Below are 55,156 nucleotides of genomic sequence, written 5' to 3' on the forward strand. Positions count from 1 at the left end.
GTCAGTCCTTGGTCCGGGCCGGGCGGCCCTCGTCGGCGGCTTCGCGGGCGCTGGTGATGACCTGGTCGACGAGTCCGTAGTCGACGGCCTGGTCGGCGGTGAACCACCGGTCACGGTCGGCGTCGGCCACGACCTGCTCGACAGTCTGGCCGGTGTGCTCGGCGATCAGGTCGAGCAGCACCTTCTTGATGTGGAGCGACTGCTGGGCCTGGATCTTGATGTCGGAGGCCGAGCCACCCATGCCGGAGGACGGCTGGTGCATCATGATGCGGGCGTGGGGCAGGGCGTAGCGCTTGCCCTTGGTGCCGGCGCAGAGCAGGAACTGGCCCATCGAGGCCGCCAGGCCCATGCCCACGGTCGCCACGTCGTTGGGGATGTAGTTCATCGTGTCGTAGATCGCCATGCCGGCGTCGACCGAGCCGCCGGGGCTGTTGATGTGGAGGAAGATGTCGGCCTCCGGGTCCTCCGCGGAGAGCAGGAGGAGCTGCGCGCAGATCGCGTTGGCGTTCTGGTCGCGCACCTCCGAGCCGAGGAAGACGATGCGCTCACGGAGGAGGCGCTGGTAGATGTGGTCGTCGAGGCCATACATCCCACCGGCGCCGTTCATCTCGGGCGAGAGGGCTGGGCTGGAGTTCTGGTTCACGCTGGCGACACTAGCCGGAAGGACGGACACTTCCACGCGCTGACCCACCCTGTTCGCCCACAGCGGATTCACCGCCGGCACGCTCAGCCGAGCGCGACCTCCTCCAGCACCTCGCGGAAGACCCGCCACCTCTCCGGGCCCACCTGCGCCGCCCACGCCTCGTCGCACGCCGCCAGGACGGCGCCCGCGCGGGCCAGGGCGTCGCGGCCGGCCTCGGTGACCCGTACGACGCGGGCGCGGGCGTCGTGGTCGGCCACCGCGACGTCGACCATGCCGAGCGCCTCGAGCTGGCGGACGAACTGACCGCACCCCTGCGTGGTCATCTCGGTGCACTCGGCCAGCACGCTGATCGTCAGCCCCTCCGGCGGCAGCCACTCCAGGACACGCAGCTGGGAGGGGCGCAGCGCGGGAGCGTCGACGGCCAGCCGCGCCCGCAGCCTGCCGAAGACCATCCCCATCAGCATCGGCAGGTGCGGCCGGGCCGCCGGGAGCCTCTTGAAGCCAGCCATGAAAGCAACTTTCGCGCTGCTGCCGCGGCGTGAGGTGCTCGGGGCCGACGACGTGACGGACGCGGAGCTCGAGGCGATGGTCGCCCACCTGTGGGACCTGCCGGCGGTGCGGCTCTGCGACTCCGCGGCCGAGCCCGTCGCCTACGACGTGCCGTCGATCCTCACCGGGGCCCGGACGTGGGTGCGCGGCCACGCCGACGCCGGCCGGGGCCACGGCGTGCGCGAGTTCACCCTCTTCGTGAAGCGGGTGCACAGCTGGCGCCACTCCCCCGCCTTCGCCGACGTACCGCCCGAGATCGGCGAGTGGGCGGCCGCCTCGCTCCCGTGGCGCGCCGAGCCCCTGGTCTACGCCTCCGACCTGCGCGAGCGGCTCCCCGCCGGCCTCGCGATGCCGCGCGGACTGCGGGTCGAGGAGCGGCCCGACGAGACCGCCGTCATCTGGATGGAGGCGGTCGCCGCCGACCCCGTCCCGTGGGACGCCGACGACAGCGTCCGCGCCGCGCGCCTGCTCGGACGGCTCTCCGCCAGCCCGGCGGTCGCAAAGTTGGCCGGCATCGACCCCCGGCCGTGGCACGTCGACAGCTTCGTCGCCGGTCGGCTTCGACCTCGCCCAGCTGCTGGTGGGCGACATCCAGATCGGCCGCCAGGACGCCGACGACCTGTCCGAGCGGGCAGCCGCGTGCGTGGCGTCGTACGCCGCCGGGCTCGCCGACGAGGGCCTCGACGTCCCCCTGCGGGAGGTCCGGCGCTGCCACGCCGTCAGCCTGATGCTCTTCAACGGCCTGCCCAGCCTGCCGCTCGAGAGGCTCGACGACCCCGACGAGGCCGCCCTCGACCACTGGTCGCGCCAGCGCGCCGCGATCGCCCGCTACGCCCTCGACGTCCTCGCCGAGACCGAGCCGGGCTGACGGTCCCAGCCCCAGAGATGCCGACCGGCGCCCACCCGGGAGGGGTGGACGCCGGTCGTGGAGCGGGGCAGGTCAGGCCTGCTCGGACTCGTCCGTGCTCTCGTCCGTGCTCTCGTCGGTGCTCTCGTCGGTGCTCTCGTCGGCGCTGGCCTCGACCGGCTCCGCGCCGATCGTGCCGTCGGGACGCAGGTTCTTGAGCTCGACCACGTTGCCCGAGGCGTCCTTGACGGTCGCCGCCTCGACGATCGTCGCCAGCGCCTTGCCGCGCAGGATCTCCTGCACGAGCTCGGGGATGTGGTTGTGCTCGAACATGTGGTTGGCGAACTCCTGCGGGTCCTGGCCGGACTGCTGGGCGCGCCGCACGAGGTGCTCGGAGAGCTCGGCCTGGTCGATGCCGAACTCCTCCTTCTTGGCGATCTTGTCGAGGATGAACTGGGCGGCGACGGCGTCGCGGACCCGGCGCTCGAGGTCGGCCTCGAACTCCTCCTGGGTCTGGCCCTCGTCCTCGAGGTACTTCTCCATGGTGATGCCGGCGAAGCCGAGCTGCTGCTCGACGTTCTGGCGGCGGGCGTTGAGCTCGTCGGTGACCATCACCTCGGGGAGCGGGATGGTGACCTTCTCCAGCAGGGCCTCGAGGACCGCGTCGCGGGCCGCGGCGGCCTGCTCGAGGCGCTTGCCCCGGCCCAGGCGCTCGCGCACGTCGGCGGTGAGCTCCTCGGCCGTGTCGAACTCGGAGGCGAGCTGGGCGAACTCGTCGTCGTAGTCGGGGAGCTGCTGCTCCTGCACGGCCGTGACCTTGACGGTGACCTGGACGGGCTCGCCGACCAGGTCGCCGCCGACGAGCTCGGAGTCGAAGGTGGCCTCGTCGCCGGCGGAGAGGCCGACGAGGGCCTCGTCGAGGCCGTCGATCATGCCGCCGCGGCCGACCTTGTAGGACATGCCGGTGACCTCGCCGCCCTCGACGGACTCGCCGTCCTTGGCAGCGACCAGGTCGATGGTGACGAAGTCGCCGTCGGCGGCCGCGCGCTCGACGGGGACGAGGGTGCCGAAGCGCTCACGCAGCGCCTCGATCTGCTCCTCGACGTCGGCGTCGCTGATCTCCACGTCGTCGACGCTGGCCTCGATGCCGTCGTAGGCGGGGAGCTCGAAGTCGGGCTTGACGTCGACCTCGGCGGTGAACTCGAGGGACTCGTTGTCCTCGAACTTCGTCACCTCGATCTCCGGCTGGGCCAGCGGCTCGAGGTCGTGCTCCTGCAGGGCAGCCATGTACTGCTGCGGGACGACGGCGTTGATCGCCTCGTCGAGGACCGGGCCGCGGCCGACCTGGCGGTCGATGACCGCCGGCGGGACCTTGCCGCGGCGGAAGCCCGGGACGTTGATCTGCTTCGCGATCTTCTGGTACGCCGCGTCGAGGCTCGGCTTGAGCTCCTCGAAGGGCACCTCGACGGTCAGCTTGGCCCGGGTGGGGCTCAAGGTCTCGACGGCGCTCTTCACAAATGTCTCCTGATGCTGAAGGTCTGTGGGTGGACCACACGGGGAAAGGGTGCGGCGCCGCCACGGCACGGGGGCCCGGCGACCGCAAACCTCGCCAGTCTATCGACGGTGCGGGCGCAGGCCGAATCACGCCCGGGCAACCCCACGCCCGCGTGACGGGTGGGGTCTGAGTCGGCTGGTGGGTCGGGGCGACAGGACTCGAACCTGCGATCTCCTGCTCCCAAAGCAGGCGCGCTAGCCACTACGCTACGCCCCGCCAAACGGGCCCTCGACGAGCTCCTGGCGGAGGCGTCACGGCCTGCTTGGAGCGGATGACGGGAATCGAACCCGCGTAGCCAGTTTGGAAGACTGGGGCTCTACCATTGAGCTACATCCGCGCGCGTCCCGACGAGGCGTCCCGCCGGTGCGGGTGTCATGGTGCCACACCCGGGAGCAGGCGCCGCAACCCGGCTCAGCGCCGGTGCACGAGGAGCAGCGCGCGGTCGTCGTTGCGCGACCCGAGCGCCTCCACGAGGCGGGTGGCGCCGCCCTCGAACTCGCCGCGCAGCAGCCGCTCGGCCTGGCCGAGCATGCGGTCGATGCCGAGCGCGATGTCGCGGTTGCGCGTCTCCACCATGCCGTCGGTGTAGAGCAGCAGCGCGTCGCCGCGGCGCATCTCCCCCGAGATCGCGGGGAAGTCCGCCCCGTCGATGAGGCCCAGGATGGGCCCCTCCGACTCCAGCACCTCCCAGCGACCCGACCCCGCGTGGCGCAGGGCGGCCGGTGGGTGGCCGGCGCTGCGGATGTCGTAGTGGCCGGTCGTGAGGTCGAGCGAGAGGTGGATCGCGGTGGCGAACCCCTCGTCCCAGTCCTGCTGGAGCAGGAACTGGTTGGCGCCGTCGAGGAACTCGCTGGGCGGCAGGGCGCTCAGCAGCCCGCCCAGGGCACCGCACAGCAGCAGGGCGCGGGTGCCCGCGCCCTGGCCCTTGCCGGAGACGTCGACCACCGCCACCTCGAGGCGACCCTCCACGCGCGCTGCGACGACGAAGTCACCCGCGAACGGGGTGCCCCCGGCCGACCTCAGCTCGCTGGCGGCGTACCACTCCGGGGGCAGGTCGGGGATGCCGCCCTGGCGCAGGATCCGGTCGCGCAGGTCGACGAACATCATCTCGCCCTGGATGCCGGCGACGCCGAGGCGCGTGCGGCGGAACGACGAGAGCAGCACCACGAAGCCGAGGCCGAAGATGATCGCCACGGTCAGCGCCACCCGCACGTCGATGTCCTGGGATGGCACGACCAGCGCCAGCACGAGCAGCACGAACACCACGAACCACGGCAGCTGGCGCGGGCCGAGGAAGAGGCTCGAGAGGACCAGCGGGACGAGCAGGCTGACGAGGGGGACGCTCGGATCCAGCAACCAGATGGCGAGGCCGATCAGCACGGTCGCGACGACGAGCAGCGCGAGCGTGCGTGAGCCGCGCGGGACCAGTCGGCTCGCGGCGGCGTTGAGCGATGGAGAACTCATGCGCGAGCCCCTCCTGCTCTCCCGGTCCCCTTGGTGGCAGATCGTACGGCCCGGGACCGGAACTTCGGCTGGCATTGGGGGCACCAGAACGTGTTGCGTCCGGCGAGCTCGCCGGTGCGCACGGTCGTGCCGCAGACCAGGCACGGCTGTGACGTGCGGCGGTAGACGTAGACCTCGCCACCGTGGTCGTCCTTGCGGGGCGGGCGACCCATCGCCTCGGGCGTGTGCTCGGGACGCACGGTGTCGATGCGACCGGTCTGCACGCCCTCGGCCATGAGCGCGACGAGGTCGGCCCACATCGCGCGCCACTGGCCGCTGCGCAGCGTGTTGCCGGGGCGCAGCGGGTGGATGCGGTGCCGGAAGAGCACCTCGGCCCGGTAGACGTTGCCGACGCCGGCGAGGACCTTCTGGTCCATCAGCAGGTCGCCGATGGCCCGCGGGCTCGCCGAGATGCGGCGCCAGGCGAGGTCGGGGTCGGCGTCGGCACGCAGCGGGTCGGGACCGAGCCGCGCCAGGATCTCGGCACGCCGCCCGGCACCGACGAGGTCGCACACGATGGCGCCGCGCAGGTCGGCGTAGGCCGGCGGGCGCGGGTCAGCGGGGTCCTCGAGCGAGACGAGGCGAAGTCGTACGGCGCCCACCGGGGCGGGCACCATGCCGTCCGGGACCGCGGCGTGCACGTCGAACTGCCCGATCAGGCCGAGGTGGACGTGCACGAAGCGCTCGCCCTCGAGCTCGAGGAAGAGGTGCTTGCCGGCCGAGTCGGCGCCGACCACGCGGGACCCGTCGAGCTGCTCGGCGTCGCCGGCGAAGCGGCCCTGCGGCGACGACACCCGGACCCTGCGGCCCGCGAAGGCAGCGGTCAGGTCGTCGGCCAGCTTGCGGAGGGTGTGCCCCTCAGGCATCCGCGCCGTCGGAGGACGTGTCGGTGGCGGGACCGTCGGCGTCGGGACCGCGGAGGGCGGACTCGGGCAGCGGGGGCAGCTCGCCCGACTCGTCGTAGGTCGAGAGCTGCCCGATGCGCCGCACGTGTCGCTCGTCGCCGGAGAAGGGCGTGGTCAGGAAGACCTCGACGAACCGGGTCATGTCGTCGACCGGGTGCATGCGGCCGCCGACGGAGACGACGTTCGCGTCGTTGTGCTCGCGGGCCAGCATCGCGGTCTCCTCCGACCATGCCAGCGCACACCGGATGCCCTCGACCTTGTTGGCTGCGATCTGCTCGCCGTTGCCGGAACCGCCGATCACGACGCCCAGGCTGTCCATCCCCTCGGCCCGGTCCGCGGCAACACCCTCGGCGGCGCGGAGGCAGAAGCAGGGGTAGTCGTCGAGGGCGTCGTAGACGAACGGACCGTGGTCGACGACCTCGTAGTCGTGGTCCACCAGCCAGGTCATCAGGTGGTCCTTCAGCTCGAGGCCGGCGTGGTCGGAGCCCAGGTGAACGCGCATGGGGAGGAGTTTGGCAGAGCCCGACCGCCGGCACCGAAGCGGCAGGACCGGGCTGTGGACACACATCGACGGTCCACGAGCCCGGGACAGTGCACCAGACGCCGAGACGGCAGGCGGACATGACGCGGACGTTGACACCGGTCCGGCGTCGTGGGACAATCGAACATCTGTTCGAACTGGTCCGAGGGGGTGACGCACATGGATCCCGATGAGTCGTGCGCGACGATCGTGCCAGGGGAGCTCCACGCGCTGGCAGACCTGCTGGGAGACCTCGCCCCCGGATCTGCGCCGGTCGACCACCTCGATCAGCTCGAAGCCCTCGAGCGCATCAAGTCGGCGGCCGCTGCGGCGCAGGCCCTCGTGGCCGCCACCTTGGCGGACGCCACCGACAGCGAGGACGCCGCGGCCAGCGGTCGACGTACGCCGCCACGCGCGATGTCGGTCGGCGCCGAGGTGGCTCTCGCCACCCTCGCCAGCCCCTACGCCGGGGAGCAGCGGGTGCTGCTCTCGCGGCGACTCCGCGACCACCTTCCGCTGACACTGGCAGCGCTGAGGCGGGGCGAGCTCACCGAGCATCGGGCGTTCGCGATCGCCCGCGAGGTCGCCCACCTCACATCCGAGCAGCGGACCCGCGTCGACAACGACCTGGCCCCGCGACTGGCCGGTCTGGGCGACGTCCGCCTCCGCGACGCCGTGCGTCGGTCCTGCCTGACCCACGCCGCTGAGTCCGAGACCCGTCGTTGCCGACGGGCTCGCGCCGACCGGAGGGTCACGAGCCGTGCCCTCGACGACGGCACCGGACAGCTCACCGCCGTCCTCCCGATCGAGACCCTGTCCGCCGTGCGCGCCGCCCTCGACGCCGAGGTCGCGGCGGCCCGCGCGTCCGGGGATGCCCGGACCGCCGGCCAGGTCCGGGCCGACACCCTCGCGGCCCGGATCACCGGCGACGAGACCGGGACCGACGCCGTCCCGGTGCGGGTCGACCTCGTCATCGCGGTGGAGTCACTCTTCGGCGACGGCACCGAGCCCGGTCACGTCACGGGGGCCGGACACCTCCCGGCCGCGCTGTGCATCGACCTGGTGCGCCGCGCCAGCCATGCCGCGAAGGCCACCCTCCGGCGGCTCTTCGTCACCCCCGGCGACCGCGCACTGGTCGCGATGGAGTCGGCCAGTCGCCGCTTCGACGGGCTGCTGGCCGAGTTCCTCGACCTCCGCGACGCCGGCACCTGCCGCACCCCCGGCTGCAACGCCGCCATCCGCCACCGCGACCACGTCACCCGTGCCGCCGACGGCGGTCGCACCGAGGCGAGCAACGGTCAGGGCCTCTGTGAGCGCTGCAACTACGTCAAGGAGTCGCCCGGCTGGACCTCCTGGGTCGCCGATCCGGGGCAGACCGGCCGCCACGAGGTCCACGGCGTCACCGAGCACCTCCGCATCTTCAGGTCGACGGCGCCACCGGCGCCTGGCGGCGACGGTTGCGTCGTCGACTACTCCCCCGTTGAGCTCAGGCTCGCCAGCAGCTACACGTTGGCCTCGTAGTCGAGGGTCTGCTCATGCGGGCATCCGCCCGAATCGCGCCATGCAGTGCCAGAGCCACTTGATCGCCTGCGGGTCGTGGTCACCCGAGCGCGCGGCGACCGCCAGCCGGGCCGGGGTGATCTCGCCCCCGAGCCGGTCGGCCAGGTTGACCGGCACCTCGCCGCGGTAGTGAGGGTCGATGGTGTCCGCGCGGACGGAGTATCCGGGATGCACCTCGACGGCGCAGCCGATGCGGGACAGCGCATCGGCGTGCACCTCGCGGTCGGTGGGGTCCACCACGACGGCGTCGACATCTCCGGCGATCACCAGTCGCCCGTGCACGTGGGCCTCCACGTAGTCGTTCAGCGGGTCGTCGACGGGCAGGTCGGCAGCGCTCGCGGGCAGGAGCGTCCTGTCCAGCACGCCTGCGTCGGCGAGCCGGCAGAGCTCGGTCAGGCTCCCCTGGTCGCCGAACGCCGTGGGCTCGAAGACGCTGTCCGGCCAGCAGAACGTCGTCCTCGTCAGCACCTCGGGTCGCAACCGGAGGTAGGCCGACCCGAACCTCGGCGATGCACCGTACGGGTCGTCGCGTCGGTTCCAGGCGCCGTACACCGGCCGGTCGGGTGCAGCCACCGAGTCGTAGCGGCCGCCGAACATCCGGCTCTCCCACCGCCAGCGGTCGCCACCCGGGTGCGCGGTCAACCCGCCGTTGGAAGTGCCGGTCTCCCACTGCGTGCGATAGACACCGGCACGGGCGAGGGCCTCGACGACGGAGACGTCGCCGAACCCCCACCCCGGGTGGAAGTGGACCGCTACCGCCGGCGCCACAGGTCAGGCGCTCGGGAGGTGCTGGTCGAGCCAGGCGGCGACCTGCCGGACGAGCGGCTCCGAGGCGGCGAACGTCGCGTGCCGCCAGAAGCCGTGCGTCTGGCCGAGGCAGCGGATCCCGACGACCTCGACGCCCGCCTCCGCGATCCGCCGGGCGAGCTCCTCCCCCTCGTCGCGCAGCGGGTCGGCCTCCGCAGTCGCGACGAACGTCGGCGGCAGGGTGTGGAGGTGCTCGGAGAGGAGCGGGGCGAGGTCGGGGTCGTCGTAGTCGGCCTCGGTGCGGGCGTACTGCTCCCAGTACCAGGCGGCCTCCGCGGGGTCGAAGCCCGACTCGACCCCCAGGTCCCAGGAGGGGAACGCGGTGCGCGGGTCGAGGAAGGGATAGACGAGGGCGACCGCGGCGAAGAAGCCGGGGTTGCGCAGCGCGGCGACCAGGGCGAGGTTGGCGCCGGCCGAGTCGCCGTGGGCGACGTAGGGACCGGGCGGCCCCTCGCGCCTGAGCCAGCCGACGACCGCGTCGAGGTCGTCCGGCGCCGCGGGGAACGGGTGCTCGGGCGGGCGGCGGTAGTCGACGCTCAGCACCGGCCGGCGGCCACGGTTGGCGACGCGCCGGGAGATGGCGTCGTGGACGTCGATGTCGTTGAGCACGAACCCACCACCGTGGGCGTGCACCACCAGCCCTGGCAACGGGTCGGCCGGCACGTAGAGCCGGCACCGGACTCCGTCGGCGTCGACGTCCTCCACCGACGCGACGTCCTCGCGCGGGAAGCGGAGGCTGTCCAGCCGGGCCTCCTCGCGGTGGGCGGCGAGGTCGAAGCCGGGCGCGCCGAGCACGGGACCGGTGTCGGCCTCGACGGCCGCGCGGACGTCGGGGTACATCACGAGCGGCGCACGATCTTGAGGTTGAACTCCGCGGTGCCGAGCGCGCCCATCAGCCGCAGCCAGAGCGGCAGCCACATCTCCGCACCTCGTGCGGTCTCGATGCCGCCGAGGTCGATCACGTCGCGGTGGCCGAGCTCGGCCAGCCGCGGGGCGATCGCGCGCCCCACCATCCCGGTGCCGAGGACTGCGACCTGCATGACGACCTCCTGCTGACGAGCGGACTGGTGACGAAGGGACTGGTGACGGAAGGACTGGCGACTAGCGGGACATCAGCGCGTCGAGAGCGACGGCAACGGCGGCCGCCACCCGGAAGTCGACCCGCCGGTCGGGCACGGTGACGCGGTAGCGGTCACCGAGGGACATCTTGCGCTCGACGGAGAAGAGCGGGGCGCCCTCCGCGTCGACGAAGTCGAAGTGGACCGGGATGACGTCGAGCTCGGTGAAGCGACGCAGCAGGCCGGCCACCTGGTTGCGCTCGCGCCCGGTGCCGGTGTAGCCGGGGCCCTCGATGTGGAAGGTGGAGCGCAGCAGGGAGGCGCCGAAGTCCTTCTTGAAGTAGCCGATCTGGGCGCCGGCCTCGTCGGTGATGTCGTAGCCGGCGTTGAGGTCGAGCTTCTTGCGGGCCTTGAACCCGAAGACCGGGCGCGCCTTGCTCGCGTCGGTGAAGAAGGTGACCTGCTCCTTGAACGCCATCCGCTTCTGCTCGGCCAGCGCCATGAGCCGCGTCGGGTTCCCCGACTCGTCGGACTCCGACACCTCGTAGCGGTTGACCATCATGGTCAGCTTCTGCTTGACCACGAAGTGCGGCAGGTACATCTCGGCGGCGGTCCCGGGCATGCGACGAGCCTAGCCAGCAGCGCGGGCCAGCTCCTCCTCCACCACGGACGGGTCGAGCTTGGTGAAGACCGGCGTCGGCTTGTCGACCTTCGCCCCGACGACGACCGGGCGCGACTCCCACGCGGGCGTCGAGGTGTACTCGCCGGTGATGATCGAGTACGACGTGTGGCCGGCGCCGTTGTCGGGCTCGAGCTCGTCGACCTGCTCGATGCGCGGCATCGGCATGAACTCGCCCTCGCCGCCGAGCACGGCGTGCACCTTGTTGGCCGAGTGCGGCAGGAACGGCGAGAGCAGCGTGTTGCAGTCGCTGACGCACTGGGCGGCGACGTGCAGCACGGTGCCGAGGCGCTCGCGCTGCGACTCGTCCTTCATCTTGTAGGGCTCGGTGACGGTCAGGTACTTGTTGACCTCGCCGACGACCCGCATCGCCTCGGCGATGGCCGCTCGCAGGCGGTGCTTCTCCACCAGGCCGCCGACGGTCGCGAAGCCGTCGCGGACGGTGGCGAGCACCTGCTCGTCGACCTCCTTGAGCGGGCCGGCGGCGGGGATCTCGCCGAAGCTCTTGGCGATCATGGTGGCGGTGCGGTTGACCAGGTTGCCCCAGCCGGCGACCAGCTCGGAGTTGTTGCGGGTGACGAAGTCGGCCCACGTGAAGGCGGCGTCCGAGGTCTCGGGCCCGGCGGCGCAGATGTAGTAGCGCAGCGGGTCGGGGCCGTAGCGGGCGAGGAAGTCACCGACGTAGATGACGTTGCCGCGGCTGGTGGAGAACTGCGAGTCGCCGAAGGTGAGGAACTCGCTGGAGACCACCTCGGTCGGCAGGTTGAGCGTGCCGTAGGCGCCGGGCTCGCCGCCCTTGTCGCCCTTCCCGTTGTAGGCAAGCAGCTCGGCCGGCCAGATCTGGGAGTGGAAGACGATGTTGTCCTTGCCCATGAAGTAGTAGGACTCCGCCTGCTCCCCGGTCTCGGAGGCGTTCCACCACTCGCGCCACTTCTCGGGCTCGCCCTGCCGGCGTGCCCACTCGATGGAGGCCGAGAGGTAGCCGATGACGGCGTCGAACCACACGTAGAGCCGCTTGGTCGGCTGGTCCTCCCAGCCGGGGACCGGGATGCCCCAGTCGATGTCGCGGGTCATCGCGCGCGGCCGGATCTCCTTGAGGATGTTCTGGCTGAACTTGATGACGTTGGGGCGCCACAGGCCGGTCGCCTCGCGCTGGTCGAGCCACTCCCCCAGCGCTCCGGCGAGCGCCGGGAGGTCGAGGAACCAGTGCTGGGTGTCGGTGAACTCCGGGGTCTCCCCGTTGATCTTCGAGCGCGGGTCGATCAGGTCGGTCGGGTCGAGCTGGTTGCCGCAGTTGTCGCACTGGTCGCCGCGCGCGGCGGCGTACTTGCAGATGGGGCAGGTGCCCTCGATGTAGCGGTCCGGGAGGGTGCGACCCGTCGACGGGCTGATCGCCGTCTTCGTCGTCTGCTCGACCATGTAGCCGTTGCGGCGGCAGGTCTCGAACATCTCCTGCACCACCGCGTAGTGGTTGCCGGTGGTGGTGCGGGTGAAGAGGTCGTAGGACAGGCCCAGGCCGCAGAGGTCGTCGACGATCACCTGGTTGTACTTGTCGACCAGCTCGCGGGCGGGCACGCCCTCGTTGTCGGCCAGCACGAGGATCGGCGTGCCGTGCTCGTCGGTGCCGCTGACCATCAGGACGTCGTGGCCCGCCATCCGCATGAACCTGCTGAACACGTCGGAGGGCACGCCGAAACCGGCGACGTGGCCGATGTGGCGCGGGCCGTTGGTGTACGGCCAGGCGACGGCGGACAGGACACGAGTCATGCGCTCAAGCCTAGTGAGGGTCGCGCGATGTCTTCACGGCGGTACGACGCGCGGACGGTCGAACGCTCAGGCACGCCCAGGCGTGTGTCGACGCGTTCCGGACCGCGCCAGTCCGACCGACAGGCCGATGAGCAGCACGCCCAGCGCCACCACTCCGGACTCCGGGACGGAGACGACCATGCCGACGAGCATCCAGACGAGCACCGCTGCCGCGATCCCCGCCATCGTCGTGCCCAGCACACGCGCCCGCGTCGGCGCGCTGCCGCGAGCGAGGGCGGCCACCCCCAGGCACGTCGTCATCGCGACGGCCACCAGCAGTGTGTCGAGCATCTGAGCTCCCCGGTCCCTCGTGCGGTGGCCCGAGGCTACTCCCGCGACGAGGGGCCGAGGAAGGACTCAGCTGAAGTCGAGGTCGCCGGTCCGCGAGCGCTTGAGCTCGTAGAAGTAGGGGAACTTCGCCACCGCGACGGCGCCGTCCCAGAGCTCGCCGGCCTCCTCGCCGCGCGGGATCTTCGACAGCACCGGACCGAAGAAGGCCGACCCGTTGATGTGGATCGTCGGCGTGCCGACGTCGTCGCCGACCGGGTCCATGCCCTCGTGGTGGCTCTTCGCCACGGCGTCGTCGAGGGACGCGTCGTCCCAGGCCTCGATCAGCTCGGCGGGCAGGCCCACGTCGGCCAGCGACGCGGCGACGGTCTCGCGCGTCAGCTCCTCGCCGTTGTTGTGGCGCCGGGTGCCGATCGCGGTGTACCAGTCGCCGAGGGTCTTGTTGTCGTGCTGCTCCGCGATGCGGATCGCGACCCGGACCGGCTTCTCGGTGCCCTGGAGCATCTCGCGGTACTCGGCCGGGATGTCCTTGTCCTTGTTGAGGTAGGCCAGCGACATCACATGCCACTGCACCTCGATGTCGCGGACCTGCTCGACCTCGCGGATCCAGCGCGAGGTGATCCAGGCGAACGGGCAGAGCGGGTCGAACCAGAGGTCAGCGGTAGCCATGTCCACATCAATCCCTCTCCCTGGCCACCTATTCCCCACCGGTGTGGGTCGGGCCACATCCCGGTGGCAGGATGCCCGCATGCCTGGAACCAACCTCACCCGGGACGAGGCCGCCACCCGCGCCGCCCTCCTGGACGTCTCGGCGTACACCGTCGACCTGGACCTGACGTCAGCCACCCGCCCCGAGGAGACCACCTTCGTCTCGACCACCACGCTGGAGTTCACCTGCCGCGAGCCCGGCGCGAGCACGTTCGCCGACCTCGTCGCGCCGACGGTGCGCGAGATCACCCTCAACGGACGCAGCCTCGACCCCGCGACGTCGTACGCCGACAACCGCATCGCGCTCGACGACCTCGAGGCGACCAACACGCTCGTCGTGACCGCCGACTGTGCCTACTCCAACACCGGCGAGGGCCTGCACCGCTTCGTCGACCCGGCCGACGACAAGGTCTACCTCTACAGCCAGTTCGAGGTGCCCGACGCCCGGCGCGTCTTCACCACCTTCGAGCAGCCCGACCTGAAGGCCGTCTTCACGTTCAACGTCACCGCGCCCTCGCACTGGGTCGTGGTCTCCAACGCCGCCACGCCCGAGGCCGCCGACCTCGGTGACGGCTCCTCGGTGTGGCGCTTCCCCGCCACCAAGCGGATGTCCACCTACATCACCGCGATCGTGGCCGGCGAGTACCACGGCGAGTTCGACACCTACGAGGGCAAGTTCGGCACGATCCCGCTGGGCCACTACTGCCGCCAGTCGCTCAAGGAGCACATGGACACCGCCGAGCTGGTCGCGCTCACCAAGCAGAGCTTCGAGTGGTTCGAGGAGCAGTTCGACTACCCCTACCCGTTCGGCAAGTACGACCAGCTCTACGTCCCCGAGTACAACGCCGGGGCGATGGAGAACGCCGGCTGCGTGACGCTGCGCGACGAGTACCTGCCCCGCAGCCGGCAGCCGCGCTCGTTCTTCGAGTTCCGCGCGTCGGTCATCACCCACGAGATGGCCCACATGTGGTTCGGCGACCTCGTCACCATGAAGTGGTGGGACGACCTCTGGCTCAACGAGTCGTTCGCCGAGTGGGCCTGCTACTGGTGCGAGGCCAACGCCACCGAGTTCACCGACGCGTGGACCGGTTTCGCCAACGCCCGCAAGCAGACCGGCTACCGCGCCGACCAGCTGCCCTCGACCCACCCGATCGCGGCCGACAACGTCGACCTGCACGCCGTCGAGGTCAACTTCGACATGATCACCTACGCCAAGGGCGCCTCGGTGCTCAAGCAGCTCGTGGCGTGGGTGGGCATCGAGCCCTTCCTCGAGGGCCTGCGCGCCTACTTCAAGGAGTGGGAGTACGGCAACCCGGAGTTCAAGGACCTGCTCGCCACCCTGGAGAAGTCCTCCGGCCGTGAGCTGCAGGGCTGGGCGCAGGAGTGGCTCCAGACGGCCGGCGTCAACACGCTGGCCCCGTCGTTCGAGCTCGGCGCCGACGGCGCCTACACGTCGTTCTCGGTGAGCCAGACGGCCCACGAGGACTGGCCCACGCTGCGCCGTCACCGCCTCGGCATCGGCCTATACGACATGGTGTCCGACGAGGGCGGCGAGGGCCGCCTGGTCCGTCGCGACTACCTCGAGATCGACGTCGACGGCGCCACCACCGAGGTGCCCGAGCTCGTCGGCGTCGCGCAGCCCGCGCTGCTGCTGCTCAACGACGAGGACCACGCCTACGCCAAGATCCGCCTCGACGAGCGGTCGCTGTCGACCGCGATCGAGTCGCTGTCCACCTTCGAGGACTCGCTGCCGCGGGCGCTCGTGTGGGGCGCCGCGTGGGACATGACCCGCGACGGCGAGATGCGCACCCGCGACTGGGCCGACCTGGTGCTCGCCAACATCGGTCGGGAGACCGACGCGTGGGCCGTGACCCGGATCCCGGCGTCCACGGCGCTGGCGGTCAACTTCTACTCCGACCCGGCTCACCGTCCGGAGCTCCGGAGGGCGTGGGAGACGGGCCTGCGCGAGCTGCTGCTCGCCGCCGAGCCCGGGAGCGACCACCAGCTCACCTTCGCCCGGTCCTACGCCGGCGCCGCCCACAGCGACGCCGCGCTCGACGACCTCATCGGCCTGCTCGACGGCTCGTTCGAGGTCGAGGGCCTGGCCGTCGACCAGGACATGCGCTGGGTGTTGATCACGGCACTCGCCAAGCAGGGTCGCTTCGGCGACGCCGAGATCGACGCCGAGCTGGAGGTCGACAAGACGATCTCGGGCAAGGAGCAGGCGGCCGCCGCGCGCGCCGCCCAGCCGACCGCCGAGGCCAAGGCCGCGGCGTGGGACGCGCTCCTCGACCCCTCGACCCCCAACGAGACGTCGCGCGAGATCGCGTTCTCGATCTTCCGGTTCGGCCAGGAGGACGTGATCGCGCCCTACCTGGAGAAGTTCCTCGCCGCGTCGGAGACCCTCGTCGACGTGCTGGGCTTTCACAAGGCCTCGACGATCCTCGAGTACGGCTTCCCGAAGGCCCTCGGGTCCGAGGCCACCCTCAGCCGGCTCGACGAGTGGCTCGCGACCAGCTCGGCGCCCAAGCAGGCGCAGCGCTACGTCGGCGAGGCGCGCGCCGAGATCGCCCGCGCGCTGGTGGCCCAGCGGCACGACGCGAGCTGAGCGTCGTACACACATCACGGTGGAGGCCCGAGGTCATGCGATGACCTCGGGCCTCCACTCGTCTCATGAGGGAGTGCCGTGATGCCGACCGACAGGTCGAGCCCCGCGCTGCTGACGCTGCACGCCGTCCGGCTGCTGGGGTTCGCGGACACGCCGCGCGTCGCGGCCCGCTACCGGCTCGACACGACTCGCACCGCGTCGCTGCTCGAGGACTTCCGGGCCGGCGGCTGGGTAACGAGGTCCGAGTTCGCCGGGACCGGCGGGTGGTCGCTCACCGACTCCGGCCGAGCCGAGGACGAGCGGTTGCTCGCCGACGAGCTGTCAGCGAGTGGAGGACGCGCGGTGGTGGCGCGGGTGCACGCGAGCTTCGTGCCGCTCAACGCGCGCTTCCAGCAGGCGGTGACCCGGTGGCAGCTGCGACCGGTCGGCGGCAACGCCTTCGCGGCCAACGACCACACCGACTTCCGCTGGGACGACCGCGTGATCGCGTCCCTGCGCTCGGTCGGTCGCCGCCTCGGGGCGCTCGAGGACGACGTCACGCAGGTCCTGCCACGGTTCTCGGGCTACGCGGCGCGCTACGACGCGGCGATCGCCCGCGTCGTCGCGGGTCAGCACCAGTGGGTCGACGGCGTCGGCACCGACTCGTGCCACCTCGTCTGGTTCCAGCTCCACGAGGACCTGCTCGCCACCCTGGGTCTCGAGCGCGGCGCCGGGCGCTGAAGCCGCCCGGGCGCAGCGCGCGTCAGGCGTGGAGGGTGTTCTGCGGGCGCGCGTGCTCGGCGAGCATCGCGATGCCCCGCTGGAGCCCGACCAGCACGTTGCCGGCGGCGAACTCCGTCGACATGGCCAGGACGGCGAGCTCGACCTCGGCGTCGGTGAGGTGGCGGCGCACCTCGCCGCCGGTGACGACCTCGATGACGCGGCGGCGCGGGTCGACGAGCACCAGCACGCTCCGGGCCGGGACCACGAGCCGGTTGTGGAGCCGGGTGGCCCAGGCGCGGGTGTCGTCGCCCTCGACGGGGCCGACGTAGACGGAGAACTCGAACCGGCAGGTCTGCTCGGCGAGGCGGATGGTCTTGTCGAGGGCCAGCCGATCCGTCTCGCTCAGCACCTCACCAGCGGCCACTTGCGCCACCCGCCCGGGAGTCCGCACCGTCGGGCGCGGGCAGCTCGGCGACGCCCTGGCGGGGTCCGCCGATCCACTGCGCCTCGCCGGCCGAGTGGTCGGGCAGCAGCTTCTCGCCGCGCACCATGGCGGGCAGGTAGACCGCGAGGGCGATCAGCGCGAAGAGCAGCAGCGGGGCGCCGACGAAGATCCCGAGGGCGTGGAGCACGTCGAGTCCGGAGTGCTCGGTCTGGCCGCCCCAGCCCTCCGGGACGTCGGCGTGGGCCGGCGCTGCGAGCAGGGCGAGGGCGGCGCCGGCGGCCAGGGCCGTGGCACGGCCCGTCCGGCGCACGCGCGTGCTGCGGGACGAGCGGGAAGGGCTGACGTGCGTGGTCACGGGCAACAGGGTATCGCCCATACTGACGGGCATGCTTCACCCCCTCACCACCCCGATCATGACCATGACCGAGGTCTCCGGGAGCGAGACCAACCCCTGCGACGACGACGCCAGCCTCTGCAACCTGACGTGGGAGCAGACCGGCGACTCCACGCTGTCGACGGCCGTGGACTGGGTCGTCGGCAAGCCGTCGGCGCTGGTGGGACTGATCCTGATCGGACTCCTCGTCCGGTGGTTGCTCCACCGCCTCATCGACCGCATCGTCAGCAGGGCCGAGAGCGGGGTGCTGCCCGACCGCCTCAGCCGCGCCGTCTCCGGCGGCCGCATGGGAGCGGCCCTCAACCTGCGCGAGGACCCCGGCTACACCCGACGCGTCCAGCGGGCCGCCACGATGGGCTCGCTGCTGAAGAGCATCGTGACCGGCGTCGTCCTGACGGTCGTCACGCTGATGTTCATCGCCGAGCTCGGCTACGACATCGCTCCCCTGATCGCGAGCGCCGGCATCATCGGCGTGGCTATCGGCTTCGGCTCGCAGGCCCTGGTCAAGGACTTCCTGTCCGGCATCTTCATGATCTTCGAGGACCAGTACGGCGTGGGCGACGTCGTCGACCTCGGTGAGGCCTCCGGCACCGTGGAGGCCGTGAGCCTCCGGGTCACGCGGCTACGGGACGTCAACGGCACGGTCTGGTACGTCCGCAACGGCGAGATCCTCCGCGTGGGCAACATGAGCCAGAACTGGGCGCGCACCGTGCTCGACGTGACGGTCGGCTACACCGAGGACCTGGTCGCCGTACGCCGCGTGCTGGAGGAGGTCGCCCACGACCTGTGGGAGGACGAGGACTTCAAGGGCCTCATCATCGAGGAGCCCGAGGTGTGGGGCGTGGAGTCCCTCGGCGTCGACGGCATCGTGGTGCGCGTGACGCTCAAGACCGCACCCCTCGAGCAGTGGGGCGTCGCGCGCGCGATGCGCGAGCGGGTCAAGGCGCGCTTCGAGCACGAGGGCATCGACCTCGCGGTCGCCCAGCGCGTGATGTGGCAGGAGAGCGCCCCCTCGGCCGCCTCGGCCGACCACTCCGAGGGCACCTGACCCCCGGCTGACCCCCGGCCGGGCGTCCGTCGGCACCGCGCGGGACAATCAGTGGCGTGACCGACACCTTCTACGACGAGATCGGCGGCGAGGAGACGATCCGCACGATCGTGCACCGCTTCTACGCCGGTGTGGCCGACGACGAGGTGTTGCGGCCGCTGTATCCGGAGGAGGACCTCGGCCCGGCCGAGGAGCGGTTCGCCCTGTTCCTCATCCAGTACTGGGGCGGCCCCACGACCTACGGCGACACGCGGGGGCACCCGCGGCTGCGCATGCGCCACGCCCCGTTCCGGGTGACCCCCGAAGCCGCGCAGCACTGGCTGGTGCACTTCCGGGCCGGGCTGGACGAGGCGGGGCTGACCGCGGAGCAGGACGCCCGGTTCTGGGACTACGTGACCCACGCGGCCCAGTTCATGGTCAACTCGATGGAGTGACCGCGGCGACCATCTCGCGGAACTCCTCGGGCACGGGCGCCGGACGTCCGGACGCGCTGTCGATGCACACGCCGACCACCCTCGCGCGGGCGAGCACGTCGTCACCGTCGCGGACGACGGACTCGAACACGACGGACGTGCTGCCGATGTGCGAGACCCAGGTCGTGCAGTCGTAGGGCTCGGGACGGAAGAGGATGGGACGTCGGTAGTCGACGTCGGTATGCGCCACCACGAGGTGGTGCCCCTGCCCCAGCTCGCCGCCCCTGGTGACCATCAGCTGGATGCGGGCCTCCTGGAAGTACTCGAAGTACTTCACGTTGTTGACGTGGCCGTAGACGTCGACGTCGCTGAAGCGGACGTGCACCGGGTAGTGCCCGCCGGGCACGTGGACGACCTCCGGCGCGGAGGGGGGTCGCACCGGCTCGTCGGGCTCGAGCAGCCGGCCGAGGGACTCGCGCTCCTCCGCGTGGAGCCGTCGAGGTCGCTCGGTGGCGAAAACGTAGGGGGTGAGCACGGTGCGCGCCCGGAGGAAGACAGTGCGGTTCCCCGACTCGTCCTCCTCGAAGACCTCGTAGGCCATCGTGAAGCTCGCGGCCCGGATCTCGGTGACCCAGCACTCGATCGAGACCGGCTCGAACCCGAAGGTCAGGGAGGCCACGTAGGTGACCTCGTGCCGGACCACCACGACGCCCTCGGCCAGGTCCTCCGCACGGCTGTCGGGGGCGTGGGTGCGGAACATGTCGACCCGCGCCTCCTGCAGGTAGTCGACGTACGTCACGTTGTTGACGTGGCCGAGCAGGTCGAGGTCGGCCCACCTCAGCGGGCAGCGGTAGAGATGGCGCACCCTGCGATCGTCGCAGATGATCCGCCCTCAGAGCGTCGCAGATCGCGCGAGGTGGCCGCCCGCCCGATGATCAGTGGGCGAAGTGCAGGCGACCGTAGTAGGTCGGGATGGACTCGCGGCGCGCCTTGCGGTCGCCGCGGGTCTCGCGGAGGACGACAGGAGCGGCGGCCAGGACCGTGACGAGGCCGACGAGCAGCACGGCTCCGACGAACGACAGGTAAGTGGCCGTGGCGGAGAGGTCGAGGAACAGCACAGGAGATCCTTTCTTCTACAGATGTAGAACTTCTACGTATGTAGAAGAATACGCCGCTGAGGCGCCACCGCAAGTCGGGCCGGTAGTGTCCTGCGTCACCGCCTGGCCCGGCCCCGGCGGCGTACGAGGAGGAGAGCGTGAGCCCTGCGCGCGAGGAGCTGTCGCCTCGCCGTCGGCAGATCCTGGCGGCGGCGACGACGGTGCTGGCCCAGCAGGGCAACCGTGGCCTCACCCACCGCGCGGTCGACCGCGAGGCAGGACTGTCCGAGGGCAGCTCGTCCGCCTACTTCCGCACCCGCGACGCCCTGCTCCGCGCGCTCGGCGACGTCGTCGCGGACCGGCTGTCCGCCGACGTCGCGGCTCTCGGCTCACGCCTGGCCTCGTGCCCCGGCGACCACGAGCGCGCCGTCGCGGAGGTCTCCCGGCTCTTCTCCCGGTGGCTCAGCGAGCCCGACCTGCTGGCCGCCCGGCTCGAGCTGACGGTCGCCGCGACCCGCGACCCCGCGCTCGCCGAGCGGTTCACCCAGTGGCGCGACGACCTCGTCGGCATGGTGCGTGGGGTGATGGAAGCCGCCGAGACAGGCTCCCGGGCACCCCGTGAAGCGTCGGCCGAGACGCTCGTGGCCGCGCTGGACGGCGTGCTGCTGGCGTCGCTCATGCTCCCCCAGCGGCGTCGTCGCGGGTTCGTGAGCGACAGCGTCGAGCAGCTCTTGTCGGGCCTCGGGCCCAACCCTGCGCAGACCTGAGCCGCGGCGCCGCACTAGTCTGCGACCAGACCCTGCAACCGCCGACTGACCGGAGTTCCCCATGCCCGAGGCAGTGATCGTTTCCGCAGCGCGCACCCCCATCGGTCGTGCCAACAAGGGCTCGCTCAAGGACTTCCGTCCCGACGACCTCACCGTCCTGGCCGTCCAGGCCGCCCTGGAGAAGGTCCCCGGCCTCGATCCGACCACGATCGAGGACCTGCTGCTCGGGTGCGGCCTGCCGGGCGGCGAGTCGGGCAACAACATGGCCCGCGTCGTGACCACCCTGCTCGGCCTCGAGGTGCCCGGCGCGACCGTCACCCGCTACTGCTCGTCGTCGGTGCAGACCACGCGGATGGCCTTCCACGCGATCAAGGCCGGCGAGGGCGACATCTTCGTCTCGGCCGGCGTCGAGACCGTCTCGCGCTTCGCGAAGGGCACCTCCGACCACATCCCCGGCACCCGCAACCCCCTCTTCGACGAGGCGGGCGCGCGCACCGACGAGATGGCCAAGGGCGGCCAGGACTGGCACGACCCGCGCGAGGACGGCCAGCTGCCTGACATCTACATCGCGATGGGCCAGACCGCCGAGAACGTCGCGCGCCTGCGCGGCCTCGACCGCAAGGAGCTCGACGAGTTCGCCGTCCGCTCGCAGAACCTCGCTGAGAAGGCCATCGCCGACGGCTTCTGGGCACGCGAGATCACCCCCGTCACGACGCCCGACGGCACGGTCGTGACCAAGGACGACGGCCCCCGCGCCGGAGTGACGTACGACGCCATCGCCGGCCTCGACCCGGTCTTCCGCCCCGACGGCGTCGTGACGGCCGGCAACTGCTGCGCCCTCAACGACGGCGCCGCGGCCGTCGTGGTCATGTCGGACACCAAGGCCGCCGAGCTCGGCCTGACCCCGCTCGCCCGCATCGTGTCCACCGGCGTCTCGGGCCTCTCCCCCGAGATCATGGGCCTCGGCCCGGTCGAGGCCACGAAGAAGGCCCTCGCCCACGCGGGCATGAGCATCGGCGACATCGACCTCGTCGAGATCAACGAGGCCTTCGCCGCGCAGGTCGTGCCGTCCTACCAGGACCTCGGCATCGACCTCGACCGCCTCAACGTCAACGGCGGCGCCATCGCCGTCGGCCACCCCTTCGGCATGACGGGCGCCCGCCTGCAGAACACCATGCTCAACAGCCTCGACTGGCACGACAAGTCCACCGGCCTCATCACCATGTGCGTCGGCGGCGGCCAGGGCATGGCGATGATCCTCGAGCGGCTCTCCTGAGCCGTCCGGGGCTCCGCCCGCACTAGGCTTGCCCCATGACCGCGACGGGGGAGCCACGATGGCTCGACGACGACCAGCAGCACTCCTGGCGCGCCCTCATGATGGGGTTCACCCTCCTCGAGGAGCGCCTCGACGACGACCTGCGGCGTGAGTTCAGCATGTCGCTCACCGAGTACGAGGTCCTCGTCCGGCTGTCCGAGCGGCCGGGTCGGGCGATGCGGATGGCCCAGCTGGCCGATGCGATGGCGCACTCGCGCAGCCGGGTGACGCACACCGTCGCGCGGATGGAGGCCGTCGGCTACGTCACCCGCGGCACGACGCCCGAGGACGGGCGTGGCGTGGTGGCGACCATGACGGACAAGGGCTACGACCTGCTCGTGCGCGCGGCGCCGTGCCACGTCGAGAGCGTGCGGCGCAACATCGTCGACCTGGTGCCGGCGGAGGACTTCGCCGCCGTGGGCCGGGTCTTCGACCGGGTGGCCGACCACCTGGTCAACCGGCACCCCGAGTCGGAGATCCGTCAGGGCTGACCACGGGACATCCGTTGCCCCGCTGTCCCTGTTCGGTGGGACACGGGGCCCGGCACTGTCTGGACATCGAGATCCACGAAAGGGAGACCACGATGTCCACCACCATCAGCACCACCAACCCGGCCCGCTCCGACGTCACCGCCGGGCCGACCACCCGGCCCGCCGGCACCCGTTCCCGGGCCTGGGCCCTCGCCGGTGTCGGCGCGGCCCTCAGCTCCATCGCCGGAACCGTCGCCGCCGGCTTCGTGCACGGCGTCTACGCCGAGGACACCCGGGGCGACGACGTCGCGATCCTCGACTCGCTCGGGGGCGACGTCACCGCCATGACCGTCTTCCACGTCGGCATCAGCCTGGCGGCCGTGCTCCTCGTCGTCTTCGCGGCTGGGCTCGCACGCCGGCTGCGCGAAGCGCTGCCGTACGACAGCCTCGGTCCCGTGGTCGCCGGCGCCGGAGTCCTCGCGACCGCGGTCGTGTGGGTCATGGCCGGGGCGCTCGACACCGAGTTCATCTTCGGCGCCACCGCGCCGGAGGCGCTCGTCCCGGCGACCGCCGCGTTCTACGGCCACTGGGTCGGCACCGTGCCCGGGTGCACGATGCTCGTCGGCCTAGGCGGCCTGGGCGTCTTCGCAGCCCACCGCCGCGGCGGCGCACCGCGGTGGCTCGGCCTCACCGGCCTCCTCCTGGGAGGCCTGACGGTGCTGCTGGGCATCTCGCCCGTGCAGTACATGGCCGGCGCCACCAGCGCCCTCTGGCTGTTGGTCACCGCCTGCGGCTTCATCTTCGGCGACCGCGCCCACCGCCGCACGGCGTGAGCCGTCGGCTCCTCACGCGGGCAGGGCAACGACGCCATCGCCCGCGAGCTCTACGTGTCCAACAAGACGGTGCGCAACGCGGTCTCGTCGATCTACGCCAAGCTCCACGCCGCCGGCCGGGCCGACGCCATCATCAAGGCGCGCGAGGCGGGGTTCGGCCGGGACTGATCGTCCGGCCTGCCCCGGCGCGTCGTCTCAGTCGCGGGTCAGGCGCCGGTGGGTCACCCGGTGCGGGCGGGCGGCCTCGATGCCGAGCCGCTCGACCTTGTTCTCCTCGTAGGCCGCGAAGTTGCCCTCGAACCAGAACCACTTGGCCGGGTCCTCGTCGTCGCCCTCCCACGCGAGGATGTGGGTCGCGACGCGGTCGAGGAACCACCGGTCGTGCGAGGTGACCACGGCACAGCCGGGGAAGTCGAGCAGCGCGTCCTCGAGCGAGGACAGCGTCTCCACGTCGAGGTCGTTGGTGGGCTCGTCGAGCAGCAGCATGTTGCCGCCCATCTTGAGCGTCAGCGCGAGGTTGAGGCGGTTGCGCTCACCACCGGACAGGACGCCGGCCTTCTTCTGCTGGTCGGGGCCCTTGAAGCCGAACGACGCGACGTAGGCGCGCGAGTTCATCTCGAAGTTGGCGACCTTGATGAAGTCGAGGCCGTCGGAGACGACCTCCCAGACGTTCTTGGTGGGGTCGATGCCGCCGCGGCTCTGGTCGACGTAGGAGATCTTGACCGTCTGGCCGACCTTGAGCTCGCCCCCGTCAGGCTCCTCCTGGCCGGTGATCATCCGGAACAGCGTGGTCTTGCCGACGCCGTTGGGGCCGATGACGCCGACGATGCCGGCACGGGGCAGCTTGAAGGACAGGTCGTGCATCAGCGTGCGCCCCTCGAAGCCCTTCTCGAGCTTCTCGGCCTCGAGCACGACGTCACCGAGGCGCGGGCCGGCCGGGATGTTGATCTCCGAGGTGTCGATCTTGCGCATCCGGTCGGCCTCGGCCGCCATCTCCTCGTAGCGCGCGAGTCGGGACTTGCTCTTGGCCTGGCGCGCCTTGGGGTTGGAGCGGACCCACTCCAGCTCCTTCTCGAGCATCTTGGCGCGCTTGGCGTCCTTCTGCCCCTCGACCTTGAGGCGGTCCTTCTTGGTCTCGAGGTAGGTGGAGTAGTTGCCCTCGTAGGGGTGCGCCTTGCCGCGGTCGAGCTCGAGGATCCACTGCGCGACGTTGTCGAGGAAGTAGCGGTCGTGGGTGACGGCCAGGACGGCGCCGGGGTAGGACGCCAGGTGGCCCTCGAGCCACTGGACCGACTCCGCATCGAGGTGGTTGGTGGGCTCGTCGAGGAGCAGCAGGTCGGGCTGCTGGAGGAGCAGCTTGCACAGCGCGACCCGGCGGCGCTCGCCACCGGAGAGGTTGTCGACCAGCACGTCGGGCGGCGGGCAGCGCAGCGCGTCCATGGCCTGGTCGAGCCGGCTGTCGAGGTCCCAGGCGCCGGCGTCGTCGAGCTCGGTCTGGAGGTCGCCCGTCTCCTGCATGAGGGCGTCCTGGTCGGCGTCGGGGTCGCCCATCTCCATGTAGGCGTCCTCGAGGCGCTTCATCTTGGCCTTGAGGTCGCCGACGGCCTCCTCGACGTTCTCCAGCACCGTCTTGCCCTCGCTCAGCGGTGGCTCCTGCTGGAGCATGCCGACGGTCGCCTCGGGGTCGAGGATCGCGTCACCGTTGTTGGCGTGGTCGAGCTGCGCCATGATCTTGAGCAGCGAGGACTTGCCCGTGCCGTTGGGCCCGACGACGCCGATCTTGGCGCCGTGGAGGAACGAGAGGGTGACGTTGTCGAGGACGACCTTGTCACCGTGGGCCTTGCGCACGTTGCGCAGTGTGAAGACGTACTCAGCCATGCGGGCGAGCCTACGGTGCAGCGCCCCCGCGCGGACAATCGCACCCGTCGGCTCACGCGGCCCGGGCCGGCTGCTCCCCCTCCCCCGCGTCGGCGGCCACGGGCGCCGCGACCTGGGTGCTCATGGGGCTCGTCGTCTGGTCGCTCGTCTGGTCGGTTGCCGCGTCGGCCACCGGGACCGGCCGGGTGAGGACCGTGGTGCCGAAGGAGAGGTCGTGTCCCACCGCCGAGGCGACGACCTCGAAGGACGTCTGCGGCTTGCCGTCACGCTCCCAGACGTCGGCCACGAGCCGGCCGTGGACGACGACCGGGTCGCCGCTCGCGAGGGAGGCGGCGACGTGGCGGCCCAGCCGGTTCCACGCCTTGACGGTGTGCCAGGTCGTCGTGCCCTTGACCCGCTCGCCGTCGCGGTAGCGCGTGGGGGTACACGCGATCCGGAAGGTGGCCACGGCCCGCCCGTCGGTGACCTCGCGCAGGGTGACGTCGCCGCCGATCCAGCCGGCCAGGGTGATCTGGGTGTCGTACATGTTTCTGCCTCCTGATCGTCCGCGGCAGCTGGCCCGCCGCGGTTGCCCCAATCTGCGTCTGGACACCGACAGGAGCGATGCACGTACGACGTGGCCTGTGGAGGGGGCGCGACCACCCGCGGCTGTGGACAGTTGCTGGCCATGCAGCGGTCGAGGCCGGCCGTCGCGCCTGAACGGCCCCCGGCGAGTCCGACGGGTCCGGGGAGCGAGCCCGGCGAGCGGGACTGTGCACCCGAGTTCCGTACTTACAGGTAGAGATCTCTACCTGTAAGTGGGGCGGTCACCGGATATCCGGTGACTCCAGCGAGCAGGCCGGGGACCGCATCGACCCCCGGGAATCAGCGGAGCGCGGTGGACAACCCGTCGCGGGCCGTGGCGTAGGAGGCGAGCTCGGCCTCGATCGGGGCGACGACCATCTCCGCGGAGACCTCGGAGATGGCGCCGCGCAGCCGTTTGTCGGCCGCCCGCGCCCGCGACCGGGCCGTGAGGGCCACCAGCCAGCGGCAGACCAGGGCGAGGAGCAGGCCGAGTCCGATGCCGCCGAGGAGCAGCAGGGTCGGCAGCGGGAAGGCGCCGACCTCCGGCGTCGGCGGCTCGGGGAGCCGGGCGTAGGACCCGAGCGCGAGCAGCGCGAGCCAGCCGGCGCCGACGATCGCGGCGATGATCAGGACGTACTGCAGGACGCGCACGAGACCGGCCCAGGCCGGGATCTTCGTCGCGCCGAGGTCGGTGGCGGCGACGGCGCGGTCGAGGCGGTCACCGAGGTCGGGGAGCCGCGACACCGACGCCGCGCGGACCGACGCGGCCCAGGAGGGCGCCATGCCCTCCCCCACCTGGTCGGCGAGCGCCCGCACCTCCGTGTCGACGCGTGCCCGCTGCACGCCGGTGGCCTGCGGGACGGACGTGCGCGCGGTGCCGGTGAGCTCCTTGCCGGCCGACCCGAGGTCGAGGTGGAGGCGCTTGAGCGGGTCGGGCTTGAGCCGGGAGAACCACGAGGTGACGGGCCAGCCGGTCGCGCGGTTGGCGCGCATCCGGGTGGAGTCGGCCACGGCCTTCACCACGGTGGGGACCCCGGCCGCATCGGCGAACGCGTCGTCGAGCGCGGCGATGCGCTCCTTGGACAGGGTGGGCACCTTGCCGGTGCCGGTCGCCGCCTCGAGGCGCTGGGCCGCGGAGCGCACGTCGGCCTCGAGACGCGACCGCGTGACCTTCTTCTCCGCGACGCGCTTGGCGATCATGCCGCGCAGCTCCTGGATGCCCCAGCCCTGGCGCGCGCTGACCGGCAGCACGGGGACCCCGGCGAGGCCGTCGGCCTCGAGGAGTCGTCGTACGTCGTCGACCATGCCGGCGCGACGGTCCTCGGGGACGGTGTCGATGTGGTTGAGGACGACCAGCATCACGTCCTGGTGGCCCGCAAGGGGCTTGAGGAAGCGGTCGTGGATCGCGGCGTCGGCGTACTTCTGCGGGTCGAGGACCCACACCATCATGTCGGCGAGCTGCACGAGCCGCTCGACCTCGAGGTGGTGGGACACCTCCGTGGAGTCGTGGTCGGGCAGGTCGAGGAGCACGACGCCGCGCATCTCGGCGTCCTCGTCGGCCTTGGACAGCATCGAGTCGCGGGTGACCTGGTGGCGGGCGGGGATGCCCAGCCACTCCAGCAGCTCCTCGGCGCCCTGCTTGCCCCACACGACGGCGGTGGCCCACGACGTGGTGGGACGACGTACGCCGACCGCGGCGAGCTCGAGCCCGCTCAGCGCGTTGAAGGTGGACGACTTGCCGGAGCCGGTGGCGCCGCCCAGCGCGACCACCGTGTGGTCCGCGGACAGCCTGAGCCGGCTCGAGGCACGGGCGGCCACCGCGCGGGCGTCGTCGACGACCGCGTCGTCGACCCGTCCACGTGCCGCCTCGGCGGCGCGCTCGAGTCCGTCGACGCGCGCGCCGATGTCAGAGCTCCTGGTGACCAGCTTCTTGGCCCCTTCGAGCAACGACGTCATGACTCCCTCACCGTCCGAGTGGTGCTGTGCACCCCAACCCTAGGGGGCGTCGTCCGCAGGCTCGGACACCTGGGCAGTCTGCTGCGCCGGGGCGGGCGACGCCTCGGGCGCGTGGCGCGTCGCGGCGAAGCGCAGGTCGTCGACCTTGCGGGCCGCGGCGCGCATCCGCTCGGGCGTCTCGGGCGAGACCTCCATCGTGTCGAGCAGGTCGGTGTAGCGGCGGCGCTCGGCGTCGAGCAGGTCACGCATGGAGGTCTCCAGCCGCTGACGGGCGCGCTCGGCGAGCGAGCGGACGGCCTGGTCGCCGAACACCGCCTCGAGCAGCTTCTGGCCCAGGATCGCGGACCCGCCGGCGATGCCCGCCTCGGCTCCCGTCACCCCCGCGGTGTGGGCGAAGACCACGACCATCAGCGCCACGGACAGGCCGTTGACGCCGAAGGCGAGGAAGCGCGCCGTCGAGCGCTTCTCGGCGCCCTCGGTGCGCACCATGTCGAGCACGTCGGACTGCCAGTCGCGGACCGCGCGCTCGGCCCGTCGGCGGAAGTCGCGCGACGCGCGGCCGAGGTCCTCCCCGGCGTCGCGCAGCAGGATCTGCCCGGCGGCCGTGCTGCGCCACGAGGCCTCGGCGCGCTCGGCTGCCGCCTCGGCGTGCTCGAGGATGAGCGTCTCGAGGCCGGACTCCACCGCGACGGTGACCCGTTCGGCCTGCTGGGGCTTGCCCTTGACGGCGTTGACGACGCGGTCGCGGATCCACCCGACGCGGGTCTCCAGCGAGCGCAGCAGCTCACCGGTGCCGACGAACTCCTGCCAGCGGGCCAGCACCTCGCCGCGCAGCAGGGTGCCGTCGGCCGACGCCTCGCCGACCGCCGTCACGGCCCGGTCGTAGGCCTCGTTGGCGTCCTCGCGCAGGCGGCGCACGGCGTCGACCTGCTCGGTCGCGGCGTCCGCCACCGAGTGCGTACGACGAGCCAGCGTGCGGATCGCGCCGTCGAGCGTCTGCTGCACCACCGACTGGCGCGCCTCCTGGTCCTCGGCCAGTGCCCGGAGCCACTGGCGGATCTCCATCACCGACGAGGAGTCCAGCAGCCCCATGTCGGAGACCTCGCCCTCCTCGACGACGAAGAGCGGGGAGTCCTTGAGGCCGCGGCTGGCGAGCATCCGGGCAAGGTGGGTGGTGATCGTGTCCACCGCCTCCGGCGGCGTGCGGTCCAGGACGATAGCCACCGCGGCGGAGCGGTCGGCGGCCTTGCGGAGGAAGTCCCACGGCACCTGGTCGGCGTAGCGGGCCGCCGAGGTGACGAAGAGCCACAGGTCGGCGGCAGCGAGCAGCTGGGCCGCCAGCACGCGGTTCTGCTCCTCGACCGAGTCGATGTCGGGAGCGTCGAGGACCGCGAGCCCGGGCGCCATGACCGGCGACGGCACGAGCTGCAGCGCCGCGGGGTCGTTGGTCTGGCGGTCCACCCGCTCGAGCTCGGGCAGCAGGCGGTCCTGGCCGAACCACTTCGCGTCGTCGGGGTGGTGCACCAGCACGGGCGACCGCGTGGTGGGCCGCAGGACGCCGGGCGCGGTGACCCGGGTGCCGACGAGGGAGTTGACCAGCGTCGACTTGCCGGCGCCGGTCGAGCCACCGACGACCGCGAGCAGCGGTGCGTCGAGGGTCATCAGGCGCGGGATGACGTAGTCCTCGAGCTGGTCGACCATCTCTGCGCGAGCGGCTCGCTGCTCCTCGGCACCGGGGAGCTCGAGCGGCAGCCGCGCCTCCTGCAGGGCGCCGCGCAGGCGCACCAGTGCGGTGAGCATCGCGGTCGTGCTGTCGGGGCCTGTCATCGCGTGGGGACCACCTGTCCGGGGAAGGAGATGTAGGGGCGGATGCGGCGCAGCTCCTCGACGTGCTCGAGTCCGCGCGCGGAGAAGTCGGCAGGAGCCGTGCCGCGCAGGTAGCGGTGGTGGAGGTAGCCGAGCTCGATGGCCGCGGCCTGGTAGTCCCGCATGCCGCGCTCGGCGAGCGGCCCGCCGTGGTGCCGGGCCCAGCGGCGGGCGTGCCGGCGCGCGCGCAGGTCGACCAGCCACGGGATGTCGGTGGCGGGCAGCAGCCCGCGGTCCGCGGCGTCCTGCAGGGCCCGGACGAGCAGCGGTCGCTCGGAGCGGCGCCGGTAGACGGCGAACGCGACGACGGCGAGGAACACCGGGAACATCAGGGTGCCGTAGACGACGAAGAAGCCGCCGCCCGAGAGGGTCGAGGAGTTCCAGACGCCGTGGAGGAGCGCGGCGATGGCGAAGCCCGCGATCGGCGCCAGCACCCGGACGACCGTGCGCCGCGAGGCGATGGCGAGACCGACCCCGATGCCGATGAACGCGGTGAAGAAGGGGTGCGCGAACGGACTGATCAGGCAGCGGACCACGAAGGTCGTCGTCAGCGCGGTGGTGCCGCCGGGGCCGAGCCCGTCGGTGCCGTCGTAGGCGGCGGCGAGGTAGAGGATGTTCTCGGTGTAGGCGAAGCCGACCCCGACCATCCCGGCGTAGACGATGCCGTCGAGCACCCCGTCGAGCTCGTGACGCCGCCACCACAGGAGCAGCATCAAGAACGCGCCCTTGGTCAGCTCCTCCGTCACCGGGGCGACGACGGCGAGGCTGTCGCGCTCACTGGCACCGCCGGCGAGACCGATGCCCTGGAAGACGAGGGCGGCCCCGGTCGCGGCGAAGGCGCCCCAGAGCAGGCCCGCGACGAGCAGGTTGCGCGGCTCGGGCTCGTAGCGGTCGAGCCACATGAAGCAACCGATCAGCGGGCCCACCGGGACGGCGGCGACCAGCGCGGCGAGCGCCAGGCTGCCCGGCGCACCCGAGAGCGCGACGACGAAGGCCATCAGGATGCCGCCGAGGAGCACCAGCGCCGCCACCACCACGGTGAAGGCGACACTGTCGCGGCGGCCTCGTTGCATGGGTCCGACCCTAACGGGCAGGTGCGGCGGACCCGGTGCCGCCGCACCCCTACGGGCGTCCGTCAGCGGGGTACGACGACCCGGCTGGGCGGGCTGGTCCGCCGGAGGGTCCCGTAGCCGGGCTTGCGCGCGACGACCCGGACCGAGATCCGCTCGCCGCGGTGCGCGGGTCGCAGCGCGAGCCGCCTCCCGGTGCCCACCCTCTCGCCGTCCGCGAGCCAGACGAAGCGGAGCCTCGCGCCCGCGGTCCAGTCGCCCGGCCGCACGCGCAGGACGCCTCCCACCGACGGGCGGCCGAGGACCCGCGGGCGCGGACCGGTCAGGCGCCCGCGCCGGACGTCGACGTCGTCCTCGACACCAGCCGTCGTGGGGGTGAGTCCTCCCGCGGTGCCGGTGACGGCGACACTGATGCGGTCTCCCCGGTGGCGGGCGCGCAGCTCGAGGGTCGGCCCCGACTCGCCCGCCAGCCGCTCCCCGTCGGCGTACCAGGCGTAGGTCAGGGTCGTTCCCGCGCCCCAGGTGCCGGGGTCGACGCGCAGCTCACGGCCCACGCGTGCCTTGCCCCGCAGCGTCGGCGTCCCCGCGGCGACCGCGCCCGCGGTGGGAGACGGCGTCGTGGTGGGGGCTGTCGTCGGGTCCGGGGTCGTCGGCACCGGGGTGGTCGGGTCGGTCGGCTGGCCGGCTGCCGTGAAGGTGCGCACGACCGAGTGGTCGACCGCGCCGTGGGGGTCGGCGGTCCGCACGTACCACCCGTGTTCGCCCGGCTCGACCGGCCAGGTCGCGGTGAGCGGGGTCCCGCTCTCGACGTCGTCGAACGCGGCGATCCGCTCGGTGGTGAGGATGTCGATGCTGAGCTCGTCGGTGGACAGCGTCCTGGTCCGCGGCGTCAGGCCCGACGCGGCGTAGGGGATCTCGAACCGCTGGTGGACCGGCTCCAGCGACGGGTCGTCGGAGTCGAAGTCGTCCAGCGACGGCGAGTAGGTCCGCACGATGATCCGGCCGCCGACGTTGTCGAAGTGCAGCAGGCGCAGGTAGCCCAGGCCGCCCTCCGGCAGGCCCTGGTAGTCGAACAGCATCGAGTAGACCGTGCGGTCCGCGACGCCGTCGCCGTCGTCGTCCATCTCGTCGGTGCGGGTGTAGGCGTCGTGGTAGTGCCCGGAGCCGACCGCGATGACGTTGGCGTTGGGCGTGACGACGTCGTCCATGATCCGCTGCGGGATCGGGCCGAGCCCGCCCGTGGTGAGCATGAACTCGTGCAGGTTGAGGATCACCTTGCGCTCGGGGTGCTCGGCGATCACGCGGTTCAGCCAGCGGATCTGCGGGTCGCCGGCGCCCCAGCCCATCGTCACGACCATCAGGTCGATGCCGTCGGCGCTGACGAGGTTGTAGCTCCCCCGGTTGTTCTCGTGCGACCCGCCGTACCAGGGCTTGTCGGCGTAGCGCGCCTCGCCGAACCACCGGCCGTAGGCGCCGTAGTCGTTGCGGTGGTGGCCGACGTCGTGGTTGCCGGCCAGCACGCTGTAGGGGATGCCGGCCTCGTCGAGGTCGCGGTAGGCGGCGTCGGCGCGCTCCCACTGGGCCGGCTGGTCCCAGTCGTTGACGATGTCGCCGGTGTGCATCAGGTACTGCAGGTCGAGGTTGGCGCGCTGGCCCACGAGGAAGTCGTGGATCGCGCGCTGGTGCCGGTAGAAGTCGGGGTTCTGGTTGTAGTACTGCGTGTCCGACTCCCACGCGACCGTGAAGTCGTAGGCGTCGCGCGGCGTCACGCCGGCGCCGGAGTAGGGCGGCACCCGGTCACCGCGGGAGCTCTGCCCGGGGGTCGTGAAACCCTCGGAGTGCTGCACCAGGACGGTCATCCTCCCGTCCGCGACGTGGTCCTTCGCCGGGACGAGCGCGTCGAGCTCGAAGTCGGTCGGCGCCCCGCCGGTGGTGAGGTGCTCGTCGACCTCGTCCCACTCCCCCGCCGTCACGTCGAGGACGTGCAGCCCGATGCGCGCCTCGGCGTTGGCCGAGCCGGACCAGTGGACGCGAGCGGTGAAGTCGTCGCCCGCGCCGTCGGGCACGTCGACGGTGTAGAGCTGGTAGGGGAAGAGGTCGTCCGACTCCGTGGTGGCGACCAGGCCGTCCGTGGTGGTGATCGCGGCGAGGTCGTCCTCGCCCAGCAGGACCGCCCCGTCGCGCGCCACGCGCCCGGCGTCGTACGCCGTCCCGGCGCTGGCGGTGACCGCCTCGTCGTCGGCCGCGAGGTGGAAGCCACGACGCAGCTCGACGTCGAGCACGTCGCCCTCCGGGTCGGTCGGCGTCGCCTCCAGGGCGACCTCGCCCGCCTCGACCTCGGCACCGTCCTCCGGCGCCTGGAGCGCTGCGGACGGCTGCTCCTTCGGCGTGGTGAACCCGATCGTGCGGGTGCGGGTGTTGCCCAGCACGTCGACGGCGGTGAGCACGACCTCGTGCGGGCCCGCCTCGAGCTCGACCGAGGAGCTCGGGTGCGGCAGCGTGACCTCCTCGCCGTCGAGGGTCGCCGTCAGCGACTCCACACCGGCCCCGGCGTCGGTGGCCTCCGCGTCGACCTCGAACGAGCCGCGCGGGGTGACGCCGTCCTCGATCGACGAGGTGACCTGCGGGGCGGAGTTGTCGACGGCGAGCGTCCGCTTGGCCGACTGGCCGCCGGCGGTCGCGCTGATCGCGTGGGGCCCGTCGGCCACCGCGGCGGTGTCCCACTGGTGCAGCACCGAGTCGAAGGCGTCGTCGGGGACGTCGAACGTGGCCAGGAAGTAGACGAGGTTGGCGTCGGAGAAGCCGATCCGGGCGTCGGGGGCCGGGCACGCCCGCTCGGTGGGCTCCTGTCCCTCGCCGGCGCCTGCGCACGTGACCGGGCGCAGCACCCGCCCGTCGGGGAGGGCGAGGCGCGGGTCGATCGCGGTCCAGTCGTCGTTGTTCTCGTCGGGGTCGGGCTCGGGCCAGGCCTTGGTGCCGGCGTAGATGCCGATCGTGACCTGCCGGCCGCGGACCACCTGCTCGAGGGGCACGTCGGCCGCGACGGTCTCGGTGCGCTCGTAGAAGCCCTCGTCGAAGACCGTCAGGACCTCGTCGCCGATCTTCACGCCGTTGCGGAAGAAGGCGTCGGTGTTGGTCGCCTCGAAGGCGAACCGCGGCGCGGCCTCCAGCGACGGTACGACGTCGTCGACCTGCTGGCCGTCGATGGCCAGCGCGAGGCCCGACGGGTCGCCGTCGGTCGTGGCGGTCAGCGGGGTGTCGCCGGAGACGAAGTCGTCGTCGGCGTGGTTGAGCCGGACGGGCGGGCGCGGCCCGTCGGCGAGCTCGACGCGGACCGGGCCGAGGGTGGTCGTGTGCGTGCCGTCGGAGACCTCGAGGGTGTAGTCGAGCCACTGCTTGCCGTAGAGGTCGACGGACGGGATCGTGTGGACGAACCGGTCGGGCGACTCGAAGCGCAGCGACCGGGTGACCGGGTCGCCGACGTCGGTGGCCAGGGTGAGCTCGGCCGTGCGGACCTGGTGGTCGTCGCGGACGTCGAAGCCGACGGTGAGGTCCTCGGTCTCCGGCAGCAGCGGGCCGCCGGTGAGGTCGTCGACCGTCGGGGGCGCGTCGGCGGCCGGCGTCGCGACGAGCCCGTCCGGCACCTGGCCCGGGTGCGTGTAGCCGGGCGTCGGGACGTCGAGCCCGGTCATGGTCTGGACGGTGCCGTCCTTCGGCTGCGGCACCCACAGGTGGTCGGGCGAGCCGGCCGGGTTCCAGGCGTACTGGATCGCCGTCGTGGCCGTGGTCTGGGCGTCGTTGAAGTAGTAGGTGGTGCTGGTGTCGATGCCGGTGTTGGTCATCACCTGGATCCCGCGCAGGCCGCCGTTGGCCATACCAGCCGAGCGCACCTCGACGAGGTCCTCCCCCGCCGTCAGGCGCGCACCGAAGGCGGCGTTGAAGTCGGCGGCGGTGAGCGCGGCGTTCGCGGCGTTCCGCACCCACAGCACGAGCGTCTGGCCGGGGTCGATCACCGGGTCGCGCGGCGTCGCGGGCCACAGGGCCTGGTTGGTCGTGACGGCGTTGGCGTCGACGTAGAGGTAGTTGAGGGTGAAGTCGCGGAACGCGACCGGGGCGTCGGAGGCGTTGTAGACCTCGACGAACTCGTAGGCGTCGGCACCGCCGACGTTGGCGGTGTCCGGCGCCACCTCGGTGACCTGCAGGACGGGCGCCCGGAGCCCGGGGTCCGTCGGCGGCGCCGGCGGCTGCGTCGGGACGGCCGCCGCGACGGCGGCCTGCGCAGGAAGGGTCACCGCCGCGAGGCTCCCGGCCGCGAGGGCGACGGAGGCGAACAGGCTGGTGAGGGAGGGCAGGGCGGATCTCGCGGACGGCATGGCTGCACCCCACAGGTGGCGCGTGAATCGCTCCGGTACGCCCGGTGAACGCGGCCGCTCGCACAGGCGTCGCGTGGGCCTCGGCGCGTGACCGCGACGGTGCGCGGCGTCGTACAGTGACCGCGTGAGCGAGCCGACTGCCGAGATCCCCGCCGAGACCGTCCAGAGCGTCGACGAGACCGCCGACGAGCCGAAGACCGAGTCGCACGACCCAGCCGTGCCGGCCGCCTACGCCGCCTTCATGCGCGAGGGCTGGGGCGACCGCGAGCTCGACATGCCGCGACACCCGGTCGCCGACCGGGCTGCCGAGCGCCGCGCCAAGCTCGCCGCCGCGTTCCCCGACGACCGCCTCGTGCTGCCCGCGGGGACCTACAAGGTGCGCGCCAACGACACCGACTACCGGTTCCGGCCCGACACCGCCCACACCTACTTCTCCGGCAACCAGACCTCCGACGCGGTGCTGGTGATCGAGGACGGCGAGTCGGTCCTCTACGCCCGACCGCGCTCGGAGCGTGACACCGACGAGTTCTTCCGCGACCGCCAGTACGGCGAGCTGTGGGCCGGTCGCCGCCCCTCGGCGCAGGAGATCTCCGACTCGCTCGGCATCGAGGTGCGCCACGTCAAGGACCTGCCGTCTTTCGGGGACGACAGGAAGACCCGTGACCTGACGCGCGACGAGGACCTCGCCCGCGTGGCCGACGAGCTGCGGCTGGTCAAGGACGAGTGGGAGATCGGCGAGCTGCAGGAGGCCTGCGACATCACCACGCTCGGCTTCGAGGACTCCGTGCGCGAGTGGGACCGGGTGCGCGAGTTCGGCGAGCGCTGGATCGAGGGCACCTTCTTCCGCCGCGCCCGCGCCATGGGCAACGACATCGGCTACGACTCGATCTGCGCCGGTGGGTCGCACGCCACGACGCTGCACTGGATCGACAACACCGGCGCCATCGAGCCGGGCAAGCTCGTCCTGCTCGACATGGGCGTCGAGGGCCACAACCTCTACACCGCCGACGTCACCCGCACCCTGCCCGTCGACGGGCGCTTCACCCCGCTGCAGCGCGACCTCTACGACCTCGTGCAGCAGGCCCAGCAGGCCGGCATCGACGCCGTACGCCCCGGCGTGCCGTTCCTCGCCGCCCACGAGGCCGCGATGAAGGTGCTCGCCCACGGGCTCGAGGACATGCAGCTGCTGCCGGTCCCGGCGGAGGAGGCGCTCGACCCGGAGTCCAAGGTCTACGCCCGCTGGACGCTCCACGGCACCTCGCACATGCTCGGCATGGACGTCCACGACTGCGGCCGCGCGTCCACCGACCTCTACCCCAAGGGCGACCTCGCCGAGGGCATGGTGCTCACCGTCGAGCCGGGCCTCTACTTCCAGGAGGACGACCTGCTGGTCCCCGAGGAGCTGCGCGGCATCGGCATCCGCATCGAGGACGACATCCTCGTCACGGCCGACGGCAACCGCAACCTCTCCGCCTCGCTCCCCCGCACGTCCGCCGACGTCGAGGAGTGGATGGGCTCCCGCATCGGTGGCTGACCCGGCGCCCGCGCCCAGCCTCGCGGTCGTCGACGGGCTGCCTCGCTGCCACCACTTCGACGCGTTCCGGTGCCGGTCGTGCATGCTCCTCGGCACCCCGCGCGGACAGCAGCTCTCCCACAAGGAGGCACACGCTCGCTCGCTCGTCGACTCGCCGGTGTGGCTGCCGACGGTCGCCGGCGCGGACGCGGGCTTCCGCAATAAGGCCAAGATGGCGGTCGGCGGCACCGTCGACGCGCTCACGCTGGGCATCCTCGACCGCGACCTCCACGGGGTCGACCTGCGCGACTGCGGCCTGCACTCCGACGGGCTGCGGGCGGCCCTCGACCGCATCGCCTCGTGGGCCGCCGACGCCGGCCTGACGCCGTACGACGTGGGCGCGCGGCGCGGCGAGCTCAAGCACGTGCTGCTCACGGAGTCACCCGACGCAGAGATGCTGCTGCGGCTCGTGATGCGGTCCACGGCGCTGGAGGCGCGCGTGCGCTCCCGCCTGCCCGCCCTCCTCGACGCGGTGCCGGCGCTGCGGGTGGTGACGATCAACGTGCAGCCCGAGCACAAGGCGGTGCTCGAGGGCGAGCGCGAGGTCGTGCTGACGGCCGAGTCGGCGCTGCCGATGCGGCTGTCCACCGGGGTCACGCTGCGGCTGGGGCCGCGCTCGTTCTTCCAGACCAACACCGCGATCGCTGAGGCCCTCTACGACCAGGCGCGCGCCTGGGTGGACGACCTGCCGGACGTCCGGACGGTCTGGGACCTCTACTGCGGCGTGGGCGGCTTCGCCCTGCACCTGGCCGGACCCGGACGCGAGGTGCTCGGCGTGGAGGTCTCGGCGGACGCGATCGACGCAGCCACGCACTCGGCCGACGAGCTCGGCCTGGAGGCACGGTTCGTCGCGGCCGACGCGACGTCGTACGCCGGCGCTGCCGACGCCGCGCCGGACCTCGTGGTCGTCAACCCGCCCCGCCGCGGGATCGGCGCCGAGCTGGCCGGCTGGCTCGAGGAGTCGGGCGTGCGGCACGTCGTCTACTCCTCGTGCAACGCCGAGTCGCTGGCGCGCGACCTCGCGCTGATGCCGTCGCTGCGGCCCGTCGCGGCGCGGGTGCTCGACATGTTCCCGCACACCACGCACTACGAGGTGATGGTGCTCCTGACGCGGTGATCAGCCGCGGCGGATGCGGGGTCCCGTGCCGACGCGCCGCAGGCGCACGGTGTCGCGGTGGCCGTCGTCCACGGTGGACGCGAGCACGGCGGGGTCGGTCATGGGGAGCGGAGCGGCGGCGGTGACGCCCACCCGGACCCAGCGGGGCGCGGCGAGGCACGCCGTCGGCACGGACACCGCGACCAGGTCCGCATCGGCGTCGAACCGCGCGCGGAGGCCGCGGCAGTCGAGCCGCTCCCCGCGTCGTACGAGCATCACGCGCGTGCGCCGTCCCTCCCCCGCCCGCACGTCGACGTCGAACCAGCCGGCCGCGGTCTGGACGAAGACGCGCGTGGAGTGCTTCCGCACGTCCGCGAGGTCGTGGAAGTGGACCGTGACGGCCAGCCGCCGCTCTCCGTGCGCCGCGACCGTGCGGACGATGTCGGCCGGCGACGGGTCGGGCATCGGTGGGAGCTCGGCGTCCTCCTCCGCGAGCCAGCCCACGACCGTCGCGTCGCCCGCCGGGTCGTGGGTCACCACCCTCTCCGCGTGGGCGGGGGCGGGGAGCAGCAGGAGCGTGAGGGGTGCGAGCAGGCCGAGCACCCGGCGCCCGAGACGGTGCGACATGCCCCGGACTCTAGTGGGCCGCGGGGATGTGACCCGAACCACGGAATCCGGTGGCGGAGGAGCCGGTTGTGCCTGACGTGCGAGCCATAGCGACCCCTGCGACCGTCGGCGACCTGCTGACCCAGCGGCGCGCCGTCGACCTCGCCCGCACCGAGAGCGCGCTCTGTCGCCTCGGACGCATCCTCGACTGACCTCGACCATCCTGCGTCCCCGCCCGGCTCGACACCGTGCGGTCCCGAAAGGTTACCTTTTCAGTATGACTACTTCTGTTACGACGGAGAGGAAGCCCAGCCGCTTCCGCCTCCCCTCGTTCGGCGTCCAGGTCCTGATCGGCCTGGTGCTCGGTGTCGTCCTCGGACTCGTCGCCCGCAGCATGGGTGCGGACGGCGTGGACGCCACGACCGGCGAGGTCGACCCCAACTGGCTCACCGAGACGCTGAGCACCATCGGCGGCACGTTCGTGACGCTGCTGCGCGCCGTCGTGCCCCCACTTGTCTTCCTCGCGATCGTCGCCTCGATCGCCAACCTGCGCGACGTGACCGGGGCCGCCCGCCTCGCGTGGCGGACGCTGGCCTGGTTCGCCATCACCGCGCTCATCGCGGTCGTCATCGGCATCGTGCTCGGTCTGGTGCTGCAGCCGGGTGACCACACGAGCGTCACCTCCGACGCGGCGTCGGCACCGTCGACGACCGGCTCGTGGCTCGACTTCCTGACCGGTCTGGTCCCGGCCAACGTGCTCGGGCTCGAGGGGTCGGCCTCCAACGACGGCTCGGTCGGCCTGTCCTTCAACGTGCTCCAGATCCTCGTCGTCTCGATCGCCGTCGGCATCGCGACCCTCGAGGTCGGCGAGGCCGCCGAGCCCTTCCTCGCGTTCGTCCGCTCCGCGCTCGCCGTCGTGCAGAAGGTCCTCTGGTGGATCATCCTGCTCGCCCCGATCGCGACCGTCGGCCTGCTGGGCAACGCGGTGGCCAGCTATGGCTGGGACGCCCTCGGCTCGCTCGGCATGTTCACCGTGGCGATCTACGCCGGCCTCGCGCTCGTCGTCGCCGGCGTCTACCCCGCGCTGCTCCGCCTCCACGGGCTCTCGGTGCGCCAGTTCTTCTCCGGAGCCTGGCCGGCGATCTCCCTGGCCTTCGTGTCCCGGTCGTCGGTCGGCACCATGCCGGTCACCGAGTCCGTCACCGAGCGCAACCTCGGCGTCCCGCGCGCCTACGCGTCGTTCGCCGTGCCCCTGGGCGCCACGACCAAGATGGACGGCTGCGCCTCGATCTACCCGGCGATCTCGGCGATCTTCGTCGCGCAGTTCTTCGGCCTCGACCTCTCGGTCACCGACTACCTGCTGATCGCGTTCGTCTCGGTCATCGGCTCGGCCGCCACGGCCGGCGTCACCGGTGCCACCGTGATGCTCACGCTGACCCTGTCCACGCTCGGCCTGCCGCTCGAGGGCGTCGGCCTGCTGCTCGCGATCGACCCGATCCTCGACATGGGTCGCACCGCGGTCAACGTCACCGGCCAGGCGCTGGTCCCGACGATCGTCGCGAAGCGCGAGGGCATCCTCGACCAGGCGACGTACGACGCCCCGCGCGGGCGCGACGCCTGGCGCGAGGTCGCCGACTCCCGCGAGCCGGCGACCGCCGCCGCCTGACGGCACCTGTCACCGCACCCGCGCGCCGCGACCACCTCGCGGCGCGCGGGTGCGTTGCTACTGGGATACTGCTGCCCGCTGGCCCCCGTGGCGCAATGGATAGCGCAACGGCCTTCTAATCCGTGGGTTGCAGGTTCGAGTCCTGCCGGGGGCGCCACGTGCCGCTCGCGCACGCCGACACGCCCGCAGAGGTCCCCGACGCGGCGGGCCTGCACCAGCAGGATGTGGTCAGGCCCCGCCACGTATGAGGTAGCGGGGCCGAACGCTTGCCCGGCAGCGACCGGTGCGCAGACGTACGACGGCCCGGAGCAGGAGGTCTCGCCTCCCGCTCCGGGCCGTCAGTCGCGTACGGACGTCCTGGACCTCAGACGCCCAGGTTGAGCGCTGCCAGGATCTGGTTGAGCAGCGTCTGCAGCTGGCCGAGGAGGCCGGCGAGCGGGCCCCCGTCGAGCAGCCCCACGACGGCGCACAGCAGGTTGCCGAGCAGGTTGCCGGCACCGGCAACGGCGGTGATGTCGAGCACGACGCGCTGCAGGTCGATCTGCAGCCCCAGGATGTTGAGGTCCAGCGGACCGAGCACCAGGTTGAGGATGTCGCAGGCCGCGGCGTTGGCCGCGACGCGGCCGTCGGTCACCGAGGCGCCGTTGATCTTCTTGATCGGGATCGTCTGGATGCCCGAGAACTTCGTGTCGGGTCCGGCGTCCTTGATGACGCCGCTCAGGAAGCCCTTCATGTAGAGCACGCCGTCACGCTCGACGACCTTGATCGGGGTGAACGAGCCACCCACCTTGTCGCCGTTGGACGTCTTGCCGATGACCTTGCTCTTGATCTTGCCGGCGTCGGACTTGCCGACCACGGAACGGCTCGAGGTCTCGGGCGCTGACGCGCTCGCACCGGTGAGCGAGGTGAGACCGACGGTCATGGCCAGGGCGACCACCGCCCCTGCGGCGAGCCGCCGGGCTACGTGCGTGAACTGGTTCATGTTCCCCTCCGAGTGAATTGCCTCCCGCAGAGCAGCATCTGCCGCTCCCTCCGCTCGACGCTAGGGACCTGCGCTGCCGCCGGTCATACCCCTTGGGGTGCTGACACCCGGTCGAACTCGCGGTTACGCCCGCGGCCACCGCCCTGAGGGTGAAGACGCTCATGCGGCGCACCTCTCCGGGTACGGACCGGCTGTCCACTCCCCCCACCAGATCGGAGTCCCGATGACCCAGGACCTGGGCTTGAGCCTCCTGACCGTGCTCGGCGTGCTCGCCGGCATCGGAGCACTGCTGTACGTCCTCGCGGTGCTCGACCCCACCAACGTGCGCACGGCCAAGCAGCTCCCGTCGCACCGCGGGGCCCGCGGTCGCACCGACACCTAGCCGGCGACGTACGCCTCGATCTCGTCGGCGATGCGTGCCTTGACGTCCGCCGGGGCGAACGACGCCTCGACCGCCGTGCGCGCCAGGTCGGCGACGCCCCGCTCGTCGAGGTCGAGCAGGCCGGCCGCCACCTCGTAGTCACCGTTGAGCGACGTGGCGAACATCGGCGGGTCGTCGGAGTTGATCGTCACCGTCACGCCGGCCTCGACGAACGTCCGCAGCGGGTGGTCCTCGATCCGGTCGACGGCCCGGGTCGCGATGTTGGACGTCGGGCACACCTCCAGCACCACGCCGGAGTCGGCCAGGTGCGCGAGGAGCTCGGGGTCCTGCGCCGCCGAGACGCCGTGGCCGATGCGCTCGGCGCCGAGCAGGCGCAGGGACTCCCAGATGGTCTCCGGCCCGGTCGTCTCCCCCGCGTGCGGCACCGAGCGCAGGCCGGCGGCGCGGGCGGTGTCGAAGTGGGTCCTGAACTGCGCCCGCGGAACGCCGATCTCGGGCCCGCCGAGCCCGAAGCCCACCAGGGCGTCGGTGCGGTGCTCCAGTGCGTACGCGAGCGTCGCGTCGGCCGCCGGGATGCCCGACTCGCCGGGGATGTCGTAGATCCACTGCAGCACGAGCCCGAAGTCACGCTCGGCCGCGACCCGCGCGTCCTCGATGGCCTCGGTGTAGGCCTCGATCGCGATGCCGCGGGCCACCGAGGTGTAGGGCGTGCAGGTGAGCTCGGCGTAGCGCAGGTTCTGCCCCTCGGCCATCTCGCGGGCGACCTCGTAGGTCAGCAGCCGGACGTCCTCGGGCGTGCGGACCAGGTCGACGACGGCGAGGTAGACCTCGATGAAGTGGGCGAAGTCGCGGAAGGTGAAGAACTCCCGCAACGCCTCGAGGTCGGACGGGACACCGGCCGCCGGGTGGCGTGCCGCGAGCTCGGAGACGATCCGCGGCGACGCCGACCCGACGTGGTGGACGTGGAGCTCGGCCTTGGGCAGGCCGGCGATGAAGGACTGGAGACTCACGCCCCGCAGTGTCGCAGAGCCGTCAGCCGACCATCTGGGCAGCGATGTCCTGCAGGGTCTCGCCCTCGACGACCTCGCCGTCGACGAGCACCGTCGGGGTCGAGTTGACGTCCGCGTCGCCCGCAGCCTCGCCCGCGGCCTCCACCCAGCCCTCGAAGGCCATGTCCTCGATGCCGGGGCGTACGGCGTCCTCCTCCGCACCGGCCTCGACGGCCCACTCGACGAGCTGGTCGTTGTCGGGGAAGGGACCCGACTCCGGCGGCTGGTTGTCGAACAGCAGGTCGTGGAACTCCTTGGCGACCTCGGGACCGGACTCGTCGAGCACCACGGCGAACGCGTTGGCCGCCTGCGGCGAGTAGTCGCTGATCCGCTCGAGGAACGCGATCGGGCGGTACTCGACGGTGACGTCGCCCGCCTCGACGGCCTCGTCGAGCTGGTCGCCGACGGTCTGCTCGAGCTGGCCGCAGAAGGGACAGAGGAAGTCCTCGTAGATCACGATCGACTTCGGCGCGTCGGCCTCGCCCACGACCAGGCCGTAGTCGTCGCTGGCACCGGCGGGCGCGGTGTCGGGCTTGTCGGAGCCGAGGTTGGTGACGAGGAAGTAGCCGCCGATCATCAGGACCAGCACGGCACCGATCAGGCCGAAGCGGGTGAGCTGCTCCTTGCGCTTTGCCTTCTTGCGACGCTCCTCGGCCTCCGCCCGCGCGCGCTCGGTCCGCGCCCGCCGGGCCTCCCGCTTGGCCGCGGTCGCCGCCTTCTCCTCGGCGGTCCTGTGCGAGCTCTTCTTCTGCGCCATCGAGGCTTCCTCCGTGATCGGGGTACTCATGTGCCGGTGCTGCGTCCCCGAGCCTATGAGGCGAGGCTGAGTCGACCCTGAGAGCGTCCAAGTAGGGTTGCCCGTCGTGAGCGACAGACTGGTGTGGATCGACTGCGAGATGACCGGACTCGACCTGGGCGCGGACGCCCTGATCGAGGTCGCGGCCCTCGTGACGGACTTCGAGCTCAACGTCCTCGGCGAGGGCGTCGACGTCGTCATCAAGCCGTCGCAGGAGGCCCTGGACCAGATGGTGGAGTTCGTGCGGTCCATGCACGAGAAGTCCGGCCTGCTCGACGCGCTCGACAGCGGCGTCACGCTCGCCGAGGCCGAGCAGATGGTGCTCGACCACATCAAGGAGCACTGCGCCGACGGGAGCCGCCCACCACTCGCCGGCAACACCGTGGCGACCGACCGCGCCTTCCTGGCCCGTGACATGCCGGGGCTCGAGTCGTTCCTGCACTACCGGATCGTCGACGTCTCGTCGATCAAGGAGCTGTCCCGCCGGTGGTACCCGCGCGCCTACTTCGCCGCGCCCACCAAGCGGGGCAACCACCGCGCGCTCGCCGACATCCAGGAGAGCATCGAGGAGCTGCGCTACTACCGCGAGGCCGTCTTCGTGCCCCAGCCCGGCCCCGACAGCGCCAGCGCCAAGGAGATCGCCGCGCGCCACGGCGGGCAGCTCACCGGACTCGGCCCGGACACCGACGCCGATTCCGGATCCGCCGGCTGAGTGCCCTACACTTCTCGTCGTCCGCAGCCGGAACGCTGCGGGACATGGTGGGTATAGCTCAGCTGGTAGAGCGCCGCCTTGTGGTGGCGGATGTCGCGGGTTCAAGTCCCGTTACTCACCCCAGACAGATCGAGCCCCTGACCTGCAGAGATGCGGTCAGGGGCTCGAGTCGTTCGCGCCGGATCGCGTGCCCACGTGGGACCCACCGGCGGATGCTGGAGAGGTGTCCGGCACGTCCATCTCGACCGCAGCACCAGGAGCATGGCCCCGACCGCTGGCGAGGTGGAGGACGAACGCCATGGCTCCTGCGAGGGCGTACACCAGGGCGAGGAGGAGGTCGAGGCGGTCGCGGTCGGGCCCGGTGACCATGGAGAAGAAGAATGTCGCGCCGAAGGCGTTGACCGACGCGTGCCAGACAGCCGCCAAGGTCCAGGAGCCACGTCGGTGTTGCAGCATCAACAGGGCGATGACCTGGAATCCGGCATTGGCGAGGACAGCGATCGAGAGTGGCATGTGACCCGTGAGGACGAGCGGCATGTGCCACAGGATCCGAAGGGGAGCCAGGACTGCGAACGCTCCGAGCAGCCCGAAGCGGCGAAGCAGGATCGGTGCAGCGAACGCAGTCCACCCCGCCTCCTCGCCCAACCCGACCAGGACCAGCATGGCCACGAACGTCACCGGCACCTCGGGCCAGGCGCCGAGCTGGGCGCCGGTGGGCAGGGGTGCACCCAGGAGGTGATTCACGAACACGATGGATACGTCCAGGAGTAGTGGCGCAACCACCGCAAGCAGGTACAGCCAGGGCGATGCTGCCCAGGTGCGGAGGGACCGCCCCCCGCCGCGGAGAGCAGCCCGTCCCTGGCAGGACGTGACGACAAGGGCGGCCAGCGCCGGCCCGAGCGGCATGTTCTCGGGGTTGGTTCCCAGGCCGACGGCGGCAAGCCCGTACGCCGACCAGCCGAACAGGCAGGCGAGCAACGCGAACGCGGAGATCGGGTGACTCCGTACGAGGTGGACGGGCGAGGACATGGGGACTCCCTGGGTAGTGCCACCCCGAACGAAGCGGCACCACCACAGTCCTGCGTCGAAGACGAGTCGGGCATCGGACGCCGGACTCGACCTTCAGCGGTACTCGGGACCCGTGCCACGTCCCCAGTGTCATTCCCCAGACCGATGTCGCCCGCGAGCGGCGGACCTAGTCTGGTCGGACTCCAGGAGGCGGGACCCATGACGTCGAACGCTGTGCCGATGATCGATCAGCCCCGCCGCGGCGTAGGAAGCCAGGGCGGCCAGCTCGCGTTCGACATGCTCCTGGCCGTGGTGTGCCTGGGGGTCACGCTGGCGATCAACCTCAGCGGCTCCGAGTCCGTCCCCGCGAACCGCGACCACGACGCCCTGACCGTGGGACTGACCGTGCTGGCGGTGGGCAGCATCGCGCTTCGACGCCGCTGGCCATTGGGGGTCCTGCTGGTGACGATTGCCGGAGTCCTCGCACTGGTCGTGGTGAAGGGCACCGTGGGGCCGGCGACACTCGGGCCCATCGTTGCGGCATACACCGCAGCGGCTCACGGCAGCGCCCGCACCGCCCACAGAGCCATCCTCGCGGTGGTCGTGGCGCTGGCGCTCACGTGGTTCCTGGACCCTGTGGACCTCAGCGGTGAGGGAGCGGTGCTCACCGCGATCGTCTTCGCCGCCGTGCTTCTCCTCGGCACCGGAACACGAGAGCGGCGCGACCGCTCCGTGGCCGATGTCTCGGCCGCCGAACAACGTGTGGCGCTGGAGCGGGAGCGGGCCGATGTGGAGCGCGAACGGGCTCTGCAGAGCGCGACCGTGGAGCGCCTTCGGATCACTCGCGAGCTTCACGACGTGCTGGGTCACGCCCTGAGTGTGATGGTCGTGCAGGCGGGGGCGGCCGGACGGCTGTTGGACACCGACGACCGAGGACGGGCCCGCGAAGCCGTGGCCGAGATCGAACGCACCGGGCGGCAGTCGATGACCGAGATGCGCCACCTGCTCGGGATCCTGCGTGACGGCGAGCCCGGGCCCGCCGCCTCGCCCCGCAGGCCCTCCCCGAGCCTCGAGGACGTCGACGCCCTGGTGGCCCGCGTGGGCGAGGCGGGGCTCGACGCCACCGTGACGGTGCGTGGGAGCCGGGGCACCGTGGCCGCCGGCGTCGACCTTGCCGCGTACCGGATCGTGCAGGAAGCCCTCACCAACTGCCTCAAGCACTCGGGCGCCACCCACGCCTCGGTCCTGGTGGACTACCGGACGCGCGAGGTCGAGGTCGAGGTCGTCGACGACGGACGGGGTGCGAGTGCCGTGGAGGAGGAGTCCGTCACGGGGCACGGCGTGGCCGGGATGCACGAACGGGTGGCCATGTACGGCGGCGACCTGGCCGTCGGCAGCCGTCCTGGTGGGGGCTTCAGCGTCCAGGCGACCTTCCCGCGCGAGTTGACGCCATGATCCGGCTGGTGGTGGCTGACGACCAGGCGCTCGTGCGCTCGGGCTTCTCCATGATCCTCGGCGCAGAGCCCGGGATCGACGTCGTCGCTGAGGCAGCCGACGGCACGCAGGCGCTGGCCGCTGCCCGAGTGCACCAACCCGACGTAGTGCTCATGGACATCCGGATGCCGGGCATGGATGGGATCGAGGCGACCCGACACATCACCTCGAGCCCCCTGACCGCCAGCGTCCATGTGCTGGTGCTGACGACCTTCGCGGCCGACGACTACGTCGTTGCGGCGCTGCGGGCCGGGGCCAGCGGGTTCGTGTTGAAGGACACCGAGCCCTCCGAGCTGGTCCGGGCCGTGCGGGTCGTCGCCGCCGGCCACGCCCTTCTGGCCCCTGAGGTCACCCGGCGGATGCTGCATCTGTTCGCCCAGGGAGAGCGTGAGGCACTCACCCTCCCTCCGCTCACCCGGCGCGAGCACGAGGTCCTGGTGGCCCTGGCGCTGGGTCTGTCGAACCTCGAGATCGCGGACCGGCTCGTCGTGAGCTACTCGACCGTGAAGACCCACGTCAGTCACCTGCTCACCAAGCTCGAAGCCCGCGACCGTGCTCAGCTCGTGATGCTCGCGCACCGCGCGGGTCTTGGCGGCTGAGCGCGGTCCCGGGCGGGACCTGTGCGTCCCTGCTCGGGACCTTGGGCACTGCCGGGCGGTCGGCGCTGGCGCCGACGCTGGAGGGGTGGAGGTGACCCCGGTGACCGATGGCCCCGCCCGGCCGCCGCGAGCGTCGCTGCGGTCCATGGTGTACGGCGTCACGCTCGGGCTGCTGCTCATCCTCGGCTTCACCACGGCATGGGCCGCAACGGCGCGGCTCCACGTCGCGGAGGCACAGCAGGAGCTGCGCGACACGGTCCTGCCGGCGTCGGGGGACGTGTCCCAGCTGACGGCGGCGTACAGCGACCAGCAGCGAGGGGTCCGCGGCTACCTCCTCACCGGGAATCCCGAGCTCCTGGAGCCGTGGCGGGAGGGGCGGGCCCGCGGCGCTGCCCTCGAGCACGAGCTCGAGCACCTCCTCGCCTCCGACGACGTGTCAGCCGCACTGGTCGCCGAGGTGTCGAGGAGTGGCAGGACGTGGCGGACCGAGCACGTGAGGCCCGCCCTCGCGCAGCAACGCGCCATCGGGAGCATCGAGTCCCTGTCCTCCGGGGAGGTCCGCGCAGGTGCTGCGGCGTTCGAACAGGTGCGCACCCGGCTGGACCAGCTGAGCACCCGCATGGAGACGCGCACGGACGATCGGTTCGACGACGTCGCGGCCGCGCATCGGCTGACCAGCATCGCGGTCGGCTCTGCGGTGGTGCTGGCCGTCGCGACCGCTGCTGCCGCCGTCCTGCTGGTCCGCCGGTGGCTGGTCCGCCCCATGGACCGACTGCTCGCCGGGGTGGCCGAGGCGGCACGACCCCCACACCCGGCCCGGTCACGGCTCAGGGAACCGTCGAGCTGTGGTCCCTCGCCGCCGGCGTGGAGTCGCTCCGGCTCGGCATGCACGAGAGCGCACGGGAGCTCGCCTTGACGCGCCGCGAGCTCACCTTGCGGCGCGAACGCGAGCGGCTGGCGGCTGACCTGCACGACCTCGTGATCCAGAGGGTCTACGCGCTGGGCCTCTCCCTCAGCATGTTGGCCAGGCGCCACCCCGAGCTGAGGGACCAGCTGGAGCCACTCGTCCAGGAGACCGACCTCGTGACCGGCGAGCTGAGGGAGGTCATCTTCGACCTACGGCACGGGCCGACGACGCTGCAGGCGCTGGGCGAGCTGGCCCGCGATCTCATCGAGGACTCCTCGCGCGTCCTCGGCTTCGAGCCGGATCTCCACGTCCTCGGCAGCGCCGACGCCCCGATCGGCGAAGACGTCGCCCACGAGGCGCTCGCCGTGCTGCGCGAGGCACTCAGCAACGTCGCCAGGCACGCCGGCGCGTCAGCGGTCGAGGTGTCGGTCGGCGTGCAGGACGGGGACGTCGTGATCCGCGTGGCCGACGACGGCGCGCGGGACGTGGCCGTCCCGTCGGCGGACGGTCACGGACTGCGCAACATGCGGGCCCGGGCGGTGCGCCTGGGCGGGCAGATGGACATCGCGCGGCCCGGACGGGGAACCACGGTGACGTGGCGGGTGCCGACGTGCGAGCGCGGCAGTGTCGACGCGCCGGACGGGGTGGAGGGGCTGGACCAGGTCGAATGACCCCGGGGTCGCGCGGGTGGGCTCAACGCCACGCGGCGCCGCGACGCTGCGGCACGCGCAGCGGGACCCGCGCGTGTCCGATCGGGTTGGCCTCGGCGACGAGGTCCATCGCGTCGATGATGTTGCGCAGGTTGATGATCAGCGCGCCGTAGACCGGCCACTCGGGCGAGCGCTCGGTGGACCGGAGCTCCTCGGTGAGGGCCTCCAGCCGGCGGCGTACGTCGAGCAGCGCGGCGGGGTCGGCCTCACTGGTGGCGCGGCCGGCGTCGCCGAGCATCGAGATCCACGCATCGGCGAAGGCCTCGCCCCACGTGTCGCGGTGCGCGCTCTGGCCGCCCAGCGTGCGCGCGAGGCTGCGGGTCTCGGCGACCGCCTGCTCCATGCGCCGCAGCAGGCCGTGCCACTGCTCGGGGTTGCGCATCGCGCGCGCCTGGCGCCGCGGGTTCAGCCGGGCGCTCTCCTCGGCCTGCCGGACCAGCGCCCAGGCCTGCTCGAGGTCGCCGTCGAGATCGCGCGTGCGCTCGACCCACGCGGCGACGTCCGCCTCCTGGCACCCCTCCCCCAGTCCGCCGGCCATGTCGGCGAGCAGCTCGCCGACGCCGTCGTCGATCCGGTCGAGCGCCTTCGCGGCCGTGTGCCGGCGCAGGGGCGGCCACACGATCACGTTGACGAGCAGGCCGACGGCGACGCCGATGGCGGTGTCGATGAGCCGGGAGATGAGCATGACGTCGCTCTCGAACCCGGTGGTGAGGACCACGAGACCGGTCGTGGCGATGGTGGTGGCCTCGGCACCGAGCCACGGCACCGACCCGAGGACCAGCGCCACCACGAGCAGCAGCGCGATCGCCCCGGTGCTCAGCCCCAACGTCTCACCCACGACGGTGGCGAGCAGCACCGCGACGACGGTCGCGGCGACCTGCTGCATGCCCTTGGAGAAGGTGCGGTAGACGGTGGCGTGCACCACGAGCAGGGCCGCCCACGGCGCCAGGAACGGCTGTGGGAGGTCCAGCAGACTGGCCGCGATGACCCACGCCGCGACGGCTGCGAACACCGTCTTGGCCAGCTGCAGCAGGTCGTTCCACCAGATCGGGTCGCCGAGCCGGTCGTCGACCCGCTCCCTGAGCTTCTCCCCCACGCTGTCCCTCATACGGGCTCCTCTCCCTCGCCGATCGACACTACGGCGGTGGTCGAGGGGCTCGCCTCACCCCCCGCGCTGGGCACGGGTCAGGCCAGGGAGAGGAAGAGCTTCTCCATCTTCTTGACGTCGAGGCTGTCGATGTCGCCGTCGCCGGCCACGAGGCACTGCTGCAGCCCGGAGGCGACGATGGCGAAGCCGGCGCGGTCGAGCGCCTTGGACACCGCCGCCAGCTGGGTGACGACGTCCTCGCAGTCGCGCCCCTCCTCGAGGAGGCGGAGCACGCCGGCGAGCTGTCCCTGGGCGCGCTTGATGCGGTTGATGACGGGCGTCATCTCGTCGGGGTCGAGCTGCATCAGTCCTCCTCGGGGGACGGGGCGAGGGCGGCGAGGGCCGCGGTGAGTCGCTGCTTGGCGTCGGCCGCGACGGAGTCCAGGGCCCCGGCTCCGGCCAGCCCCATCATGGCGTCGGGGTCGAAGGCCTCGACCAGGGTGGTCGAGTCGTCGAGGGCGCGTACGACGACGTTGCACGGCAGCACGGCCGCGATCGACGGGTCGACCTGGATCGCCTCGTAGGCCAGCGGCGGCCTGCAGGCACCGAGGATCACCTGCGGCGGGAGGTCGACCCCGAGCTTGGCCTTCATCGTGGCCGCGAGGTCGATCTCGGTCAGGATCCCGAACCCCTGGTCCGCGAGTGCTGTGCGGGTGGCCTCGACTGCGTCCGCATAGGGACGGTCCAGCCGGGTCGAGAGTGTGTAGTCAGCCATGGGGCCAGCATACCCCCGGGGGTGTTTTGCGTTCTCCTCGGATACCCCCTAGGGTATTTCTCATGACGCCCGAGATCACCATCGAGGAGTTCGCCGCAGCGCGGGAGGACGGCACCACCGTCGACGTGCGCGAGCGCGCCGAGTACGCCCAGGTCCACGTCCCGGGAGCGGTGCTGATGCCGATGGGACAGCTGGCCGCGCGCCTCGGGGAGCTCGACCGCTCCCGCCCCGTCCACGTCATCTGCGCCACGGGCAACCGCTCGAAGGCGATGACCGACCTGCTCGTCGCCCAGGGGTTCGACGCCATGTCGGTCGCCGGCGGCACCCAGGCCTGGATCGCCTCCGGCCGCGCGGTGGGGGTGGGCCTGTGACGACCGACCTGACCGTCCTGGTGATCGACACGCCCACCCTCGGCGACCGGAGCTACCTCGTGCACGACGGCGAGGTGGCACTGGTGGTCGACCCGCAGCGCGACATCGACCGCGTCCTCGCCCTCCTCGACGAGCACGGCGTACGCCTCACGCACGTCTTCGAGACCCACATCCACAACGACTACGTCACCGGCGGCCTCGCGCTCGCGGAGCGGACCGGTGCCCACTACCTCGTCAATGGCGAGGACGACGTCTCCTTCTCCCGCACCCCCGTAGCGGACGGAGACGTCGTCGAGGTGGGTGGACGCATGCGCATCACCGCGCTGGCGACCCCCGGCCACACGTTCACCCACCTCTCCTACCTCCTCGTCGACACGGCCGCCGAGGGCGACCAGCACGTCGGGGTGTTCTCCGGCGGCTCGCTGCTCTACGGCGCGACCGGGCGCCCCGACCTCCTCGGGCCCGAGCACACCCACGAGCTCGTGCACCACCAGCACGCCTCGGCCCACCGGCTCGCCGACCTGCTGCCGGACGAGGCGGAGGTCTACCCGACCCACGGCTTCGGCTCCTTCTGCTCGGCCACGCAGTCCGACGCCGCGTCGTCGACCATCGGCCGCGAGAGGCGGGCCAACCCGGTGCTGACGCAGGACGAGCAGACCTACGTCGACGAGCTGCTCGCCGGGCTCGGCCCGTGGCCGGCCTACTACGCGCACATGGCCCCGGCCAACAGCGCCGGCCCGTCCGAGCCCGACCTGTCGCCCCCGGCTCTCGCGGACGCGACCGAGCTGCGGCGCCGCATCGAGGCCGGCGAGTGGGTCGTCGACCTCCGCAACCGCACCGCCTTCGCCGCCGGCCACGCGCCGGGCACGCTCAACTTCGGCCTCGACGGCGGCTTCGCGACCTACCTCGGGTGGCTGATCACCTGGGGGACGCCCGTCACGCTCCTCGGCGAGACCGCCGCGGACGTCGCCGAGGCCCAGCGCGAGCTGGTCCGCATCGGCATCGACCGCCCCGCCGCCCACGCGACCGGCGGCCCCGAGGACTGGAGCGACCGCGCGCTCAGCTCCTTCGCGACGGCGACCTTCGCCGACCTCGCGCACGTTCGCACCACCGCGAGGTCGTCGTCCTCGACGTGCGGCGCGCCGACGAGCACGACGCCGCGCGGATCAGCGATGCCGTCAACATCCCCCTGCACGAGCTGTGGGACCGGCTCGACGACATTCCGGCCGGCGACGTGTGGGTGCACTGCGCGGGCGGCTACCGCGCGTCGGTCGCCGCCTCGATGCTCGACGCCGCCGGGCGCCGGCTCGTGGCGATCGACGACTCCTTCGACAACGCCGAGCAGGTCGGGCTGCACCTCGTGGGGCCCCAGGCGTGATCGAGCTCCTGCTCGCCGTCGTCGCCGGCGCGCTCATCGGCCTGAGCCTGGGTGCGCTCGGCGGCGGCGGCTCCATCCTGGCCGTGCCGGTGCTCCTCGCGCTCGGCCAGTCCCCCGCGCAGGCGACCACCGGGTCGCTGGTCGTCGTCGGCGTGACCTCCCTCGCGGGGGCCGTCACCGCCCGACGTGCCGGCAACGTCCTGCTCGCCCGCGGCATCGCGTTCGGGACGGTCGCCATCGGCGGCGCCGTCGCGGGCGCCCACCTGTCGTCCGCGGTCCCCGAGGCGGTGCTGCTGGCCGCCTTCTCCGCGCTGATGCTCCTGGTGGCGGGCCTGATGACACTCCGCCAGGTCCGCGGCCGACGAGGCGCCGGCGCCCACGCGGCGGCGCTCGAGCGACCGCAGCTCGACGACCCGATCATCACGTTCAGCCCCACCTTCATGTGCCAGTGCCCACGCGCGCTCAAGGTGCTCGTCACCGCGACCGCCGTCGGCCTGCTCACCGGGTTCCTCGGCGTCGGCGGCGGCTTCCTCGTCGTCCCCGCGCTGCTCCTCGCGCTCGCCCTGCCGATGCGCTACGCCACCGGCACCTCGCTGGTCGTCATCACCGTCACCAGCGCCGCCGCCCTCGCCGCCCGGGCCGGGGCCGGCGTCGTGCCGGACTGGCGCCTCGTCGTCACCCTCACCCTCACCGCCGTCGCCGGGTCCGTCCTCGGGGCACGCCTCGCCGCGCGCACCGACACCCGCCGACTCTCCGCAGCCTTCACCGGGCTCGTCCTCGCCGTGGCGGCCTACGTCGCCGTGCTGGCGTTGCCCGCCCTCGTCTGACCCCTGATCCCCGATCCCCGAACTCCGACAGGAGCACGCTCCATGACGTCGACGGCCGCCCGCCGCCACGCTGCCCCCTCACCCCGTCGCAGCCTCCGTCACGACTCCGACCTCGACCACCGTCCCGGCCCGCTCGGGCGGCTCGGCGTGTGGGTGACCCACCACCGGCGGCTGACCGCGGGCGTCTGGGTCCTCCTCGTCATCGGCCTCGGGGTGTTCGCCCCGAAGGTCGAGGCCAACCTCTCGGGTGCGGGCTGGCAGGCCGACGGCTCGGAGTCCGTGGCCGTGCGCGAGATGGCGACCGAGAGCTTCGGCGGCAACGCGAGCTCGGCGATCCAGGTCGTCGTGCACAGCACGGACGGCCCGGTGACCGAGGGTCGCGGCGGCGACGTGCTCGACGAGGTCACGTCCGCCCTCGAGGCCGAGCCACGCATCGCCGACGTCATCGTCCCGCAGCCCGGTGCCACTCTCAGCCAGGACGGCAGCACCGCCGTCGTCCTCGCCGGCGCCGGGGCGGACCCCAACGAGATGGTCCGGGTCGCCGACGACCTCAAGGGCGAGCTCGAGGCCCTCTCGGGTGACGGCATCGAGGTCAACCCGACGGGCGCCTCGCTGCTCTGGTCGGACTTCAACGAGGCCAACCTCGAGGCGATGCTGAAGTCGGAGATGCTCTCCTGGCCGGTGACGCTGGCCATCCTGGTGCTCGCGTTCGGCGCCCTCGTCGCTGCCGGCCTCCCCCTGATCCTCACCCTCGCCGGGCTCGTCGCCTCGGCAGGCTCGCTGGTGCTCATCAACGAGCTCGTGCCCGTCTCCATCTGGGCGATGAACTTCGCGATGATGTTCGCCCTGGCGCTCGGCATCGACTACGCGCTGTTCCTCGTCGTCCGCTTCCGCGCGGCGCGGATGGGACACCACGAGACCCCGCGCCGGGCCATCGCCGAGACGATGGACACCGCCGGCAAGGCGGTCCTGCTCTCCGGCATCACCGTGCTCGTCTCGCTCTCGGCGGTGATGCTCGTGCCCTCGCCGTCCTTCCGGTCCATGGCCGGCGGCATCATGCTCGCGGTGACCTTCGTGCTGGCCGCGACGCTCACCCTGCTGCCACTCGTCCTGTTCTCGCTCGACCACCGCATCAACAAGCTGGCACTGAAGTGGGTCCACACCGGCGAGCACCGCTCGCCGAGGTTCGCCGCATGGGGCGAGCGGCTCTGGAAGCGTCCGGTCGCCTTCGGCCTCGCCTCGCTCGTCGTGCTGCTGGCGCTCGCGGCTCCCGTCCTCGGCCTGCGGACCGCGATGCCCTCCATCCAGGTGCTGCCCGAGGAGGCCAGCGCCCGCGTCGGCTACGACAGGGTCCAGGAGGCCTTCGGCGATGGTGCCCCGGGCACGCTGCAGGTCGTCGCGGACGAGGCGGACGCCGAGGCGACGTACGACGCCCTGGTGGCCGACCGCGGCATCGCGGGCGCGATGCCGGCCGTGCCCGCGGCGGACGACAGCGGGACCGTGCTGATCTCGGCCGTGCCGACCGTCGACCCGTCCGACCCGGCGCTCGGCCCGACCGTCGACCGGCTGCGTGCCGACCTGCCGGCCTCGGCCCTCGTCGGCGGCGCCGCGGTGGAGAACCTCGACCTCAAGGCCCAGCTCGACGAGTCGACCCCGCTCGTCATCGGCGTGGTGCTCGGCCTCGGCTTCCTGCTCCTCCTCGTCGCCCTGCAGGCGCCGCTGATCTCACTGCTCGGCACCCTCGCCAGCCTGCTCTCGACGGCCGCCGCATTCGGCGTGGCGCGGCTCGTCTTCCAGGACGGCATCGGCGCCGACCTGCTCGGCTTCGAGCCGCAGGGCTTCCTCGACGCGTGGGCCCCGGTGTTCTTCTTCGCGATGATCTTCGCGATCGCCATGGACTACACCGTCTTC

General features: G+C 72.0%; 55 protein-coding genes, 4 tRNA genes and 1 pseudogene (1 of these 60 running past the window's edge). 27 read left to right on the plus strand and 33 right to left on the minus strand.

From position 1 onward, the window contains the following. Position 1: 1 nt before the first annotated feature. Together NCI01_RS12260 and NCI01_RS12265 are read right to left on the minus strand one after the other, a co-directional pair. Complete coding sequence (locus NCI01_RS12260; protein ID WP_254182097.1) at positions 2 to 607, minus strand: ATP-dependent Clp protease proteolytic subunit; 606 nt, start codon at positions 605 to 607, stop codon at positions 2 to 4. Between the two features lie 119 nt (positions 608 to 726). Then, entirely contained in the window at positions 727 to 1,152 is a 426-nt protein-coding gene (locus NCI01_RS12265; RefSeq protein WP_254181775.1) for a MarR family winged helix-turn-helix transcriptional regulator, read from the minus strand. A 620-nt stretch (positions 1,153 to 1,772) separates the two neighbouring features. On the opposite strand from NCI01_RS12265, the gene NCI01_RS12270 reads away from it, so the two are divergent. Further along, complete coding sequence (locus tag NCI01_RS12270) at positions 1,773 to 2,060, plus strand: hypothetical protein (protein ID WP_254181776.1); 288 nt, start codon at positions 1,773 to 1,775, stop codon at positions 2,058 to 2,060. A 72-nt stretch (positions 2,061 to 2,132) separates the two neighbouring features. On the opposite strand, the gene tig is transcribed toward NCI01_RS12270, so the two are convergent. The 6 genes from tig to NCI01_RS12300 form a co-directional block, all read right to left on the minus strand. Beyond that, entirely contained in the window at positions 2,133 to 3,554 is a 1,422-nt protein-coding gene (gene tig, locus NCI01_RS12275; RefSeq protein ID WP_254181777.1) for a trigger factor, read from the minus strand. Positions 3,555 to 3,737: 183 nt separating this feature from the next. Continuing rightward, positions 3,738 to 3,810: transfer RNA gene (locus tag NCI01_RS12280), tRNA-Pro, on the minus strand. 47 nt (positions 3,811 to 3,857) lie between these two features. Further along, positions 3,858 to 3,931, minus strand: a tRNA-Gly gene (locus tag NCI01_RS12285). Between the two features lie 74 nt (positions 3,932 to 4,005). After that, positions 4,006 to 5,058, minus strand: a complete 1,053-nt coding sequence (locus NCI01_RS12290) for a PP2C family protein-serine/threonine phosphatase (RefSeq protein ID WP_254181778.1) — start codon at positions 5,056 to 5,058, stop codon at positions 4,006 to 4,008. After that, entirely contained in the window at positions 5,055 to 5,963 is a 909-nt protein-coding gene (locus NCI01_RS12295) for an Fpg/Nei family DNA glycosylase (protein WP_254181779.1), read from the minus strand. Before NCI01_RS12295 ends, NCI01_RS12290 begins: the two co-directional genes overlap by 4 nt. Continuing rightward, the gene (locus NCI01_RS12300) at positions 5,956 to 6,504 is read right to left on the minus strand and encodes a ribose-5-phosphate isomerase (RefSeq protein WP_254181780.1); all 549 of its coding nucleotides are present in this window, start codon (positions 6,502 to 6,504) and stop codon (positions 5,956 to 5,958) included. The genes NCI01_RS12295 and NCI01_RS12300 overlap by 8 nt, the downstream gene beginning before the upstream one ends. 198 nt (positions 6,505 to 6,702) lie before the next feature. Between NCI01_RS12300 and NCI01_RS12305 the strand changes: the two genes are divergently transcribed. Next, positions 6,703 to 8,043, plus strand: coding sequence for an HNH endonuclease (locus NCI01_RS12305; RefSeq protein WP_254181781.1), 1,341 nt, complete (start codon positions 6,703 to 6,705; stop codon positions 8,041 to 8,043). Positions 8,044 to 8,055: 12 nt separating this feature from the next. On the opposite strand, the gene NCI01_RS12310 is transcribed toward NCI01_RS12305, so the two are convergent. The 7 genes from NCI01_RS12310 to NCI01_RS12340 form a co-directional block, all read right to left on the minus strand. Continuing rightward, positions 8,056 to 8,850, minus strand: coding sequence for a DUF3626 domain-containing protein (locus tag NCI01_RS12310; protein ID WP_254181782.1), 795 nt, complete (start codon positions 8,848 to 8,850; stop codon positions 8,056 to 8,058). Positions 8,851 to 8,853: 3 nt separating this feature from the next. Then, positions 8,854 to 9,729 (minus strand): alpha/beta hydrolase, encoded by an 876-nt coding sequence (locus tag NCI01_RS12315; RefSeq protein WP_254181783.1) that lies wholly within the window; start codon positions 9,727 to 9,729, stop codon positions 8,854 to 8,856. Continuing rightward, positions 9,729 to 9,929 (minus strand): hypothetical protein, encoded by a 201-nt coding sequence (locus tag NCI01_RS12320; protein WP_254181784.1) that lies wholly within the window; start codon positions 9,927 to 9,929, stop codon positions 9,729 to 9,731. The genes NCI01_RS12315 and NCI01_RS12320 overlap by 1 nt, the downstream gene beginning before the upstream one ends. Before the next feature lie 61 nt (positions 9,930 to 9,990). Beyond that, on the minus strand, positions 9,991 to 10,569 hold the full coding sequence (locus NCI01_RS12325; protein WP_254181785.1) for an LURP-one-related family protein: 579 nt from the start codon (positions 10,567 to 10,569) through the stop codon (positions 9,991 to 9,993). A gap of 9 nt (positions 10,570 to 10,578) precedes the next feature. Further along, positions 10,579 to 12,393 carry a methionine--tRNA ligase gene (gene metG, locus NCI01_RS12330; protein WP_254181786.1) on the minus strand — a complete coding sequence of 605 codons (1,815 nt, stop codon included), beginning with the start codon at positions 12,391 to 12,393 and terminating at the stop codon, positions 10,579 to 10,581. Between the two features lie 66 nt (positions 12,394 to 12,459). Beyond that, positions 12,460 to 12,723, minus strand: a complete 264-nt coding sequence (locus tag NCI01_RS12335; protein ID WP_254181787.1) for a hypothetical protein — start codon at positions 12,721 to 12,723, stop codon at positions 12,460 to 12,462. Positions 12,724 to 12,789: 66 nt separating this feature from the next. Continuing rightward, positions 12,790 to 13,389 carry a mycothiol-dependent nitroreductase Rv2466c family protein gene (locus NCI01_RS12340; protein ID WP_191280462.1) on the minus strand — a complete coding sequence of 200 codons (600 nt, stop codon included), beginning with the start codon at positions 13,387 to 13,389 and terminating at the stop codon, positions 12,790 to 12,792. A gap of 79 nt (positions 13,390 to 13,468) precedes the next feature. On the opposite strand from NCI01_RS12340, the gene pepN reads away from it, so the two are divergent. Together pepN and NCI01_RS12350 are read left to right on the plus strand one after the other, a co-directional pair. After that, entirely contained in the window at positions 13,469 to 16,036 is a 2,568-nt protein-coding gene (pepN, locus tag NCI01_RS12345; RefSeq protein WP_254181788.1) for an aminopeptidase N, read from the plus strand. Between the two features lie 81 nt (positions 16,037 to 16,117). Continuing rightward, positions 16,118 to 16,756: a transcriptional regulator gene (locus NCI01_RS12350; protein WP_254181789.1), complete on the plus strand. Its 639-nt coding sequence runs from the start codon at positions 16,118 to 16,120 to the stop codon at positions 16,754 to 16,756. 22 nt (positions 16,757 to 16,778) lie between these two features. Here the strand turns inward: NCI01_RS12350 and NCI01_RS12355 are convergent, their stop codons facing one another. Beyond that, complete coding sequence (locus tag NCI01_RS12355) at positions 16,779 to 17,162, minus strand: DUF5130 family protein (RefSeq protein ID WP_254181790.1); 384 nt, start codon at positions 17,160 to 17,162, stop codon at positions 16,779 to 16,781. Then, positions 17,149 to 17,538, minus strand: a complete 390-nt coding sequence (locus NCI01_RS12360) for a hypothetical protein (RefSeq protein WP_254181791.1) — start codon at positions 17,536 to 17,538, stop codon at positions 17,149 to 17,151. Before NCI01_RS12360 ends, NCI01_RS12355 begins: the two co-directional genes overlap by 14 nt. 31 nt (positions 17,539 to 17,569) lie before the next feature. Between NCI01_RS12360 and NCI01_RS12365 the strand changes: the two genes are divergently transcribed. Further along, positions 17,570 to 18,625 (plus strand): mechanosensitive ion channel family protein, encoded by a 1,056-nt coding sequence (locus tag NCI01_RS12365; RefSeq protein WP_254181792.1) that lies wholly within the window; start codon positions 17,570 to 17,572, stop codon positions 18,623 to 18,625. A gap of 56 nt (positions 18,626 to 18,681) precedes the next feature. Continuing rightward, complete coding sequence (locus tag NCI01_RS12370) at positions 18,682 to 19,059, plus strand: globin (RefSeq protein WP_254181793.1); 378 nt, start codon at positions 18,682 to 18,684, stop codon at positions 19,057 to 19,059. Here the strand turns inward: NCI01_RS12370 and NCI01_RS12375 are convergent. Next, the gene (locus NCI01_RS12375; protein ID WP_254181794.1) at positions 19,043 to 19,903 is read right to left on the minus strand and encodes an acyl-CoA thioesterase; all 861 of its coding nucleotides are present in this window, start codon (positions 19,901 to 19,903) and stop codon (positions 19,043 to 19,045) included. The two genes, NCI01_RS12370 and NCI01_RS12375, sit on opposite strands and share 17 nt — an antisense overlap. Before the next feature lie 70 nt (positions 19,904 to 19,973). Continuing rightward, entirely contained in the window at positions 19,974 to 20,156 is a 183-nt protein-coding gene (locus NCI01_RS12380) for a hypothetical protein (protein WP_254181795.1), read from the minus strand. A 137-nt stretch (positions 20,157 to 20,293) separates the two neighbouring features. Between NCI01_RS12380 and NCI01_RS12385 the strand changes: the two genes are divergently transcribed. The 5 genes and pseudogenes from NCI01_RS12385 to NCI01_RS12405 form a co-directional block, all read left to right on the plus strand. Beyond that, on the plus strand, positions 20,294 to 20,902 hold the full coding sequence (locus NCI01_RS12385) for a TetR/AcrR family transcriptional regulator (RefSeq protein ID WP_254181796.1): 609 nt from the start codon (positions 20,294 to 20,296) through the stop codon (positions 20,900 to 20,902). A gap of 61 nt (positions 20,903 to 20,963) precedes the next feature. Continuing rightward, positions 20,964 to 22,178, plus strand: coding sequence for an acetyl-CoA C-acetyltransferase (locus NCI01_RS12390; RefSeq protein WP_254181797.1), 1,215 nt, complete (start codon positions 20,964 to 20,966; stop codon positions 22,176 to 22,178). Positions 22,179 to 22,213: 35 nt separating this feature from the next. Then, on the plus strand, positions 22,214 to 22,708 hold the full coding sequence (locus NCI01_RS12395; RefSeq protein WP_254181798.1) for a MarR family winged helix-turn-helix transcriptional regulator: 495 nt from the start codon (positions 22,214 to 22,216) through the stop codon (positions 22,706 to 22,708). Between the two features lie 92 nt (positions 22,709 to 22,800). After that, positions 22,801 to 23,520, plus strand: coding sequence for a hypothetical protein (locus tag NCI01_RS12400; protein WP_254181799.1), 720 nt, complete (start codon positions 22,801 to 22,803; stop codon positions 23,518 to 23,520). Between the two features lie 27 nt (positions 23,521 to 23,547). Continuing rightward, positions 23,548 to 23,688, plus strand: a pseudogene (locus tag NCI01_RS12405) (response regulator transcription factor); the annotation flags it as partial. Positions 23,689 to 23,715: 27 nt separating this feature from the next. On the opposite strand, the gene ettA reads toward NCI01_RS12405, so the two are convergent. From ettA to NCI01_RS12435, 6 genes are all read right to left on the minus strand, one after another. Next, positions 23,716 to 25,398 (minus strand): energy-dependent translational throttle protein EttA, encoded by a 1,683-nt coding sequence (ettA, locus tag NCI01_RS12410; protein WP_254181801.1) that lies wholly within the window; start codon positions 25,396 to 25,398, stop codon positions 23,716 to 23,718. Between the two features lie 52 nt (positions 25,399 to 25,450). Further along, the gene (locus tag NCI01_RS12415; RefSeq protein ID WP_254181802.1) at positions 25,451 to 25,924 is read right to left on the minus strand and encodes a single-stranded DNA-binding protein; all 474 of its coding nucleotides are present in this window, start codon (positions 25,922 to 25,924) and stop codon (positions 25,451 to 25,453) included. 338 nt (positions 25,925 to 26,262) lie between these two features. Beyond that, positions 26,263 to 27,918, minus strand: coding sequence for a YfjP family GTPase (locus tag NCI01_RS12420; RefSeq protein ID WP_254181803.1), 1,656 nt, complete (start codon positions 27,916 to 27,918; stop codon positions 26,263 to 26,265). A 39-nt stretch (positions 27,919 to 27,957) separates the two neighbouring features. Continuing rightward, a complete protein-coding gene (locus NCI01_RS12425; protein ID WP_254181804.1) occupies positions 27,958 to 29,745 on the minus strand; it encodes a dynamin family protein in 1,788 nt (595 codons plus the stop codon). Next, on the minus strand, positions 29,742 to 30,857 hold the full coding sequence (locus tag NCI01_RS12430) for a PrsW family intramembrane metalloprotease (protein WP_254181805.1): 1,116 nt from the start codon (positions 30,855 to 30,857) through the stop codon (positions 29,742 to 29,744). Before NCI01_RS12430 ends, NCI01_RS12425 begins: the two co-directional genes overlap by 4 nt. Before the next feature lie 62 nt (positions 30,858 to 30,919). Beyond that, entirely contained in the window at positions 30,920 to 35,227 is a 4,308-nt protein-coding gene (locus tag NCI01_RS12435) for a metallophosphoesterase (protein WP_254181806.1), read from the minus strand. Positions 35,228 to 35,351: 124 nt separating this feature from the next. Between NCI01_RS12435 and NCI01_RS12440 the strand changes: the two genes are divergently transcribed. Together NCI01_RS12440 and NCI01_RS12445 are read left to right on the plus strand one after the other, a co-directional pair. Continuing rightward, positions 35,352 to 36,761 (plus strand): aminopeptidase P family protein, encoded by a 1,410-nt coding sequence (locus tag NCI01_RS12440; protein ID WP_254181807.1) that lies wholly within the window; start codon positions 35,352 to 35,354, stop codon positions 36,759 to 36,761. Continuing rightward, the gene (locus tag NCI01_RS12445) at positions 36,754 to 37,917 is read left to right on the plus strand and encodes a methyltransferase domain-containing protein (RefSeq protein ID WP_254181808.1); all 1,164 of its coding nucleotides are present in this window, start codon (positions 36,754 to 36,756) and stop codon (positions 37,915 to 37,917) included. The genes NCI01_RS12440 and NCI01_RS12445 overlap by 8 nt, the downstream gene beginning before the upstream one ends. Here NCI01_RS12445 and NCI01_RS12450 read toward each other — a convergent pair whose 3' ends face one another. Continuing rightward, on the minus strand, positions 37,918 to 38,523 hold the full coding sequence (locus tag NCI01_RS12450) for a hypothetical protein (RefSeq protein ID WP_254181809.1): 606 nt from the start codon (positions 38,521 to 38,523) through the stop codon (positions 37,918 to 37,920). A gap of 68 nt (positions 38,524 to 38,591) precedes the next feature. Between NCI01_RS12450 and NCI01_RS22275 the strand changes: the two genes are divergently transcribed. The 3 genes from NCI01_RS22275 (at position 38,592) to NCI01_RS12460 (ending at position 40,325) form a co-directional block, all read left to right on the plus strand. After that, a complete protein-coding gene (locus tag NCI01_RS22275) occupies positions 38,592 to 38,714 on the plus strand; it encodes a hypothetical protein (protein ID WP_302181987.1) in 123 nt (40 codons plus the stop codon). Between the two features lie 65 nt (positions 38,715 to 38,779). Further along, on the plus strand, positions 38,780 to 40,168 hold the full coding sequence (locus NCI01_RS12455; RefSeq protein ID WP_254181810.1) for a dicarboxylate/amino acid:cation symporter: 1,389 nt from the start codon (positions 38,780 to 38,782) through the stop codon (positions 40,166 to 40,168). Positions 40,169 to 40,249: 81 nt separating this feature from the next. Continuing rightward, positions 40,250 to 40,325, plus strand: a tRNA-Arg gene (locus NCI01_RS12460). 207 nt (positions 40,326 to 40,532) lie between these two features. Here NCI01_RS12460 and NCI01_RS12465 read toward each other — a convergent pair. Further along, positions 40,533 to 41,150, minus strand: coding sequence for a hypothetical protein (locus tag NCI01_RS12465; protein ID WP_254181811.1), 618 nt, complete (start codon positions 41,148 to 41,150; stop codon positions 40,533 to 40,535). A 241-nt stretch (positions 41,151 to 41,391) separates the two neighbouring features. Between NCI01_RS12465 and NCI01_RS12470 the strand changes: the two genes are divergently transcribed. Further along, on the plus strand, positions 41,392 to 41,532 hold the full coding sequence (locus tag NCI01_RS12470; RefSeq protein WP_254181812.1) for a hypothetical protein: 141 nt from the start codon (positions 41,392 to 41,394) through the stop codon (positions 41,530 to 41,532). Here the strand turns inward: NCI01_RS12470 and NCI01_RS12475 are convergent. Together NCI01_RS12475 and NCI01_RS12480 are read right to left on the minus strand one after the other, a co-directional pair. Further along, on the minus strand, positions 41,529 to 42,542 hold the full coding sequence (locus NCI01_RS12475) for an adenosine deaminase (protein ID WP_254181813.1): 1,014 nt from the start codon (positions 42,540 to 42,542) through the stop codon (positions 41,529 to 41,531). The genes NCI01_RS12470 and NCI01_RS12475 overlap by 4 nt on opposite strands. Positions 42,543 to 42,564: 22 nt before the next feature. After that, complete coding sequence (locus NCI01_RS12480; RefSeq protein WP_254181814.1) at positions 42,565 to 43,368, minus strand: DsbA family protein; 804 nt, start codon at positions 43,366 to 43,368, stop codon at positions 42,565 to 42,567. 76 nt (positions 43,369 to 43,444) lie between these two features. On the opposite strand from NCI01_RS12480, the gene orn reads away from it, so the two are divergent. Both orn and NCI01_RS12490 read left to right on the plus strand, forming a co-directional pair. After that, positions 43,445 to 44,089, plus strand: a complete 645-nt coding sequence (orn, locus tag NCI01_RS12485) for an oligoribonuclease (RefSeq protein WP_308213216.1) — start codon at positions 43,445 to 43,447, stop codon at positions 44,087 to 44,089. 47 nt (positions 44,090 to 44,136) lie between these two features. Then, a tRNA-His gene (locus NCI01_RS12490) sits at positions 44,137 to 44,212 on the plus strand. 33 nt (positions 44,213 to 44,245) lie between these two features. Here the strand turns inward: NCI01_RS12490 and NCI01_RS12495 are convergent. Continuing rightward, on the minus strand, positions 44,246 to 45,118 hold the full coding sequence (locus NCI01_RS12495; protein WP_254181815.1) for a CPBP family intramembrane glutamic endopeptidase: 873 nt from the start codon (positions 45,116 to 45,118) through the stop codon (positions 44,246 to 44,248). Positions 45,119 to 45,262: 144 nt separating this feature from the next. Here NCI01_RS12495 and NCI01_RS12500 point away from each other — a divergent pair, with 144 nt between their 5' ends. From NCI01_RS12500 to NCI01_RS12515, 4 genes are all read left to right on the plus strand, one after another. Beyond that, on the plus strand, positions 45,263 to 46,552 hold the full coding sequence (locus NCI01_RS12500; RefSeq protein WP_254181816.1) for a sensor histidine kinase: 1,290 nt from the start codon (positions 45,263 to 45,265) through the stop codon (positions 46,550 to 46,552). Beyond that, complete coding sequence (locus tag NCI01_RS12505) at positions 46,549 to 47,190, plus strand: response regulator (protein WP_254181817.1); 642 nt, start codon at positions 46,549 to 46,551, stop codon at positions 47,188 to 47,190. Before NCI01_RS12500 ends, NCI01_RS12505 begins: the two co-directional genes overlap by 4 nt. A gap of 100 nt (positions 47,191 to 47,290) precedes the next feature. After that, positions 47,291 to 48,106 (plus strand): CHASE3 domain-containing protein, encoded by an 816-nt coding sequence (locus NCI01_RS12510; protein WP_254181818.1) that lies wholly within the window; start codon positions 47,291 to 47,293, stop codon positions 48,104 to 48,106. Further along, the gene (locus NCI01_RS12515) at positions 48,103 to 48,768 is read left to right on the plus strand and encodes a sensor histidine kinase (protein WP_254181819.1); all 666 of its coding nucleotides are present in this window, start codon (positions 48,103 to 48,105) and stop codon (positions 48,766 to 48,768) included. The genes NCI01_RS12510 and NCI01_RS12515 overlap by 4 nt, the downstream gene beginning before the upstream one ends. Positions 48,769 to 48,790: 22 nt before the next feature. Here the strand turns inward: NCI01_RS12515 and NCI01_RS12520 are convergent, their stop codons facing one another. The 3 genes from NCI01_RS12520 to NCI01_RS12530 all read right to left on the minus strand — a co-directional run bounded on the left by NCI01_RS12520 (position 48,791) and on the right by NCI01_RS12530 (position 50,669). After that, positions 48,791 to 49,915, minus strand: coding sequence for an FUSC family protein (locus NCI01_RS12520; RefSeq protein ID WP_254181820.1), 1,125 nt, complete (start codon positions 49,913 to 49,915; stop codon positions 48,791 to 48,793). A gap of 77 nt (positions 49,916 to 49,992) precedes the next feature. Beyond that, entirely contained in the window at positions 49,993 to 50,259 is a 267-nt protein-coding gene (locus tag NCI01_RS12525) for a metal-sensitive transcriptional regulator (protein ID WP_254181821.1), read from the minus strand. Continuing rightward, on the minus strand, positions 50,259 to 50,669 hold the full coding sequence (locus NCI01_RS12530; protein WP_254181822.1) for a DUF302 domain-containing protein: 411 nt from the start codon (positions 50,667 to 50,669) through the stop codon (positions 50,259 to 50,261). The genes NCI01_RS12525 and NCI01_RS12530 overlap by 1 nt, the downstream gene beginning before the upstream one ends. Positions 50,670 to 50,731: 62 nt before the next feature. On the opposite strand from NCI01_RS12530, the gene NCI01_RS12535 reads away from it, so the two are divergent. From NCI01_RS12535 to NCI01_RS12550, 4 genes are all read left to right on the plus strand, one after another. Continuing rightward, positions 50,732 to 51,040: a rhodanese-like domain-containing protein gene (locus NCI01_RS12535; RefSeq protein ID WP_254181823.1), complete on the plus strand. Its 309-nt coding sequence runs from the start codon at positions 50,732 to 50,734 to the stop codon at positions 51,038 to 51,040. Positions 51,041 to 52,172: 1,132 nt separating this feature from the next. Next, positions 52,173 to 52,418, plus strand: a complete 246-nt coding sequence (locus NCI01_RS12540) for a rhodanese-like domain-containing protein (RefSeq protein WP_254181824.1) — start codon at positions 52,173 to 52,175, stop codon at positions 52,416 to 52,418. Continuing rightward, a complete protein-coding gene (locus NCI01_RS12545; protein WP_254181825.1) occupies positions 52,415 to 53,245 on the plus strand; it encodes a sulfite exporter TauE/SafE family protein in 831 nt (276 codons plus the stop codon). The genes NCI01_RS12540 and NCI01_RS12545 overlap by 4 nt, the downstream gene beginning before the upstream one ends. A 42-nt stretch (positions 53,246 to 53,287) precedes the next feature. Next, positions 53,288 to 55,156, plus strand: the 5' portion of a protein-coding gene (locus NCI01_RS12550) for an MMPL family transporter (RefSeq protein WP_254181826.1). It continues 318 nt past the right edge of the window; only the first 1,869 of its 2,187 coding nucleotides appear in the window; it begins with the start codon at positions 53,288 to 53,290; its stop codon lies off the right edge, out of view.

Source organism: Nocardioides pinisoli, assembly GCF_024199985.1.
In the GTDB taxonomy this organism is placed as follows: domain Bacteria; phylum Actinomycetota; class Actinomycetes; order Propionibacteriales; family Nocardioidaceae; genus Nocardioides; species Nocardioides pinisoli.

Excerpts from the sequence above, each read along its gene's own strand:
- NCI01_RS12295 (WP_254181779.1), bottom strand. The coding sequence starts at position 5,963 with ATGCCTGAGGGGCACACCCTCCGCAAGCTGGCCGACGACCTGACCGCT.
- NCI01_RS12390 (WP_254181797.1), top strand. The coding sequence starts at position 20,964 with ATGCCCGAGGCAGTGATCGTTTCCGCAGCGCGCACCCCCATCGGTCGT.
- NCI01_RS12430 (WP_254181805.1), bottom strand. The coding sequence starts at position 30,857 with ATGCAACGAGGCCGCCGCGACAGTGTCGCCTTCACCGTGGTGGTGGCG.
- NCI01_RS12495 (WP_254181815.1), bottom strand. The coding sequence starts at position 45,118 with ATGTCCTCGCCCGTCCACCTCGTACGGAGTCACCCGATCTCCGCGTTC.
- pepN (WP_254181788.1), top strand. The coding sequence starts at position 13,469 with ATGCCTGGAACCAACCTCACCCGGGACGAGGCCGCCACCCGCGCCGCC.
- NCI01_RS12525 (WP_254181821.1), bottom strand. The coding sequence starts at position 50,259 with ATGCAGCTCGACCCCGACGAGATGACGCCCGTCATCAACCGCATCAAG.
- NCI01_RS12420 (WP_254181803.1), bottom strand. The coding sequence starts at position 27,918 with ATGACGTCGTTGCTCGAAGGGGCCAAGAAGCTGGTCACCAGGAGCTCT.
- NCI01_RS12320 (WP_254181784.1), bottom strand. The coding sequence starts at position 9,929 with ATGCAGGTCGCAGTCCTCGGCACCGGGATGGTGGGGCGCGCGATCGCC.
- NCI01_RS12415 (WP_254181802.1), bottom strand. The coding sequence starts at position 25,924 with ATGTACGACACCCAGATCACCCTGGCCGGCTGGATCGGCGGCGACGTC.
- NCI01_RS12365 (WP_254181792.1), top strand. The coding sequence starts at position 17,570 with ATGCTTCACCCCCTCACCACCCCGATCATGACCATGACCGAGGTCTCC.
- NCI01_RS12500 (WP_254181816.1), top strand. The coding sequence starts at position 45,263 with ATGTCGCCCGCGAGCGGCGGACCTAGTCTGGTCGGACTCCAGGAGGCG.
- ettA (WP_254181801.1), bottom strand. The coding sequence starts at position 25,398 with ATGGCTGAGTACGTCTTCACACTGCGCAACGTGCGCAAGGCCCACGGT.
- NCI01_RS12425 (WP_254181804.1), bottom strand. The coding sequence starts at position 29,745 with ATGACAGGCCCCGACAGCACGACCGCGATGCTCACCGCACTGGTGCGC.
- NCI01_RS12300 (WP_254181780.1), bottom strand. The coding sequence starts at position 6,504 with ATGCGCGTTCACCTGGGCTCCGACCACGCCGGCCTCGAGCTGAAGGAC.
- NCI01_RS12335 (WP_254181787.1), bottom strand. The coding sequence starts at position 12,723 with ATGCTCGACACACTGCTGGTGGCCGTCGCGATGACGACGTGCCTGGGG.
- NCI01_RS12265 (WP_254181775.1), bottom strand. The coding sequence starts at position 1,152 with ATGGCTGGCTTCAAGAGGCTCCCGGCGGCCCGGCCGCACCTGCCGATG.
- NCI01_RS12520 (WP_254181820.1), bottom strand. The coding sequence starts at position 49,915 with ATGAGGGACAGCGTGGGGGAGAAGCTCAGGGAGCGGGTCGACGACCGG.
- NCI01_RS12290 (WP_254181778.1), bottom strand. The coding sequence starts at position 5,058 with ATGAGTTCTCCATCGCTCAACGCCGCCGCGAGCCGACTGGTCCCGCGC.
- NCI01_RS12395 (WP_254181798.1), top strand. The coding sequence starts at position 22,214 with ATGACCGCGACGGGGGAGCCACGATGGCTCGACGACGACCAGCAGCAC.
- NCI01_RS12535 (WP_254181823.1), top strand. The coding sequence starts at position 50,732 with ATGACGCCCGAGATCACCATCGAGGAGTTCGCCGCAGCGCGGGAGGAC.
- NCI01_RS12260 (WP_254182097.1), bottom strand. The coding sequence starts at position 607 with ATGAACGGCGCCGGTGGGATGTATGGCCTCGACGACCACATCTACCAG.
- NCI01_RS12455 (WP_254181810.1), top strand. The coding sequence starts at position 38,780 with ATGACTACTTCTGTTACGACGGAGAGGAAGCCCAGCCGCTTCCGCCTC.
- NCI01_RS12465 (WP_254181811.1), bottom strand. The coding sequence starts at position 41,150 with ATGAACCAGTTCACGCACGTAGCCCGGCGGCTCGCCGCAGGGGCGGTG.
- NCI01_RS12505 (WP_254181817.1), top strand. The coding sequence starts at position 46,549 with ATGATCCGGCTGGTGGTGGCTGACGACCAGGCGCTCGTGCGCTCGGGC.
- NCI01_RS12530 (WP_254181822.1), bottom strand. The coding sequence starts at position 50,669 with ATGGCTGACTACACACTCTCGACCCGGCTGGACCGTCCCTATGCGGAC.
- metG (WP_254181786.1), bottom strand. The coding sequence starts at position 12,393 with ATGACTCGTGTCCTGTCCGCCGTCGCCTGGCCGTACACCAACGGCCCG.
- NCI01_RS12450 (WP_254181809.1), bottom strand. The coding sequence starts at position 38,523 with ATGTCGCACCGTCTCGGGCGCCGGGTGCTCGGCCTGCTCGCACCCCTC.
- NCI01_RS12315 (WP_254181783.1), bottom strand. The coding sequence starts at position 9,729 with ATGTACCCCGACGTCCGCGCGGCCGTCGAGGCCGACACCGGTCCCGTG.
- NCI01_RS12480 (WP_254181814.1), bottom strand. The coding sequence starts at position 43,368 with ATGAGTACCCCGATCACGGAGGAAGCCTCGATGGCGCAGAAGAAGAGC.
- NCI01_RS12350 (WP_254181789.1), top strand. The coding sequence starts at position 16,118 with ATGCCGACCGACAGGTCGAGCCCCGCGCTGCTGACGCTGCACGCCGTC.
- NCI01_RS12305 (WP_254181781.1), top strand. The coding sequence starts at position 6,703 with ATGGATCCCGATGAGTCGTGCGCGACGATCGTGCCAGGGGAGCTCCAC.
- NCI01_RS12325 (WP_254181785.1), bottom strand. The coding sequence starts at position 10,569 with ATGCCCGGGACCGCCGCCGAGATGTACCTGCCGCACTTCGTGGTCAAG.
- NCI01_RS12400 (WP_254181799.1), top strand. The coding sequence starts at position 22,801 with ATGTCCACCACCATCAGCACCACCAACCCGGCCCGCTCCGACGTCACC.
- NCI01_RS12435 (WP_254181806.1), bottom strand. The coding sequence starts at position 35,227 with ATGCCGTCCGCGAGATCCGCCCTGCCCTCCCTCACCAGCCTGTTCGCC.
- NCI01_RS12340 (WP_191280462.1), bottom strand. The coding sequence starts at position 13,389 with ATGGCTACCGCTGACCTCTGGTTCGACCCGCTCTGCCCGTTCGCCTGG.